The sequence below is a fragment of the Paractinoplanes brasiliensis genome (assembly GCF_004362215.1).
In the GTDB taxonomy this organism is placed as follows: domain Bacteria; phylum Actinomycetota; class Actinomycetes; order Mycobacteriales; family Micromonosporaceae; genus Actinoplanes; species Actinoplanes brasiliensis.
Genome location: NZ_SNWR01000001.1, coordinates 6694298 through 6751968 on the forward strand (window position 1 = coordinate 6694298; position 57671 = coordinate 6751968).

A 57671-nucleotide genomic window follows, 5' to 3' on the forward strand; every position below is an offset into this window, starting at 1 on the left:
GCCCCCGATTCCCGGCTCCAGTCGCCGTGCACGATGCGGCCGGGGTCGATCGTCAGGCCGTGCGCGATCAGCGCGTCGTGGTAGCCCTGCAACCGGTCGACGCCGCCGGCCGTGTCCTGCGGGCCGGTGATCGTGGCGATCCGGCCGCAGCCCGCGCCGATCAGGTGCTCGACCGCCGAGCGCCCGCCGTTGCGGTCGTCGGCCATCACCGAGCTGATCACCTGTTCGTAGCCGAGGACCCGCCCGCAGGCCACGATCGGCACCTCGGCCCGGACGAGCTGGCTGAGCAGCGGGTCGCCGGAGTGCGGGGACACCAGCAGCACCCCGTCGACGTGGCCGCCGGAGAGGTAGGCGATCGTCCGGGCGCGTTCCTCGGGAGTCGACGCGATCATCAGGATCAGCGTGAGCTCACGGTCGGACAGGGCCTGGGCCACGCCGCGCAGCAGCACCGAGAAGTTCGGGTCCTCGAAGAGCAGGTGCTGCGGCTCGGTGAGCAGGAACGCGATCGACCCCGACTTGCCGGTGGCGAGCGAGCGGGCGTGCGGGTTCGCCGTGTATCCCGTACGGGAAATGGCCTCGCGGACCGCGCGGACGGCCTCGGGGCTGACCCACTCGCGCCCGTTGAGGACGCGGGAGACCGTGGCGTAGGAGACCCCGGCCTCGCGCGCGACGTCGCGGATCGTGGGCCGCTTACGCCCTGGTGACGGCGTTGTCGGCACGTGCGGAATCATAGAGGTCACGCTGAGTCTCCGTTGGCATGCCCTCCTGGCCCTACGCCTGCTTCGCTCACTCCGGTGCAGTCGGTCATGCTGAGTCTCCGTTGGCATGCCCTCCTGGCCCTACGCCTGCTTCGCTCACTCCGGTGCAGTCGGTCATGCCTTCACCGCGCCCGCGCCGAGGTCGACTCGCCAGTAGCGTTGCAGGGTCAGGAACAGCACGACCAGCGGAATGATCGACAGCAGCGCGCCGGTGACCACCGAGGTGTACATGGCCGGCTGGGTGGCGCCCTGGTTGAGCAGGCCGCTGAGCCCGACCGTCACCGGGAACAGCCTGTCGTCGCCGAGCATGATGAACGGCAGCATGTAGTTGTTCCAGATCGCCACGAACTGGAACAGGAACACGGTGACCAGCCCGGCGCGCATCATCGGCAGCGCCACGCGGGAGAAGCTGCGCCAGTCGTTCGCGCCGTCCATCCGGGCCGCCTCCAGCACCTCGTCGGGCACGGTGGCCGCCGCGAAGATCCGGCACAGATAGATCCCGTACGGGCTGATGAAGCTCGGCAGCAGCACCGACCAGTACGTGTTGGTCATGCCGACCTTGGCCAGCAGCAGGTACTGCGGGATGGCCAGGATCACCGCAGGCACGAGCACCCCGGCCAGCACGATGTTGAACACCAGCGCCTTGCCGCGGAAGTCGTACTTGGCCAGCGCGAACCCGGCCATGGCGCTGACCAGCGTCGACGCCGCCGCGCCGCCGCCCGCGAAGATCGCCGAGTTGAGCATCCAGCGCCAGTACAACCCGTCGCGGTACCCGCTGAGCGAGGCGATGTTGTCGAACAGGTGCGTGCTGGGCAAGAACGTGAACGTGGTGAACAGCTCGCTCGCGCTCTTGGTCGACGCGACCACCACCCACAGCACCGGCATCAGGCAGTACGCGGCTCCGAGCAGCAACAGCACGGTGGCGGTGGGGCTGGTGCGGCGCCGGCGGGGCGGTGACGCGTCGGCGGTCACGACCGCGGCGCGTTCCAGGACGACAGCCATGATCAGTTCTCCTGACTGAAGGCGCGCGAGCCGACGAGCTTGAGGAACCCGTACGAGATGACGAACGTGGCCGCCGCGATGATCACCGACGTGGCCGCGGCGGAGTAGATGTCGTTGCGCACGAACGCGTCCCGGTACACCTTCATCAACGGGGTCCAGGTCGTCGAGATGGTGTTGCTGAGCGGCCGCAGGGTCATCGGCTCGGCGAAGACCTGCAGCGTGGCGATGAGCGAGAACAGGAACGTCATCACCAGCGACGGCCCGATGATCGGGATCTTGATGCGCAGCGCGATCTGCACGTCGGAGGCGCCGTCGATGCGGGCCGCCTCGAACAGGTCGGTCGGGATGGCGCGCAGCGCGGTGTAGAGCACGATCATGTTGAAGCCGGCGCCGCCCCAGATCGCGATGTTGGCGACCGCGTAGAGCACCCAGGACGAGCTCAGGGCGTCCGGGGCCGTGACGCCGACCGCGTCCAGCACGTCGACGATCGGGCTGACCCGCGGCAGGTACAGGAAGCCCCACAGCAGCGAGGCGATCACGGCCGGGACCGCGTACGGGAGGAAGATCGACGTGCGGGCGAAGGTGCCCACCCGGGTCCGGCCGGCGTCGAGCAGCAGGGCCATGACCAGCGCGAGCCCGAGCATGGCGGGAACCACGATCAGCCCGTACGCCCCGACGCGCAGCACGCTGGGCACGAACTCGGGGTCGGTCAGCGACCGGGCGTAGTTGCTGAGCCCGGCCCACACCTCGGTGCGGGCGCCCGCACCGAGGCCAAGGCCGCTGACCTTGACCCGGCGCAGGCTCAGGTAGCCGGCGTAGACGATCGGCGCGGCCAGGAACGCCGCGAACAGCACCAGCGCCGGGGCGAGGAAGGCGTACGGCGCTCCTTTGGTCCTCATCCGGCGACGGTGAATCCGGCGTTCTTCAGGTCACCCACGGTGGCCTGCTGGATGGTGTCGAGGGCGGCTCCGAAGCCGGCGGCCTTCTTGCCCTCGGCGGCCTTGCCGAAGGCGTCGTTGTACGCGCTGTAGGCGACGTTGACGTTCGGACCGTACGTGAAGGGCTTGGTGATCTTGCCGGCCTCGGCGGCGAGCGCGTAGAAGTCGGGCTGGTTGCTGAAGAAGGCCGGCGGCTGGGTCAGCGCGACGCCGGTGGCGTCGTTGGCGGCGGGGTAGACGTTTGCCGTGCCGGCCAGCGCCTTGAGGGCGGCGGGATCGGTGTTGAGCCACTTCACGAACTCGGCGGCCTGCGCCTTGTGCTTGCTCTGCGAGGTGACGCTGGTGGCCGAGCCGCCCCAGTTGCCGTTGGCCGGGGCCGCGGCGTCCCAGTTGGGCAGCAGCGCGGTGTTCCACTTGCCCTTGGTCGAGGCGGCGTTGCCCTCGAGCACGCCGGGACCCCAGACCGCCCCGAGCCAGCCGACCTGGGTGCCGTCGTTGAGGGCCGCGTTCCACTCGGGCGTGTACATCGGCTTGTTGTCGATGACGCCCTCCTGCACCAGGCCACCCCAGTAGTCGGCGACCTTCTTGGTGTTGGCGTCGTTGATGGCGACCGTCCAGGAGTCGCCCTGCACGCCCCACCACGAGGCGCCGGCCTGCTGCGAGAGGCCCGCGAACCAGCCCGGGTCGTTGGAGGAGAACGTGCCCAGGTACTGCTTCGGGTTCGCCTTGTGGATCTTGCGGGCGACCTCGGCGTACTCGTCCCAGGTCTTCGGTACTTGGACGCCGGCCTTGTCGAAGACGTCGGAGCGGTAGAAGAACATCATCGGGCCGGAGTCCTGCGGGACGCCGTAGACCGCCTCGCCGCCGAGCGTCACGGCGTTCCAGGCGGATTCGGGAAACTTGGCCTTGAGGTCGCCCGTCTCCTTGGCGATGTCGGCGACGGCGTCGGCCGCGACCAGGGTCGGGATCTTCTGGTACTCGGCCTGCATGATGTCGGGGGCGCCGCTGCCGGCCTTGATCGCGGTGAGCAGCTTGGCCACGGCCGGGTCGCCGCCGTCCTGCTTGTTGACGGTGACCTGGATGTTGGGGTGGGAGGCGTTCCAGCCCTCGACCACCTTGTCCATGTTCGGCGCCCAGCTCCAGTAGGTCAGCGCGACCTTCTCGTTGGGGTCGGCCGTGGAGGCGCCGGAGCCGGTGTCGTCGCCGCTGCACGCGGCGGTCGTCATCAGAAGCGCCGCGGCCAGGGCCCCGGCGAATGTTTTCCTCATCGATGCTCCTCACTCGGAGGGGAGAGACGTGCGTCACCCGATTGGGCCTGTGACCGGTTACAGTGATGCTCGTTTTCATGATTGTCAAGACCTTGCGTCCTGCCCGTTACGCCGAGGTATCGTGCGTGCTCATCGACCTGTGACCGGTTACAGGGCTTGAGTCAGATCCGCAGGGGGCAGCCGTGTTGTTTGTCGCGCACCATCCGTGGTCCGAGCCGCCGCGCCGGCCCCGGATGACGAACGACGAGGACGTACGGCCGGGGGTCGCGCTGACCAGCCGCCACCTGTCGCTGAGCGGCCGGCCGGTAGTCCCGGTCTCGGGCGAGCTGCACTTCAGCCGCGTGCCCCGCCACCGCTGGGCCGAGCGCCTGCGGCAGATGCGCGCCGGCGGCGTCACCGTCGTGGCCAGCTACGTGTTCTGGCTGCACCACGTCGAACGCCGCGGCGAACCCCGCTTCGACGGCAACCTCGACGTCGCCGCCTTCCTCGACGAGGTGCGCAACGCCGGGCTCGACATGGTGCTGCGCATCGGACCGTGGTGCCACGGCGAGAGCCGCAACGGCGGGTTCCCCGACTGGGTGCAGCGGGCCCCGGTCGCGCACCGCACCGACGACCCGGCCTACCTGGAGCTCGTGCGGGAGTGGTTCGGGCAGCTGGCCTCGCAGGTCGCCGGGGCCGAGCTGCTCGGCATTCAGCTCGAGAACGAGCTCTACGACCAGCCCGGCCACCTCGTCACGCTCAAGCGGCTGGCCCGCGAGGCCGGTTTGACCGCTCCGCTGTGGACGGCGACCGCGTGGGGTGGCGCCGACCTGCCCGACGACGAGGTGCTGCCGCTCTACGGCGGATACGGCGACGGGTTCTGGGTCGACGCCGGCGCGCCCTGGGACCCGACGTTCCGCGACCACTACTTCTTCTCGCACGTCTGGGACGACCCGGGCATCGGCGCCGACCTGCGGCGCATGCACGAGGCGAAACTGAGCGCGCCCCAACCCCGTACGCCCTCGCCGCTGTTCCCCCCGGCGACCTGCGAGCTCGGCGGCGGCATGGCGACCGCGTACCACCGGCGCCCCTGGCCGGCCCCGCTCGACGTGGCCACGATCGCGCACTGCAAGATCGGCAACGGGTCGGCCTGGCAGGGCTATTACATGTACGCCGGGGGCACCAACCCCGTCCTGCCCGGTGGCGCGCAGGAGTCGCACGCCACCGGCTACCCGAACGACATGCCGCCGCTGGGGTACGACTTCCACGCGCCGATCGGCGAGTCCGGCCTGCTCGCGCCCAGCCACGCCGAACTGCGCCGGCAGCACGCTTTCCTGGCGGCGTTCGGCGACCGGCTCGCCGAGATGCCGTCAACCCTTCCCCCCGTACGCCCGTCCGGGGTCAACGACTCCACGACCCTGCGCTACGCGTTGCGCAGCGACGGCGAGAGCGGGTTTCTCTTCGTCGCCTGGCACCAGCCACACTTCCCGCTGCCCGCCTACGAGCAGGCGCAGTTCCGGGTTTCCCTGGGTGAGCACGAGCTGGCCGTGCCGTCGTCGCCGGTGGACGTCCCGGCCGGAACCCTGGCCTGCTGGCCGCTGCGGCTGCCGGTGGGTGACGGCGTGCTCGACTGGGCCACCGCCTCGGCGCTGACCGTGCTGCCCGGCCCGGTGCCGACGCTGGTGCTGGTCGCCTCGGCGGGCATCGAGGTCACGTACGCGGTCGGTGGTGTGGTCTCGGCGGTGACCCCGGGCCTGTCCCCGGTGCGGGCCGGTGGTTTCGACCTGCTGGTGCTGCCGGCCTCGGTGGCCGCCTCGGTCTGGGTCGACGAGGACGGGCCGCGGCGCCGGCTGCTGCTCTCCGATGACGAGCTGCGCTGGGGCTCGGACGGGCGGGTCGACGTCCTCGCCACCGGCACACCCTCGGCGCGCGTCTATGACCCGGTCGCCGGTGAGTTCGTGGAGCTGCCGCTCGACGGCGACGGTTCCGGGTTCACGGCGTCGCTCAACCCCTTCCCCGTACGCCCGGCAGCCGCCACGGTTCCGGTCGCGTACGGGAAATACGACGGCCGCCAGTCCGCCCCCGCCGCGGAGACGTTCGACGAGCTGGCCGCCGTCCATCGGCTCGACATTCCGCCGATCCCCGCCGGGGTGGACGCGTTCCTGCACATCGACTGGGCGGGCGACGTCGGGCAGCTGCGGGTCGACGGGCGGCCCGTCACCGACCGGTTCTGGGACGGCTCGCCCTGGACGGTCAATCTGCGCGACACCGGATGGCAGCCGGGCGCCGAGCTGACCCTGCACCTGCTGCCGCTGGCCGCCGGGTCGACCGTGGCGCTGCCGCACGAGGCCCGGGAACGGCTCCTCGCCGCCGACGGCCAGCAGCTGCTGGCACTGGACGGCGTACGGGTGCTCGGCCGGGCGACCTGGCACGAGCGCGGGCACCGGGTACGCCGCAGCGTGCGGCACATGGCCGACGGTCGCGAGATCATCTACTACGACGACACGCTGCCGTTCAAACCTCGCCGGGCGGTCGACCAGCGGCCCCTGACCCCGGCGCCGGAACAGGCGGAGATGCGGCTCGACCCGCTGACCGGGGAGTGGATCGCGATCGCGGCCCACCGCAACGACCGGACCTTCCTGCCAGCGGCCGACCAGGACCCGCTCGCGCCGACGACTGCGGGCGGCTTTCCGACCGAGGTGGCCGAGGAGACGTACGACGTGGTGGTCTTCGAAAACCGTTTCCCGTCGTTCTCGTCGCGGGCCTTCCACGGGCCGGAGTTGATCGACGGGGACCCGTTGTGGCCCGTCCGGCCTGCTTCCGGGCGTACGGAAGTCGTGGTCTTCTCGTCGGAGCCGTCGGGCTCGTTCGGGACGCTCAGCCCGTCACGCGCCCGGACGGTCATCGACGCCTGGGCCGACCGTACGGTGGCGTTGTCGCAGGTGGAGACGGTGGAGCAGGTGTTCGTGTTCGAGAACCGGGGGCGCGAGACCGGGGTGACGCTGCCGCACCCGCACGGGCAGATCTACGCGTTCCCGTTCGTGCCGCCGAAGGTCGAACGGATGCTGTCCCGGGCAGCGCGGCGGCCCCGGTTGTTCGCCGACATCCTCGCGGCCGAGCAGCGAGCCGGGACCCGGGTGGTGGCGTCGAGTGCGCACTGGACAGCTTACGTGCCCGCGGCGGCTCGGTGGCCGGTCGAGGTGCACCTGGCGCCGCACCGGGACGTGCCTGACCTGCCGGCGCTGACCGACGAGGAGCGGGACGACCTGGCCGTGATCTACCTGGACGTGCTGGGGCGGCTCGACCGGTACTACGACGGGGTGGAGGCTTTGCCGTACATCTCGGGGGTGTTCCAGGCGCCGGTGCGGACGGGGCGTGACCTGTTCCGGCTCCATCTGCAGGTGTTCTCGGTCTTGCGGGCGCCGGGGAAGCTGAAGTATCTGGCGGGGGTGGAGTCGGCGATGGCTTCCTGGATCAGCGACACGTCGCCGGAGCGGGTGGCCGCCCGGCTGCGGGCAGTGTGATCGTCAGGCGTCACCCCACTCGGACATTTTCGACTTAACCGTTTTATGCCCTTTGTTGCTCAGGCCGGGCGTCGGCGGGAGCCCTCGCCGCCGCCCGGCTCCTGCAATGTCCCATCATGCATCCACGGCGGTCAATACGCCGATCAGGCCCCGTTGCTGATGTCGATCATGTGCTGACGCGGGACGACCTTGATCCGCTTCCGGCCGTGCGGGGCGCCGAGCCCGACCTCGTGTTCGTCGAGCCGCTTCCAGCCGTCCCACGTCGTGTAGCCGACCCCGCGCCGCTCCAGGTACGGCAGAACGTCGTCCCGGCTGGTCGCGGGCGCGCCGGCCACGTCCTCGAGCAGGCTCGCCACGGTCTCGGAGGCGTCCTTCTTGGTGTGCCCGATCAAGCCGACCGGCCCCCGCTTGATCCAGCCGGTCGCGTACAGCCCCGGGACGTGGTTGCCGTCGAGGTCCAGCACCCGGCCCGCCTCGTGCGGAACCGTGCCGGTGACGTGATCGAACGGCAGGTCGGCGATCGGGCGGCTCAGGTAGCCGATGGCCCGGTAGACGGCCTGCACGTCCCAGTCGGTGAACTCGCCGGTGCCGCGCACGGTGCCGTCCCCGGTCAGCTCCTGCGTCTCGGTCCGCAGCGCCGTGACCCCGTTCTCGTCGCCGACGATCGCGGCCGGGGCCTGCAGGAAGTGCAGGTGCAGCCGGCGCTGGCGGTCCCGCGGATCCCGGGCGCACCAGTTCTGCAGCACGTCGACGCACATCTTCAGCGACCGCTTGGCCCGGATCGCGGCCAGGCTGCCCTCGTCGAACTCCATGCCCTCCGGGTGCACGATCACCTCGACGTTGGGCGACTCGTCGAGCTCCCGCAGCTCCATCGGCGTGAACTTGACCTGCCCCGGCCCGCGCCGCGAGAACAGGTGCACGTCGGTGACCGGACTGGCCAGCAGCCCCCGGTACACGTTCTCGGGGATCTCCGTCTCGAGCAGCTCGTCGGCCGTCTTCGCGAGAATCCGGGCCACGTCGACGGCCACGTTCCCGGCGCCGATCACGGCCACCTTCGTCGCTGTCAAAGGCCAGTCCCGCGGTACGTCGGGGTGGCCGTCGTACCAGGACACGAAGTCGGCGCCGCCGAAGCTGCCCGGCAGGTCGATCCCCGGAATGTCCAGCTCCCGATCCTTGTCGGCCCCCGTCGCGATGATCGTGGCGTCGTAGAACGGGGCAAGTTCCTCCGGCTTGACGTCCACGCCGTAGTCGACGTTGCCGATGAACCGGATGCGCGGGCTCTCCAGCACGTTGTGCAACGCCACGACGATCTCTTTGATCCGCGGGTGATCGGGCGCCACCCCGTAACGAATCAGCCCGTACGGCGTGGGGAGCCGGTCAAAGATGTCGACGCTCGCGCTCGGCGCGGCCTTGGTGAGGATGTCGGCCGCGTAGATGCCGGCCGGCCCCGCGCCGACGACAGCAACCCTGAGGGGGCGATCCATGTAAGCGTTTCCTTCGGTCGTCGGGCCGGCTCTTGCGTTTTCTCCGCATTTCCCGGAGCGCCCGCAAAGCTAAAACCTCAACCAGACTTCAAGTCAACGAAGCGCCGAGCGACCTCTGTCACAGGGCACCCTAACTTGCCCCCTACCAGCCTGTTCACGCGCCCTGACACCTCGGAGGGTGTGATCGACCTCTCGCCCGCGGTCCGGGTCACCCACTCTTGACTCGACGCGGCACCGCCCTCCTGGCGTCCGCACCAACCCCGTGCCCGCCTCAGCCGCGTCTTGCCCTGCCCGCCGGCGGCGTGGACCAGCAGGGAGCCCTCCGGCGCCGGGTGCCGCGGAGCCGGCCGGTGGCCCCGCGAACCTCCATCGAGTGGCCCGGGGAGGCGGGCTGGTTATTTGAAGAATTCTTCAATTGATAAAGTGTGCAGGTCGTAGGAGCGCGAGGGGAGTGGCGGCGTGCCGATTCCGCTGTATCAGGCCAAGGCGGAGCTGTTCCGCACGCTGGGCCACCCGGTACGCATCCGGGTGCTGGAGCTGTTGCAGGACGGTCCGAAGCTGGTCCGCGACCTGCTCGCCGAGATCGACGTGGAGGCGTCCAACCTGTCGCAGCAGCTGGCCGTGCTGCGCCGGGCCGGGCTGGTCGAGTCGACCCGGGAGGGTGCGGCGACCCGATACGCGTTGAGCACGCCCGACGTGGCCGATCTGCTGGCCGCCGGCCGCCGGATCCTCGGCACGGTCCTGACCAACGGCGGCGACCTTCTGGTGCAGCTCCAGGCCGATCGGCGCGACGGGTGACAGCGGCGACCACGACCCAAGCCGTACGGCGTGTGACCACCCTGCTGCCTCAGCGCTCCGACTGGACGGCGGTACGCCGCAACCCCACCCGGGATCTGCTGGCCGGGCTGACCGTGGCGGTGGTGGCGTTGCCGCTGGCGTTGGCGTTCGGGGTGGCTTCCGGGCTCGGCGCGCAGGCCGGGCTGGTCACGGCGGTGGTGGCCGGCGCGATCGCGGCCGTGTTCGGTGGCTCCAACCTGCAGGTGTCCGGGCCGACCGGGGCGATGACGGTGGTCCTGGTGCCGGTGATGGCGCAGTTCGGGACGACCGGCGTGCTGATGGTCGGCGTGATGGCCGGTGTGCTGCTGATCGGCCTGGCGGTCGCCCGGCTGGGCCGTTACGTGCGCTACCTGCCCGCCCCGGTCATCGAGGGCTTCACCGCCGGCATCGCCGTGGTGATCGCGTTGCAGCAGGTGCCGGCCGCGCTCGGGGTCGCCGACGCGCACGGGGAGAAGGTGTGGGCAGCAGCGGCCGACGCCGTGGGCCGTTTCGCCGGCGATCCGCACCCCGCCTCGGTCATGGTGGCGCTGGGCGTCGCCGCGGTGATGCTGCTCGGCGCCCGGTGGCGTCCCGGCCTGCCGTTCTCGCTGATCGCCGTGGCCCTCGCGACGATCCTGGCCTCGGTCACGTCACTGGACCTGACGCCCATCGGAGCGCTGCCCGCCGGCCTCCCCGCCCCCTCGCTGGGCTTCCTCGACCTGCACGCCGTTTCCGCGCTGCTGCCCTCGGCGCTGGCCGTGGCGACCCTGGCCGCGCTGGAGAGCCTGCTGTCGGCCACCGTCGCCGACGCGATGAGCGTCAACGAGCAGCACGACCCGGACAGGGAACTCTTCGGCCAGGGTCTGGCGAACCTGGTCGCCCCGGTGTTCGGCGGCATCCCGGCGACGGCGGCGATCGCCCGTACGGCGGTGAACGTGCGAGCCGGCGCAGGCTCCAAGCTCGCGTCCCTCACCCACGCGGTCGCCCTCGGCGTGATCGTGCTGGCCGCCGCGCCCCTGGTGTCCCACATCCCCCTCGCGGCACTCGCCGGGGTGCTGCTGGCCACCACCGTACGCATGGTCGAGGCGAGCGCTTTGCTGGCGCTGGCCCGCTCCACACGCGGTGACGCCCTCGTCCTCGCGCTCACCTTCACTGTGACGGTGGCGTTCGACCTGGTCACCGCCGTAGTGGTGGGCCTCGGTGTCGCCGTCGTCCTGGCGCTGCGAGCCGTGGCCCGCACCGTACGGCTCGAACAGGTCCCGCTGGAATCCGGCGACCACTCCGCCGAGGAACACGAGCTGCTCGCCGAGCACATAGTCGCGTACCGGCTCGACGGTCCTTTGTTCTTCGCCGCCGCCCACCATTTCCTGCTGGAGCTGACCGAGGTCGCCGACGTGCGGGTGGTCATCCTGCGCATGTCCCGCGTGTCCACCATCGACGCCACCGGCGCGCAGGTCCTCGGCGACGCCATCGCCCGCCTGCAACGCCGCGGAATCACCGTGCTGCTGTCCGGCATAGCCCCCGAGCACGAGCAGATCCTGAACACCCTCGGCCTCGCGGTCCAACTCCAGCGCGACGGCCACGTCTTCCCCGACACCCCAACCGCCATCGCGTACGCCCGACACCACGTCCTGCCCACCCCACCGACGACGGCGTAGGCGCCCGCTTCGCCGACGTGCCCGGCATCGGGGACGCCGCTTCCGGGTGGTGCGACCAGAGCGTCTGGCGGGTGTGGCTGTCTGCGGCGGGAGCGCCACCCGGGCGCTCCCGCACAGGGCCACTCAGTTGGACCAGGTGTAGCCGGCCATGGCCGCGCCCGGACTGGCCAGGAGGGCCGCGACGGTGGCGAGCAGGAAGGCCGTAATGGTCAGGACCACGGTTCGCAGACGCACAGTGGACTCCTCACGTTGAGGTGATCGTGCCTGTAGGGGCCGACGTTACCGAACCGCTCGCGACACAGGCGTCCCTTCCCGCTGTCTGGGCTGCACTGTCTCGGCGGGTACGCAGACTCGGGTGCCGCGCCCCGGCGATGCCATTCGTGCGGCTGGCAAAATCGTGGCCACGTGAGTGGTCCTGAACTGGTCCTGGTGCTGCGTTACCGCAAGGCAGTGACGTACGGCTTCCACGTGATGTTGGGCGCGCTCGGCCGGGACAAGACCGCGACCCGGTACGAGGTGCGCCGAGCAGCGACCGCCTCAGCCGGGCTGGGCGATCAGGTAGAGGGTCGAGGGAACGGCGAGGGCCAGTCCTATCACGGTCAACCAGAGGGCCGCGAGCCGGCCGGTGCGGACAGCGTCGCGGCGGTCGGCGATGATCGCGGCCCGCGAGTCGGTGGTGAAGACGGTCAGGCCGGTCCGGTTGGGCAGCAGACCCCGGTTGGTGACCCGGCCCATGGCAAAGACCGGTAGCCCGCGGGGCACCCGGGTCTCGGTGAGGTGCAGTCGTTCGGACTTGCGGAGGCCGGCGATCACGGAGGCCGGGACGATCGGAGGCAACGGAACCGGATCGGCACGGTCGTAGGACACGTCGGTGACCTGGTAAACGGATGCTCCACTCATGAACGGGTCGTTGACCGTGTCCCGCGGTGTCACCAGCCGCGGGTGGACCGGAATGCGCCGATTCTTGTCAGCGAGAGCGGGCCAGGCCGGCGACTCGGCCTTCAGGATCACCTCGGGTTCGTGGTCGTCGCTGGTGACGAACGAACTGATCCGCATCTTGAACAGGGTCACCCGGTACCAGGTGCAGTCCTCGCCGGTCACCGGGCCGATCTGGCGGCCGGCCTCGCTGTACTCGGTGGTTCCCTCGATGGCGACCCGGCCGCGGGTGCCCACCGGTGACGGTCGCAGGCGGTGCAGGATCCACAGGGCACGCAGGTCGGCGATGATCAGCAGCAGGAAGATCCCGGCCCCGGCCACCAGAAGAAAGCCGAAGCAGAACGCCACGGTCGCCACGGTCGTCACGCCGTCACCATAGAAGGGCCTTGCGAACGTCGATATCGTCCGAGACGGCGATCCGGTTGGCAGGGTTCTCTGGCGGTCGGCGGGGTGGAGGCCGATACTTGCGGGCCGGGAGGCGACATGTCGTTGACGGAGGGGGCGGTCTCCGCCTGGACGCGGGCGGGACGGTGCCTGATGGCGCAACCGGTCGCCGTCAACGCGGCTGTCGCGGTGCTGTGCTACCTGGCCACGATCGCCGTCCCGGCCCGGGCGGCCGTGCCGTGCGGGTGGCCGGTGTTCGTGGCCGCCGCGTTCGCGTCGCTGCCGCTGGTGGTCCGCCACCGGTATCCGATCGCAGTCGCGGCCGTGGTCGGCGCCGGCACCGTCGGTCTGGCCGCGGCCGGTGTCCTGATGGCGATCCCCTTGCCGTACGGGCAGGTCGTGGCCACCTACACCATCGCGTCGCTGGCAGCATCTCCGTGGCGGCAGCTGAGCGTCGGGGCAACCGCGGCCGGTACGGTGATCGTCGTATTCGCCGTCCTCGGGAGGGGACCAGGCTCCCTCGCCATGGCCGCGCTGCCGCTGGCCGTGGCGTATGCGCTGGGCACTGGAGCGCGGGCGCGGCGTGACCGGGTCGCGATGCTCGACGAACGTGCGCGGCGTCTCGCCCACGCAGAGGAGACCGCCGCGGCCCGGGAACGGGAACGCATCGCCCGTGAGGTCCACGACATCGTGGCCCATTCGGTGAGCCTCATGGTGGTGCAGGCGGAGGCCGGCCTGGTGGTTTCGACCGCAGCCGGCCCGGCGGCGCGGCGGTTCGACGTCATCTCGACCACCGGGCGTGAGGCAGTGGCTCAGCTCGACCGGGTGCTTGGGGTGCTACGCGGCGACGCTGCCGCCCGGCATCCGCAGCCGGGGCTGGACGGACTGGAGGAGCTGATGCGGCGTGCCCGCCTCGCCGGTCTGCGCGCCGAGTTGTCATGCCGTGGCAGGCCCAGGCCCGTGCCGACCGACCTGGCGACCACCGCCTACCGGCTGGTGCAGGAGGCGGTCACCAACACGATCAGACATGCGGGCGCCCACGAGCTGCGTGTTCTCGTGCACTGGTGTGACGACATGCTCCGCATCGAGGTCACCGACGACGGCAAAGGTACGGCAGCGGACGGCCCCCTTCCCGGCCACGGGCTCGTGGGCATGCGCGAGCGGGTCCGCGCCTTCGACGGCGAGTTGCGCGCCGGACGGGGGGAGGGTGGCGCGGGCTTCCGTGTCACCGCGTCCCTCGCACTGCCCCGACCGGGCGTACGCCATGACTGAGCAGATCCGCGTCCTCATCGTCGACGACCAGGATCTGGTACGCGAGGGGCTCACGCTGATCCTGAGCGGCCCGCCGGACATCGCCGTCGTCGGCACCGCGGCCGACGGCGACGAGGCGGTGGCCGCCGCGCTGGAGCTACGGCCCGACGTGGTCCTGATGGACGTGCGGATGCCCGGTATGGACGGCGTCGCGGCCACCGCATCGATCTGTGCCCGTACATCGGCGCGCGTGCTCATGCTCACCACGTACGACTTGGACGAGCACGTCTACGCCGCGCTGCGGGCGGGTGCCACCGGTTTCCTGCTCAAGACCGTGCGCGGACCCGACCTGGTCGCCGGGGTCCGGACGGTCGCAGCCGGTGACGGGTTACTCGCCCCCTCGGTCACCCGCCGCCTGATCGCCGACATCGCTGTTCGCCCGGCCCCGCCCAGCGCGGGAGAGGTGGCCTGCTTGACCGCCCGGGAGACCGACATGCTGCGCGCCGTGGCGCGGGGCCTGTCGAATGCCGAGATCGCCGCCGAGCTCCACATCACCGAGAACACGGTCAAGACCCACATCAGCAACGTCCTGGCCAAGCTCGGCCTCCGGGACCGGGTGCAGGCGGTCGTCCTCGCGTACGAGACCGGCCTGGTCGTCAGCGGACGGCCTCACCCGGCCGGGTGAGGCGCACTCATTCTCACGAGTGTTACCTCGGAGGGCAGCCTGGCCGAGCATCGACCGCATGCGTTTCTCCGCCGGCCGGTTGTCGATCCGGCATCCTGTCGCGACGATCCTGGTGTGGCTGGTCGTGGTCATCGCCTCGCTGGCCGGCGGAATCGGGGTGTTCGGCCGGCTGGACGTGAGCGTGGGCCGCGTACCGGGCAGCGAGTCGGACCGGGCCGACGAGTTGATCACCCGCATGGCGCCGAAACCGGTGACGCTGACCGCTGTCCTGAGCGCCCGGCCGGCGGCCGGCCCCATCGATCGCGAGGAGGTCGGCGCGACCGTCACCGACCTCCGTGTCACGCCCGGCGTCACGGGGGTGACCGGACCGCGGCCCGGCCTCGGCGGGGAGACCTTGCTGATCCTGATCCACCTCGAACCGGGCGACGAGATGCGGAGGACCGCCGACGCCGTGGCCGGGCGAATGCACGGCGTCCGCAGCGCGACGGTAGCCGTGGCGGGCGGCCCGCTGACCAACCACGAATTCAGCGTCCAGGCACAGTCCGACACGCAACGCGCCGAGATGCTCACCACCCCGGTCGTCCTGCTGTTCCTGCTCCTGATCTTCGGTGGATTGATCGCGGCCGGACTGCCGCTGATCGTTGCCTTCGCGGGGGTCGGCGGCACCTTCGGACTGCTGTCTGCGTACAGCCTGGTCGGCGGGGTTTCGGTGTACGCCATCCAGGTGGCGACGATGCTTTCGGTCGGCCTGGCCATCGACTACGGCCTCCTCACGGTCACCCGGTTCCGCGAGGAGCGCGCGATCGATCCCGAGGTGCCCGCCGCAGTGGCCCGCACCGTAGCCACGGCCGGCCGAACCGTGATCTTCTCCGGTCTGACCGTCGCCGCTGTCCTCGCCGGGCTGACGGTCTTCCCAGACCCCTTTCTGCGGTCCATGGGCCTGGCCGGGGTCGGCGTGGTACTGGTCGTCGCGAGCGCGGCCACGACACTGCTCCCGGCGTTGCTGACCCTGTTCGGACACCGCATCGGGCCGGCTCGGCCACCGGCTCGCCGGGGGATCTTCGCCCGTATCGCCCGTGCCGTGCAGCGCCGGCCCGTCCCGACGGCGCTCGTGGCGGCTCTCGTCATGGCCGTGATCGCCCTGCCGGTGTTCGGACTGCGGCTTGCGCAACTCGACCCGCGGCTCCTGCCCGAGGGGAGCCAGAGCCGCGAAGTCCACGACGTGATCGTCCGGGACTTTCCCGACCTGAACCGGCCAGCCCCTGTTGTCGTCGCGGCCGTCGCGCCCACAGACAGCCCGGAACTCGCCGGGGTGCGCCGGCGTATGGCGGCCCTCCCGCACGTCACCGACGTCCAGACGGTAGGTTCCGGTGCGCTGACTGTGTTCTCCGCCGACCTCGACGTGCCGGCGTCGAGCGAGGCCGCCCGTGGGGTCGTGAAGGCGATCCGCGCCATGCCGGCGTCGCCCCGGCTCCTGGTCACCGGCGACACCGCCCAACTCGTCGACTACCAAGCGGCGATCATCAGCCGTCTGCCGTGGGCTGTGGGCGTCATCGCACTCGCGACGCTCGTGCTGCTGTTCATGTTCACCAGGTCGGTGCTGCTGCCGGTCAAGGCGGTGGCGACGAATCTGCTGAGCATCGGCGCCGCTCTGGGCGGGGTGGTGTGGGTGTTCCAGCAGGGCCACCTCGCCGGCTGGTTCGGGACGAGCGGCCTGGGCGCCGTTCATCTCAGCGTGCCGGTGCTGGTCGGCGCGACCGCGTTCGGCCTGTCGGTGGATTATGAGGTGTTCCTGCTGTCCCGCATCCGCGAACACTGGCTCACCACCGGGGACAACGAACGAGCGGTCGCCATCGGGCTGCAGACGACCGGCCGGGTCATAACCTCCGCGGCCCTGCTCATGGGCGTGGTGTTCGCCGGATTCCTGACCGCGGGCTTTGTCCCGGTCAAGGCAATCGGTCTCGGGCTGCTGCTGGCCGTCGTCCTCGACGCGACCGTGGTGCGGCTGTTCCTCGTACCGGCGACGATGACCCTGGTCGGACGATACAACTGGTGGGCGCCGCCGGCTGCGAGGCGGCTTCGCTGACGGCGGAACAGTCTCCGTGTCCAACCGTGTCCAACATCGCGGATCGGAGCTGGACCACGGCCCGACAATGGAGGTCTCCCCTTCGGCTTTCACCACGGCCGGTCGCGGCGACCGTACTGCAAGGTGCCGTTGTGGTGGCCGATCACCGTCTGCAATGGAGAGACACCACGATGTTCAACCGATTCCGGAGGGCGAAGCCCGAACCCGACGAGGTCGACCCACGCCTGTTGATCACCCTTGGCGTACAGGCCCTCCAGAATGGGGAGCGGGAACTGGCGGTCCAGTTGCTGACCGGGGCCGCAGCCACCACCGATCCGGCCCTGCTCAGCGACATCGGCAGCCTGTTGCTGGAATGCGGCCGCCGGGACGACGCCTACACGGCCTTCCGCCGGGGCGCCGACCAAGGCGGGGCTGAGGCCATGCACAACCTGGGCGTGTTGTACAAGCAGGACGGCCTCCTCGACGAGGCCGAGCGGTGGTGGCGGGCCGCCTGCGAGCACGGCAACACCGAGACCCACAACAGTCTGGCGAACCTTCTTAAGCTTCGGGGCGATCCGGCCGGAGCGCTGCGGCACTACCGGCTCGGGGCCGAGGCCGGATCACCCGACGCGATGGCCAACCTGGTCCTGGCGCTGATCGCCGCGGGTGATCGGACGGGTGCCGGCACCTGGGTGGAATCGCTGATCTCGCGGGGTCATCCGGCGGGAGACTTTCTCCGCCAGGTCGTCGCCGGCGCGGCGGACCGTGGTGAGGATGAGCCCGATTCCGCATCGCAGCCCCCACCGGTACCGCAGACCGAATCAGCGAGGCAGCCCGAACCCCGTCGGGACCCGATCTTCCTCGACCTCAGCGACCCGCTCACCACGGCGGAGAAGCTGCGGATCCAGGTCCAGAACAGCGACGACCCCCACCTGCTGGCCATCGCCGTGGAGGCCGCCCGTATCGCGGTCGAAGCCAGCCGGGACGATGCCGCAGCCACCGCGATGGCACAGGGGATCCTGTGCGTGCTTCTCCGCACCACCGCGGCACGCACCGGCGACCGGTCCGCGCTGATCGAGGCGGTACAGAGTGGGCGGGAAGGCCTCGCCGCCGCTGTGTCCAGCGACAGCCTCCTGGGCCGGGCCGCCGGCGCACTGGCCACCACCCTGATCGACTTCTACCAGATCACCCACGATCCCGACGCGCTCAGCGAGGCCGTCACGACCGCCCGTTTCGCCAGCTCGCAGCACCATCCGGACGACGCCGAACACGCAGGTGCCCTGAGCAATCTCGTCAACGCACTGGTACTGCTCCACCAGCAAAACCGAGATATCGCCGTGCTCACCGAGGCAGTGCTCCACGCCCGCCGGTCGGTCACGTTGGTCACTCCGGCCCACCCCCGATACCCGACGGTCGCCGTGGTGGCCGCCCAGGCACTCACGCAATATTGTCTGGCCACCCAGACGCTCGATGCCCTCGAGGAGGCACGCGCACTGGCTCACCAGGCTCTGGCCACGACCTCGGCCGGACATCCCAACCGGCCGACGATCGCCAACCTCGTCGCCAAGCTCGACGAGGCAGCCCGCCGGCGTGCTTCATGATCGACCGTACCGGCGCCCCGTTCGTGATCCTGCCGTTGCAGACCCGGCCACGGCTGATGGCGACGCGGTCTACTCACCTGCTGACAACCTGGTCCGCCGCCCTGAAACACTGGTATGCGCGGCACGAGTGCGGGCCCGACGGGGTTCAGCGCGAAGAGTATCGGCCCGGGCGGCGAACCGGACAGCTTCCTCCGGACGGCCCGTGTCCCGATAGCAGTAGCCCAGGCCTTCCCATCCTCGTGCTGTACCGGCGCGGAGCCCAGCCGCCCAGAACATCTGCATTGCCCGTACCGAGAAGTCGTTCTCGGCGACGATGTCGCCCTCGATGGCGGACAGTACGGACAGCGCGCGATAGGTTTTGCCTTGGCCGGTGTGGTCCGCCTGTGCCTCGTACAGGTCAAGCGCCCGTTCCAGGTTCATCCGGGCGGCGCTACGGTCGGTTTCGCGCAGTAGCCGACCCAGGACGAGTCGAGCGTGGGCTTCCTCGGCCGGGTCGCCGTGCTGCTGTGTCCTGGCCAGGACGGTTGTCAGCTCGGCTGTCGTGCTGCCCTGCTCGGCTCGGCGGTCGACGAATTCGCCCAAGCATCGGGCCAGCAGCCAGATCCGTGGGTCGGGCTCCATGCGGCCGGCGGTGTTGAGCACGGCGAGCAGCACGTTGCGTTCGATGTACAGCCAGGCCAGAGCACTGCCCTTATCAGGGAAGTCCGGACGGACTGTCCCCTCGGCCACAGACGGCAGCCCGCTGTCCGCGACAGGCATCCCCGGGTCGAGCATGCCTGCCACCGCACGGACCGCGTACAGGTAATGGTCGAGCATCCGGACTCGGGCGGCCGGTGCCTCGGTGGCCCGAACCAGTTGGCCGGCGAAGGCGCGGATCAGGTCGTGAAGACCGTAGCGCCCGCCGGCGTTCTCCGAGACCAGGTGCACCCGGCTGAGCTCGGACAATCCCGCTTGGGCGACGTCCACCGGCAGGGCCGACAGGCTGGCCGCAGCCGCAACAGCCAGATCGGGCCCCGGATGCACGCTGAGCAGACGGAACAGCCGGCTGGCGGTGTCACTGACACGCTGGTAAGACCAGGTCAGGGCAGCCGGGACACTCATCGTTTCCTCGCCGGTCTCCAGAGAGGTCAGGCAGGTCTCGGACCTGCGCAACTCGACACCGATCTCGGCGAGGCTGAAATGCGGCCGTGCGGCGGCCCGGGCCGCGACCACCGCCATGGCGAGCGGAAGCCGTGCACAGGAGGCGATGATGTCATCCAGCGCGGTTGGCTCGGCATTCGTCCGGGACCGGCCGATCCGGGCCTCGAGCATCCGGCGGGATTCCGCACGAGTGGGCAGGCCCAGAGTGATGGTCCGGGCGCCCAGATCGGCTACCAGACCAGGAAGGTCGTAACGGCTGGTGACCAACACCAGGCAGTCACGCATGGCGGACAGCAGGGGCCGTACCTGGCCGGTGTCCACGACGTTGTCGAGCACGACGAGCGCCCGCCGCCGGTTGAGCACCCGCTGGAGCACCCCGGCCTGAGCGGCGATCGACGGTGGCTGGGCCGAGTCGGGTACGCCCACATACCCGAGCAGGGTGCGCATCACCGCCTCGGCGGACAACGGCTCGCAGTGCGGGCTGAAACCTCGTAGATCGATCAGGAATCGACCACCGGGAAAGCCTTGAGCCGACTGGCGAGCCCATTGCGCGGCCAGCGAGGTCTTGCCGATCCCGGCACCCCCGCAGATCACAGCGACCGTCGTGGCCCCGGCCCGGGAATACTCCCCGTGCAGGGTGTCCAGAGCCGCCAGCTCAGCGGTGCGGCCGACGAACGACGGCAGCGAAACCGGCAGGAAACATGGCGCCTCGGTCGCCGGACCGGTGGACCGTCGCCGCTCGTCCACCCGGTCTCGAGCCGAAGCAAGCATGCCTTGCTCGGCCTCGGACGCGCCAAGCTGCAGAACCAGGGTGTCGAACCGGTCCACCGGAGGCAGTACCCGCCCGGAGAAGTAACCTCCGACCGCACCGTGGGACCAGCCGTTGGCATTGGCCAGCTCACGGTAGCTCGGCACCGATCTTCCCTTCCGATGCCCGAGCCTCAGACGCAGCCGGCGCAGCAGGGCGCCGAGCTCGCTCACCGTCGTCACCGCAGCAGCTTCGACGATGAGAGTGCGCTCGCCGGAGGCGTCTACACCAGTCACGCATCCATGATGGACGATGGTGGGCGCGGATCGAATGATTCACAGCCAACCGAGACGAACTGTGTTGCCGGTCAACCGGTGCTGGTGCCGACGGCGCGGTGTTGGGAGCGGGAAAGGGGCCAACCTCAAGATTGAAATTCGCTGCTTTCAGGAGGATCACCAAGACGATCTTGGCGGTGCCGGCCGCGGCATCCGGTGTGTGGCGTCGCGAGACAGCCGGGCGCCGGTTGCGGAAGCAACGCGACACCCGTGGCGGCAGGTGTCGACCAGTTACGGCATTGAGTGGCAGCTCCGGTCAGTCAGCCGTTGGTGAAATCGGTCAGGGGAAGGAGACGGACCAGGTGGTGATCGGTGCCGGTTGCCACATTTGTGCCGTCCCTGCTGATGCGGACGATCATCGGCCACTCGTCGTTGACCTCCACCTCGCGGACCAGCCGGCCGGTGGCGATGTTCCACACCGGCACCCCCAGTTCGGACTCGGTGCCGGCGAGCATCCAGGCGCCGTCGCGGCTGAATTCCAGGCTTTCGATCTGGGCGTCCGCTTTGGCGAGCGCGGTGCCCGTACGCCAGTCGGCGGTGGTCCACAGGCGTACTTCACCGTCGGTGCCGCCCGCGGCGAGCAGCGCGCCGTCCGGGCTGAATGTCAGGCCCAGCACGCTCTTCGGGGCGGCCAGTGCCTTGACCGGTGTCCCGTCGGTGGCGTCCCAGACCCGGACCGTTCCGTCCTCCCCGCTGCTGGCCAGGGTTCTTCCGTCCGGGCTGAACGCCAGGTCGTACGTGTCGTCGCGATGCCCCGGCAGGCGCGTCCTCTCGGTCAGGGTGCGAGTGTCCCACAGCACCACTGGCCCGCCCAGCCCGCCTGCTGCGATGGTCGCGCCGTCCGGGCTGAACGCCACCGCCTGCACCGATTCGAAATCGAGTTCCAGCTTGGCGACCGGCTTCCACGTATCGGTCTGCCACAACCGTACCGAGGCGTCATCACCGGCGGAGGCGAGCCTGCTGCCGTCCGGGCTGAAAGCGAGATCGAGCACTGTGCCACGGTGCTCTTTGCTGGTGCTGATCGACCGGCCGGTGGCGGTGTCCCAGATTCGTACTGTCCGGTCGCCGGCTCCGCTGGCCAGCGTCCTGCCGTCCGGGCTGAAAGCCACCGCCAACACGACGTCCCCATGCCCGGTGAGCGTGTTCCGGGCCAACGTTCGCGGCGTCACGGACGACACGCTGGAAGGTGGCGGGCTTGGCGGCGCTACCGTCGGATTGTCCTCCGACATGGTCACTACGACCACCACGGTCACGGCAGCGGTCACCGCTATGGCGGCGCCGATCGCGGTCCAGGGCCGGTGCCGTCGGAGGGGCGGCGCCAGTGTGGTGACAGAATCGACGGGGTTCGGCGGCAGCGGCGCGGTGTCGGCCGCCACCGTGACCGGCGGGGCCTCCATCGTCGCCGACGAGGACCATGGTGTCCGGCGCCGTCGTTTCGGCGCCACCGCGGATCCGGGATATTGCGCGACGGCGGCGAGCAGCCTCAGAGCCGGTTCGGCGGTGAGCCGACGGCGTGGATCCTTCTCCAGCAAACCCTTGATGACCGGCCACAGTTGACCGGCGTGTGCCGGCGCGGCGGGTTTGCTCGTGAGAATGGCGGCGAGCGTACCCTGCATGTCGTCACGCTGGAATGGCGAGTGCCCGGTCACCGTCTGGTAGAGCGTGACCCCCAGGGCCCACAGATCCGTCGCGGCCGTGGCCGGGCCGCCGTTGACGCGCTCGGGCGCCATGAACGCCGGCGACCCCACCATCTGCCCGGTGTGGGTGAGCGCTGTTGCGTCTTCGATTGCGGCGATCCCGAAATCGGTGAGCACCACCCGGTCGCCGTCGAGCAGAATGTTGGCGGGTTTGACGTCACGATGCAGGATCCCGCTTCGGTGTGCTGCCCCGAGCGCGTCGAGCACGCGCCGGCCGACTTCTGCGGTTCGCTGCTGGGTCAGCAGCCCGCGCTCCCGCAGTTCCTGCGCCAACGACTGCCCGCCGACGAGTTCCATGACGATCCACGGCCGCCCGTCCTGAATGACCACGTCATGTACGGTCACGATGCCGGGATGACGCAGCCTGGCCGCTGCCTGAGCCTCCCGTAACGCCCTCTTGACCAGCGGATCCGCCGGGTTGGCAGGGCCAGGCTCGGACATCGGGAAGAGGATTTCCTTGACCGCGACGTCCCGGGTGAGCAGCGAGTCGTGTGCGAGCCACACCGCGCCCATCCCACCCCGGCCCAGCGCCCGTTCCAGCCGATACCGGCCGGCGACCGTCTCCGCCATGGAAGAAATCTACAGGTGAGTTCCCCTCGCTTCGACGGAGCTTCTTGGGTCGGATCACCGGCACGCCCATGGTCCTGTTGCACCTCGCGTACTCGGGGTGCCCCACACTCCTGCGAGGGTGGGCGTCGGGATGCCGAACGCCCGCCCATTGATATTGGCCTTGCTGGACCCCACGACGTGATATTGGCGCCGGTCGAGCGGATTGGATTTGAGCAGCCACCGTTGCAGGCCAGGACGGGCTGCTCCACCGGCAGGTCACAGCCAACGAGGAAAACTCTGGTCGTCCGCTTGAGAGGTACGGTACGGCCGGTGACCGAGCTCTCCGCAGTGTTGTGAGAGATTGCTCTGCCGCAGTCGGGATCGGGCCACGAGCTGGCAAAATCGCCGCATGAGTGGTCCTCAACTGGTTCTGGTGCTGCGATACCGCAAAGCGGTGACGTATGGCTTCCACGTGCTGCTCGGCGCCTTGGAGCAGCACGAGACGGCCACTCGATACGAGGTGCGCTTCGGCGACACCCCCGAATCGACCGCCGAGCACATCCGGGCCGCGCTCGCGACCGGCGCCAAGGTGCTCGTCCTCTGGTCGTTCTACTCACCCGACGCCGCGGCGCTGGCGGAGGAGCTCGGCCGCATCCGTGAGCTGGCGGACGGCTCCTCCGTGCTCCACATCGCCGGCGGCGTCCACGCCACCGCCGAGCCGGTGCAGACCCTTGACGCCGGCTGGGACATCGCGGCGGTCGGCGAGGGCGAGATGACCCTCCTCAAGCTCGTCGACGCCGTCGGCGATCCCACCAGCGTCACCGGTTTGGCCTACCGCGACGCCGTGGGCGGCATCGTCAAGACCGGTCGCCCGGAGCGCCGCCCACTCGACGATTTCCGCGGTTTCTCCCTCAAATGGGACCGCTTCAACGCCCTCGAAATCACGAGGGGATGTATCTTTTCGTGCCGGTTCAAGCGTCAACTACTACCCGTCGAGGCACCGATTTAGTCCGGTATATGTATATATGCGAAACAAGTGTACCCGAGTAGACACGCTCTTCATCGCGACTCTCGTCGAGGCAACCCGTATCGCAGATAGGTGGGCGGGCTCGAACCCGGTGGGCCGGACAGGTCAATGCGGACACCGCCCACCGGCGTCACCGATGACTCGCTACCTGGGTGTTACCTTCGACCCGGTAATCGAGTGATTGCAATGCGTCTATCGGGATACCTCGGCCGCGGGCCATACTGCTTCGGAGGCTCGCGAAGGGGTTACCGGGATGGTGAATGCCTGGTTTACGTCGCGCCGCGCCATCCTGGGCAACACCCTGGTCGCGGTCGCGGTCGCGGCCGTGGCTCTGCTGGCCTGGCCCGACTACGGATTCACCCGCGGAGTTGCCCGGCGACCCCGGCAGATCCAGTACCTGGCCTGCCCGTACTTCCCCCGGTGCCACACCAGGCCAGTCAGGAAGGCGCGGAGTTTCCTCGCCCGGCCACACCGCTGCTATGAACACAACGAGAAGATGACCGAGCCGGTCGTGTGGAAGCCCCGAACTCGATGAGCGACCTCGGGCTGAGCAAGGAGAGCATCAAGGGGTTGGGCCCCGGGGCATATCTGGTCAACGTCTTGCCCAGTGCGCTGCTGGTCGGCGGGGTCTTCGCCGCCGTGGCATCGCGGCTGTATCCCTGGCAACACCCCCGCGGCGATGTCTCCGCAGGACTGGACTCCTTGCTCGCTGCGGTCCGCAGCCTGGGATTTCCCGGTGGCCTGCTGATCATTGGCACGATTCTTTTCACGGCAGTCGTGTTACGCCCGTTTCAGATATCCGCAGTTCAGTGGCTTGAGGGCTACTGGCACGACCGCGCGGCTACCCGTCTCGTGTATGCCCTCGCAGTCGAGCGCCACCACCGTCGTCGGGGCGCTCATCTCGTGTACTCCCAGGAGGTGGCTGAGCAAGAGCTGCGGCTGCACCGCTTCGACGCCGTGGCCCGACGGGAACGGGCCCGTCTCAGGCGGGAGCGCCGGCAGGATGTCTCAAGCGCGATCGTCGAACGTCAGTACCCGCGAGATGCCGAACGCGTTATGCCAACCCTGCTGGGCAACATCCTGCGCCGGGCGGAGTCGGTCGCCGGGGAGCGTTACGGCCTGGACACCGTGGAGACCTTTCCACGTCTGTATCCATACCTGTCTCCGCGCTTGGCCGAGGAGAATGAGACCCAGCTCAATGTGCTGGATGCAGCCGCCACGCTGACCATCGTCTTCGGCACCCTTGCGACCGTGACCTTGCCGTTCCTGGCTCGCCTGGATGCTCACGGAGCGATTCCCCTGATGTTGCTCATGGTCGCCGTTGTCAGCTACAGAGGCGCCTGCGCGGCGGCGCAGCGCCACAGCGTTGTCCTGGCCGCGGCGTTCGATCTCCATCGCTTCGACATGCTGGCGGCCATGCGCCGCCGAATGCCGAGAAACGCCAGGCAGGAGTACGCCGACAACGAAGTTCTCACCCGTGTCCTGGGCGGTGACTTCCCGGCCGAACAGAAGCTGCCGTGGAACTACGTCCATCCCGATCCGTACCCGCCGGAGACACCCAACCGGCCGCCAGGTTAGCGCGGACTTCCGCAGCTGCGGTTTGTCAGGTTTCGGGTAGGCGGTCCGCTGGCCGTCCAAAGCGCTGAACAGCACGAACGCTCGCGCTGTCGAGTAGGTTGCCTCGAACTCACGGCCTTCACTGTCCGGCCCTGATGTGCACTGTGGGCCGATGGTTCGGTTGCTGCGTAACGGTTCCCGGGCTGCGGTGCAGGCGATCTTCGATCCCGGTGACCGGCGGATCTTGCGAAGCACCGGGGCGGCGCACCGACCACTCGACCGGCTCGGAGTACGTCCGGCCAGCGAGTTCTTGCCGCCGGTGTTGCCTCGAACTCGCTGCGTGGAAATCGGCGTTAGCGACCGCGTACCCGGACTGAACCACCGACACCCGCAACGTGCACGACCACGCTGGTCGCAGGATCGTCGGACGCCGCGCGTTCCTGCCATTCGCCCTCCAGATCCTGCAGCAGCTGGCTCTGCTCGGGGCTACGAGGATCGTCGAACGCATCCGCATGGTCAACGAAGCCATCCAGCCGCACCCTCCGACTTGCCGCCAATCGGCCGGCCACCACCGGCCAATGTTGGGGCAACGCCAGTTCGATCCGTCCACCGACCGAACTGGCGACGATCTCGAGCGGTCCGGTTCTCGGCGCCACCGCCGAGCGCAGGTCGATGACCACCTTGCACAGCACTGCGGCGACGTCCAGCCGTTCCGGGGCCTCGGCGTCGAGGTCGTAGATAACGTGCCGGCTGAGTAGGAAACCAAACAGGCGCTGGATGGGACTGAGGTCATGGGTACCTACCGCTCTCCGCGTGGCGACCATGGCGCCGAGCACGGCCAAGGCGAACCCGACAAACATCCAGAGCTGGCGGCTCGACCACCAACCGCGGGTCGTTGTCACAATTGCCAGGCCGGCGGCCGCGAGGATCACGGGCCCAAGCAGTGCGCCGCGCGGCACCATGTTGTACAGCAGAACGGCCACGGCAAGAGCGATCAAGATCTCCCCAGCGTGGCCGACGACTATACGACCAGCTACGCCGAAGGCATTCGGCCCCTCGACGGAAAGCACAGCGCCAAGCCAAACGGCAAGAACGCCTGCGAGAGCGGAGAATCTTCTACCATCCATCACCTCACATCGAACCACGTCGAACAGCGACCGGGATCCCAGCCACGCCGTCCCATTGATCGATCCCGAGCCCGTCTTGCAGAAGGCGGGGCGGAGCTTCTCGCGAGCGTTCGCGCACAGTGAGGAGGGGACTCCCGCATCACCAGGTGTTGAGATCGCCCGCATATGCCGCGTCGGCACCCTGATGGATGCCGGAACCTCTGCGGGTTCGTACGCTCGGCCGATGGGGTAGGAGCGCCAGCGACACCACAATGGAGCTTCGGCAGGGGAGGTGCCAATGGCGGGGCTGTTCGACAACTTCGAGGGCTACCGTGTGGTCAGTGAGGCCGAATCGCGCGAAGCGTTGACGACTGCGCTTGTCGCGGTCGACGCGAACGTCCTGCTCAACCTCTACCGCTACAACGCCCGCACGACGGCTGATCTGTTTGCGATCTTCGAGAAGCTCGGCGACCGCCTCGTCGTGCCCTATCAGGCCATGCGAGAGTTCCACCGCAATCGACTCAAGGCGATCGGCAACCCTGAGCAAGCGACCAGCGAGGCGCGCAGCGCACTCGAGAAAAACCGCGCGGGCACGCTACGCGCTCTCGAGACCTGGTCCAAGCAGTTGGCAATCGAGGACGGCGAGCTCCAGCGATTGCATGACGACGTTGACGAAGTGTTCCGGCGTCTGCTGGAGGCGATCGACCAGGCTACGCCCGACCGCGTGCATCCGTCGACGTCAGCGGATGAGGACCCGGTGCTGAGCAGGCTTGCCGAGCTGCTGGCTGACAAGGTTCTTCACCGCCCCGCAGAGAAGACCTGGAACGCGTTGATCGTCGAAGGGAATCAGCGCGTCGACAACCTGGTCCCACCTGGCTACCTGGATGCGGACAAGGGCGATCAGCATGCGGAGGGCGCCGCCGGCGACTTTCTCGTCTACACCCAGGCTTGCCACGAGGCGAAGTCACGCCAGATGGACCTCATCATCGTCACGAACGACGAGAAGGAGGACTGGTGGTGGCGGCGCGGGCCGGACATGATCGGCCCGCGGCAGGAGATGACCAAGGAGTTCTTCGACACCACGGGACGGCGCTTGTTCCTGATGCGCGCCAGCGACTTGCTCAACCGGTCGCAGGTCCTCGACGTCGAGGTGAACCCGCAGTCCGCGAGAGACGCGGATGTCAACCGCTCGGACATCAGCGAACCTGGGAAATGGACGGCCGAGGCCGTCGAGATGCTGCTGCAGCGGCTGCGCGGCGAAGGACGGCGAGACATCGCCGATATCATCAACGCGGCAGCCGCCGCAGGGGGCTCCATCAGCCGCGAGGAGATCTACGTCCTGTGCGACTACCGCGACGATCGAAAGCTGCGAGGCATCACCAGGCCGGCGGCCCGGATCACCGCTGACCTTCAGTCCGAAGGGATCCTTCCGTCCTCCGTCGCGCCGATGATGAAGTCGGTATACGTCGACGCCGGTCAGCTGACGGCGATTCGGATTCCGGCGGAGGTCGTGGATCTTCTTGCCGCGGAGGCCCGGCCGCCAGGCGCGGGCGTGGAGGTCGAGCCGGCCGGCAAATACCAGCCGCTCACCGAATACCTCCTCGCCTTGGATGCTGACTCCGTATCCATGGCCTTCGGCGAGATCGAAGACATCCTCGGCGAGCCGCTCGCGCCGTCTGCCCGTAAACATCTCCCATACTGGTACTCCTCGCAAAACTCGCTCGGCAAAGCCATCGCGACTGCGGGCTTCAAGGCCAGGGGTGTGCGGACGGAGGCCGAGACCGTCGAATTCATCCGTCGTTCCTAATTAGCTAGTTCCCCATCGGAGACGATCAAAAGGTAACGGGGCTACATCGCCGGAGTCCTCGAGCATCCGACACATTGCCGGGCGATCGGCTTCCTTAAGAACTCGACGCGAAGGTGACCCACCCTCCTATTCACACGACGCGATGCGCGCCCCGCGGCCGCGGGCAGGACAGTGGTGGTGGGGGTGTCGCTGCCACCGGTTGATCTGATTACTTCCGCCGCATCGGCCGATACCTATCGTGGATCGGTTGCTGCAAGCTTCACTCGTCTCGATCATCGAGCGTACGGCGAAGGGGTGCCGAATGGCCCGCGGCGGGGTGTTCTGTGTAGAGGGGCAGTGGCATCGTAACCTCGATGAAGAGGGCTCGGTCCAGCCGACCCTGGAACTGCTGGAACGCCTAGGTCGGATTCGCTACATCCACAAGGACGTAGCTACACCAGATGAAATCGAATATTTCCTCGGACGATGGGCGCTGCGCCAGTATGCCGACTACCACGTCGGCTTCTTCGCCATGCACGGGGAACCGGGAAAGCTCTGGCTGACGGACCGACACAGCGTCGACCTAGCGGACGTGGCCGAGCCCCTGGCCGGCCGCTGCGAGGGCCGGCGCCTCTACTTCGGCAGTTGTTCCGTGATGCGGTTCTCCGACTCGGAGCTACATGATTTTCTTACGACCACTGGCGCCGCCATGGTCTGCGGCTATACCCGCAGCGTCGAATGGGTTGAGGCGGCGGCGTTCGAGACGGTTCTGCTGGATGTCCTGGCAAACAGCCCTCGGCACGACGGTGCGGAGCAGCGTCTTGGTTCCGCCCGCTGGGCCGCGCTCTCGGCGAGTCTCGGCTTCAGGGTCGCTTATGCGAGCGGGAAGACCTGGCGCCCTCGACCTCACGCTTCGGCCCAGGCCGCCTGAGGAGCCTGGGTCCTGCAATCGATTAGGTTCCTGCAGTGATCATGCGTGCACAAAACGTACGGATTCGCCGAGAACGGCATCGGCGCCATCAAGGTCGGCGAGTCGGGCAGCCAGCGTGGCCAGTGCGAGCCGTTCCGGCAACGCTTGGCTGAACTTGAGCCCGTCAAGGGCCTTCTTGCTGACCTCGGGGAGGCAGAGCCGCTGGCCGGCGTCGGCGATGAGTGCCCGCCATTCGGCGGGGGTGACGTTCTCCCGGAGTCGGATGTGTCGGTCGTCGAAGCGCTGGATCGGGTCGACGGCTTCGGTGAGGGTTGCGGCGAGGGTGGCGTTCGCGCGGAAGCCTGCCCAGGTCCACCAGCGGAGGTCGTCGCCGCGGTGGTCGCGGAGGATGACGCTGCCGCCTGGGTGGACCAGTGAGGACTCGTCCTCGCGTACCTGTGCGAGGCGGTCGATGGCTCGGCGGGTGAGCTTCACGGGCGGGTCAGCACCGAGCAGTACCTCGCGCATGGCGCGGCTCAGTTCGAAGCCGAGGCCGGACCAGCCGCCGGTTGTCCAGCGGGCCTTGCCGCCGCCGTCGGCGGGTTCGACGAAGCAGCGGCGGCGGCGCCAGTCGATGTAGGTGACCCGCCAGCTGCGTCCGTTGAGCAGGAGGCGTCGGTCGCCCTGGACTTCTTCGGTGAGTAGAGCTGGGTCGACGCGGCCGAGTTCTTCGCGGCCGACGAGCACGGTGAATTCGGGTGCGCCGGTGAAGACGGCGGTCATGGTCATGAAGTGCCGGTGTCCGAAGCGCCGTTCGGCTTCGGGCCCGATGAAGAGCATGCCGCCGTCGCTGTCGAGATAGCCCTGGTCGATCAGGTGGCGCAGGGTTGGGTCGGCGCTGCGGTCGAACGGGGCGAGTCCGTTCCACCACTGCGGCCATGTCTGGTCTCCTGCTCGGTGTTCCTGCAAGCAGAGCGCGAGTATTTGTTGTGCGGCGATGTGTCGGGGTTCGGGTGGTGCGATGACGGGCTCAACCCATCCCCGGCCCCAGAGCAGGAGTAGGGCTGCGGCTTCGAGCAGGGCGTCGCCATCGCGGGCGAGGAACAGGCAGTTGCGGATGCTGCCGGGCCGGCGCCCGGTGCGGCCGAGGCGCTGGAGGAACGACGCCACCGTCGTTGGTGTGTCGATCTGGATGACGCGGTCGAGGTCGCCAACGTCGATGCCGAGTTCCAGGGTGTTGGTGGAGACGATCACGCAGTCGCGGGCTTCGGCGAACGCTTCTTCCGAGCGGCGCCGTTCGTCGACGGAAAGTGAGGCATGGGACAGGAACGTGGTGATGCCTTTGCCTCGCAGCAGGCTGCCGAGTTCTTCGACCGCTTGTCGGGACTCGCAGAAGACCAGGCGCTTTTCGCCGGCATGGAGGCCAGCGATGATCTTGGCTGCATTCTGGAGAGAACCGACGTAGTCGAGCTCGATCTCTCCGGTCGGCACAGCGGCGGCAGATTCTCCCGGTACAAGGACGGGTAGGTCTGGCGCGACGACGCGTGCCGGACGGGTACCGGTGCCGGAGCCTTGCAGCCAAGTCAGAAGTCGAGTCGGGTTGCCCACGGTCGCGGACAACCCGACTCGTTGCACTGGCCGGCCGATCAGGTGGGTGAGCCGCTCCAGGACGGCTAACAGGTGCCAGCCTCGGTCGTCGCCGGCGAAGGCGTGGACCTCGTCCACCACGACAGCCCGCAGGCCGGCGAAGAACGCCCGGTGGTCGACGTTGGCGCTGACCAGCATCGACTCGAGGGACTCCGGAGTGGTGAGCAGGATGTCCGGGCGGGCGGCCAGGATGGCCCGGCGTTTGCTATTGGTGACGTCGCCGTGCCAGAGGGCGACACGGCGGCCGGTCCAGTCGGCGTAGCGTCCCAGCCGAGGCTCGAGATTGTTGAGCAGGGCCTTGAGCGGGCACAGGTAGAGCACGGAAGTGCCGGTCCAGCGTTCGGCTGCCATCCGGGTGAGGATCGGGAAGATCGCCGCCTCGGTCTTGCCGCCGGCGGTGGGGGCGAGCAGCAGAGCGTCCTCACCGGCGATCAGCGGGGCGATGGCGTCGCGTTGTAGAGGTCGTAGGTCGGGCCAGCCGAGCGTGTTGACGATGTGGTGCAGCAGCACGGGATCCAGCGCGGAACTCACGATGGGTTCCTACAACTGCAAGCTGATGTCGTCGGCGGAGGCGGCATTGCGTTCGATCTCGGTGAGTTCGTCCGAGCGTACGGTCAGTGCGTAGTGTTCACGCGGGTTCCAGTCGGCGAACTGATCGGCTCGGTCGAGCACGTCAGCGACGAGTTTCTTGAGGTAGACGCGGGGCGCGACGCCGACCTGACCGCCGAGCTTGCCGGTGACCGCGACCGCGAGTTCCCGCAGGTAGCCATCGTCGATTCGGTCTTCGGCGGCGGGGCTGGCGTAGATGGCGCGGACCCGGCTGCCCAGTTCGACGAGGGCGTCGAGGGAGAAACCCGGCAACCGTAGCTGAGTCGCGCGTGGGTTGTCCCAGCGGGGGTCAGACCCGAAGTCGGTGGCCAGCCGTTGGGCGAGTGGGGCGAGCCGCTGCACGCCTTGGGCGCCGTCGTAGAACGCTGGCGTACCGGTGATGATCAGCAGCAGGCCGGGGAACCGCCCTGCGTAGATCTCGTCGATGAGCTGGCGCAGCGCGTTGAGGGCTTTGTCACGCGCGTCGGACCGGACCCGTTGCAGGGTCTCCACCTCGTCAAGCACCAGCAGCAGGCCGGGGTGTCCACTGTCGCGTAGAACGGTGAGCAGGCCCTGCAGGAAGCTCATCGCGGCGAAATGGTCGAGGTCGCCTTTGACACCCGCAGCTCGGCGGGCAGCCGCGGCGACATGGGGCTGGCCGCCGAGCCAGGCGGCCAGCCCGTCCGCGACGGCGTGATCGCCGGAGGCGGTGGCCGTCCGGTAGCCGCGCAGTGCCGCTGCGAAGCCCGGTGTGCTCCGGGAGATCTCGGTGAGCCTGGTCTCCAGCAGGGCACCGACGGCGGTGTCCAACCCGGCGGTGTCGTCTTCGGCCACAGCGCCGCCGTTCAGGACGTCCTCTTCGAGGGCATAGATCCAGCCGTCCAGGATGGGGCGCAGCGCACTGGCGGGAAACTGCTCGGTGCTCAGGTTCTCGACCAGCCTGCGGTAGATGGTCTCCATCCGGTGCAGGGGCGTTTCCAGCTCGGAGACCTGCACCTCGGCTGTGGCGAAACCACGGCGTTTGGCGCGTTCGGCGAGCCATCGGGTGAAGAACGTCTTTCCGGCGCCGTACTCGCCGCGGACGGCCTTGAAGACGCTTCCGCCGCCGGCAGCCCGGTCCAGGTCGTCGTCGAGCGCGGCTTCGAACCGGTCGAGGCCGACAGCCAGGGCGTCCAGACCGTTCACGGGGACGACGCCGCGGCGCAGAGCGTCGATGATGTCCTTGCGCCGCCGCGCCGAGATCTCCGCGCTCATGCCGTGCCCAGTTGGAACTGTTCGACGAGCAGCACCCGGTCGAGTTTAACGGTCACGTTGTCAGGGTCGATTGACAGCACCGGGTAGCCCTCGACTTGGAGCTGCTTGCGCAATGCGGTAATCGCCCCGTGGATACGGCCGGCCGGGATGCCGGCCCGGGCGGCGAGCGTGTCCATGGTCGCCCGGTCGCCGCCGTCGATGAGCGTACGCAGCAGCGCGCCGGCTCGTTCGTCGGCCAGCGGAGCCCGGGGATCGCGGCGCTGCCGGTAGAGCGGGCTGGCCAGCAGCTCGCTGATCAGGTCGGGCCGTACCGGGACGACAGTTGGCTCAGCGGGCTGCGTGGCCATGTCGAACAGGCTCTCCGTCTGGGCCGCAACGGCCTTCTTCGGCGTCGTCTGCCGAACGGCCGGCGTCGGGACCGGGTGGGCGGGAGCCAGCGAACCGGTGGCGAGCGACTCCCGCCACCAGGACGGGCTGGCGACCGGTGCAGGCTGCCAGTCGGGATGGCCGGAATCATCGCTGTCGGTGAGCATGATCAGTGGAATGACGACTTCGGCGGGCGCGGCACCACCGTGGTAGCCGGCCTTCCGGGGGCCGTAACGCAGTTGCTCGCGCCAGGCGAGCACGACGGTGCCGTCACCCTTGGCGACCCGGGATCCCCGGACGAGGATCTCGCCGTCACCTGCTGGCGAGTCGGCCAGCCGCCAGCGGTTCTCGTCGCTGGAGCTGGACCGGTGCGTGGCTTCGGGGCCGCGGTCGACGACGTGGCCGTGATCGGAGACGATCACCACGGTTCGCCCGTCGGCCAGCACCAGCAGGTCCTTGACGCTCGGGATGGTTTCGCTGCTCCAGACGGTGATGCCGGGTTCACTGCGGTCGAGAGCGTCGTCGATGGTGTTGACCACGGCCGCGACCAGCGGCACGCCGGGATCGGCCAGGGCAGCGGCGACGTCTGGAGCGATGGCCGCCCCGGCGTACCCACGAAGTCCGCTCTTGTGCAGCAGTTGCCCGCCGGGGAAACGCGCGCTGAAGGCGTTGCGTTCGGCCTGCTGCTGGCCCACGGCGATCCGGCCGCTGAGCAGGCTGCACCGGCTGACCTCGGTGACGGTGGGCAGGGCGGCGAGTACACCCGTGCGGGGCCCACCGTGTGGTGTCACCTCACTCCAGGTGCCGGCACGGGTGAGCGACTCGGCGAGTTCGGTGGCTGCGGCAACGCTCATCCCGTCCATGACCAGCAACAGGACCCGGCGGCCCCGGTCGAGGATCGGTTGGACCACCCGGTCGAGGACGTCCTCGACCCGGATCAGTTTCCCGGGGGCGGCTTCGGCTTGTGTATCGGCGGCGAGCAGTTCGGCGAACTGCTGGTCGTGACGGGAGCGGCGGGCGTCGACAGCCTGGTGCAACAGGTGCAGCGCCTCGGTGACCTGCGGGTCGGTGTCGCCAGCGAAGATGTCCAGCCGGGCCCGGTCGACCCAGCCGTCATCGCGCACCTGGCGATGCAGGGCCGCGTAGAGGGTGGCGGGCTTGGGCTGCTCGGGTTCGGCGAGCCAGCGCAGCAGCCGGACGGCCATCTGCATGGTCTTCAGCCGGTCCGGGTCTCCGCTGCGGTGTTCGCCCAGACGGGCCAGCGCGTTCTGGGCCGAGGCGATCAGGGCACGGTCCGCGGTTCCGGTCATCGGCACGGCGAGGCGTACGGCAGCGGCGACGTCCCGTAGCCGCTGCAGGAACCCGGTGGGCAGTAGGCTGCTCGCGCCCAGCAGGCCGACGGCGTCGATCTCCTTGGCGATGTTCTCGGCCCGGGCCAGCATCCGGTTGGCCTCGCCGGCACCGCCTTCCAGACCGATGACCCGGTCCACCCAGATCTCCGCTGCCGACCCGAGTGCCAGCGCGTGGTTCGCATCCAGGCGGGTTCCGCCGAACCACGGCTCCAGTCGGGTCCGGGCTACCGCGACCGCGGTGGCCCGTGGGCCGGTGCGGTCCGGCCAGAGGACCCCGACCAGCAGACCCAGCGGTACGGCGTCGACCCCGTGCCCACCCCGGGTAGCCGCCATGATCGGCACCGCGACGAGTCCGGCCGTCTCGACGAGGTAGCCGGTGAGCCCGTCGAGCAGCTTGCCGGGAAGCTTCTCCAGGCGCAGGACCCGAGCCGCCTCGGTGCTCCACTGCAGTAGACCGGCGCTGTCGATCTCGTCGCGGCCCAAGCCGAGCAACTCTGCGGCGAGGCTGCGCAGGGCATGGTCACGGGTGAGCACGGCGCCGGGCGCCGGCGGCCATTCGGCGACGGGCTTGTAGTCGATCAGCGCCTCGGCGACCCAACGGCCCTCCGCCACGAGAGTGGGGTCCACCTCGAACACCTTGAACATCTGCGTGGCGACGTCCCACATGTCGACCTTGCGGACGTGCTGCTCGCTGACGTGGGCGAGCAGACCTTCGCCTAGTTCGTCGTCGGACAGCTCGGTCAGCAGCATGATCCGTTCACCGTCGGCGCGGTCGTTGAGTGCGGCGCGGGCGGCGAGCGGAGTCGGGCAGGGTACGACCCGCACGGCGGTGCCGCCGATGGTGAGGACTGGTTCGCCGGCCCAGGTGGGCGCGGCCCGCAGGGCGATCGCTGGCGCCTGGTCACGGTCGTCGGTGAGCCAGGCTTCGACCTTTCGCCTGATCGCGGAGGGTTGAACGACGGTCACCGGATCTCCCACGACACATCGACGGCGCGGCCGGCGTCCAGTTCCACCTGCAGGGCGGCGACCAGCTCGTGAAGGTCCTGACGGCTCTGGACGACCCTTCGGGTGGCGCCCGATGCCAGTCTGGGGCGAGGGATCTGGATGCCGCTGGTGGTGGTCGTCGTCCCCGTGGACCCCCGCAGCGCCGTCGTTCCACCAGCGGTCCCGCCGTCGGCAGCCGAACCGGCTCCGCTCTGTGGCGTCACCGTCGACGGGGTGCCGTCGGTGTTGCGGGATCCCGGTGAAGGCGTCCGCATGATCAGGGCGGTGGCCTGGCCGATCGCGGCCTTCAGCGCTTTAGGCAGGTCGGCGGCGTGCGCGTCGTGCCGGGCGGCGGCGGCCAGCCGGTCGAGGATGTCCCTGGCCGGGGGATCGCCGTCGTCGGCGCGCTTGCCGAACATCTCCAGGATGTCCCAGTGCGTGCCGTTCAGCGCTTGGACGACCTGCGCCGCCGTGGTGAAGATGTTGCCGACCGCGGCGTCCTCGATGTCGAATGCCACCCCGGCCATAATCCCGACCAGCACCAGGTCGTCGCTCTCGGCGGCCAAGTCGCTGAGCAGCCGGGCGGCCTGCTGGGCATGGTGCAGCCGGCCGTCCGCAGCGTCCGAGTCGAGGCCGAGCCTCGGCGCATGCTGCGCCAACCCGCTCACCAGCAGCGCCGTCGACTCCTGGTGGCGCTTCGCGGCATCGCGAATGGCCCGGGCCAGGGCGGTGACCCCGGCGGCGCTGCGATAGCCCGGGGTGGTCACCCCGAAGACGCCCCGGGTGTGCGCGCACGCCCGGTCCCAGACATCCTGGTCAGGCAGCTTGACCTGGTGCAGTTCCATCTGGTCGGTGACCGCCTGGATGGTGTCGACCGGGGCCGGTGAACCATGCTGATACCAGGCGAGCTGCTGCTCCTCGGCGAAAACCGCGATGATCAGGTTCTGCAGGTCCCGGTCGAAGCCACGGGCAGCAGGCTCGTCGAGCAGCCGGCGCAGGACATGAACGGGGAAGTGGGTGGTGTAGTTCTCCCGGGCGGCGAACTGTGTCAGGTGCCCGCTCCACAGGCAGGTGCTCCCGGTCAGCACGTACCGGTGCTCGGCGAGCTCGCCGAGCCGCAGCGGATTGCAGATCCTCCGGATGATCCGTTGGTCCGCGGCGTCGACCGCGACACCCTTGGCCTGGTCGGCGACGGCCCGCCGGGCGTACATGAGGATCTTGTTCAGTTCCGGCCGGGTGGGTGCCTTCTCGTCCTCGGGCAGGGCCGGCCGACCCGGGTAGGACCAGTTCAGTAGTTCGGCGGTCAGGTTGGCGAAGGCGTCCGCGAGGGTGCCGCCACGGGGGTCACCGACGCGCAGCCCTTCGGCGAGCGTCTCCAGCACCCCTTTCGAGTCCGGCTCGACGTTCGCCGGTTCCGGCTTGGCCACGCCGTAGGCCTGCTTGAACGCGGCCAGCAACGCCGACTTCAGCTGCTGCTGGCGCTGCTGGAAATACACCTTCGCCTGCTGCCGGTACGCGGCGGACTCGTCGGCGGCGAGCACGCTCAGTCGGTCCCCGCTCGGCCCGCCCAGCAGATAGTTGATCTTTGCAAGGATTTCGACCCGGCCCATCGCCTCCTGGCTGAGGAACAGCGGCATCCAGAACACCGTCCGGGAACCGCTGGGCAGGGTCTCGATGCGGGAGAAGTCCTCGTTACGCCGGTGCCCGGGATCGAACGGATAGTCGATCACGACCCGCCACGCGTCGCCGTCGGCGACCACCGCGTTGTCCGGCATGTTGTCCCGATCGCGGACGTTGCCGAACCGCACGTTGACCAGGTGCTTGCGGCCGCGCCACTCCCGGTAGAACGGGTATTCGCCGAAACCGCCGGACTGGCTGCCCAAGCCCAGCTCGCCGCAGACCATGTCGCGGACCATCTGCTGCAGCACCCCGGCGGCTGTCTCGTTGACCGGCACCAGGTCGAGCAGCTTGTCGTAGTCCGCCGAGGTGATCTTGATGGAGATCACCGGATCGGGCCCGTCGGTCATGTGCAGCTCACCGGCGTCGGCGGTGAGCTGCCGCAGACGGCCCAGCACGATCTGGTTCTCGTACCCCGGCAACGGTGAGGCGATCGAACCGAAGTTGAGCGCGTGCAGCTTGGCCGCGGTCAGGTTGTGCAACGCCGGCACCTCGCTGACCAGGTAACCCAGGATCAGTGTCTTGATCAGCTTGTCGTCGATCTGGAACAGCTCGTGCGTCGCGGCCTGCGCCTCGTCGACACCGTGCATGCCGAGCAGCAGCGGGCGCAGCTTGCGCTGATAGGTGTCCCGCGCGTCCTGGAACTTCTGCTTGAGCTGCGGCCGGTCCGGCAGCTCACCGCGCAACACCAGCGGCTCGAACAGGGCGGCCACCCCGATCAGGTCGTTGACTTGCAACGTGTCCCGCCGCTCGACGAGCAGCTCGGTCATCACCTTCAACGCGGTCCGTTCCCGCTGCAACGCCTGCGACAGCGCCACGAGCGTGGCGACCAGCGCCGGGGAGAACGGGTACAGCCGCCGGAACGCGGTCGCGTCCGAGCCGATGCCGGCGTCCCCGTACTGCGCACCCAGCAGCAGCGTGTCCCACACGTCGCGCCGATTGCGTACCGCCGCGAAGGCGTCGTCGATGACCTTGCGGGCGGCGTCGCTGTTCGGCTTGAGCAGCCGCTCCTCGGTGATCTGCGGCAGGTTCGTGTCTGCCAGCACGATGTCCGTCCCCAGCCGGCCCTGCACGCTGCGCATCACGTCGGCCAGCGCGGCCCGCTCGGTGCCGCCGACCTGCGGGCCGAGGAACTCCTCCAGGTTGCGCTGCCGGGCCACGAACGACACGATCGGCAGCGGCCGGGCCTCGTCGGACGACTCGACCAGCTTGTTCAGCTTCGCGCCCTCGGTCTGCACGAACGTGTGGTCGGCGATCTTCGTGGACAGCCAGAGGATCAGCTCGTCCAGGAACAGCACCATCGCGTCGTACCCGAGCCCCTTGGCGTGCCGGGTGATCACCTTGAGCCCGGTGTCCAGGTCGACGTATTCGCCGCTGCGTACCGCGCCGGAGAAGAACGTCCGGGTCAGCGCGATGACCAGCTCGTCGCGCAGCGGCGTGCCCGGCGGCTCGGCCGCCGCCTGCGCGTAGCTCTCCGGCGTCCAGTCACCCTCCTGCGCCATGTCCACCGCCAGCTGCCCGGTCGACCCGCCGCCGGAACCCTCGCCGCGGAGAAGCTCGAAGAACCGGTCGTCGCCCAGCTGCGTGCGCAGCCGGGCCGCGTCGTCGAGCATCGCGTCGGAGCGGTGCACGGCCGGGACCGGAGCCTCCGGGTGCCGGGCGGTGATCTGCCGCAGGTACCCCTCGAGGACGGCCTGTTCCACCGACCGGGCGTCGAGCATGTGGAAGGTCAGCGTCAGAAACCTACGGCCCTTGATCGCCGGATCGGCCTTGAGGATCGGCTCGGCCAGACGCCGTACGTCGCGCGCCTCCGGGTTGTGCCGCAGAATCTCCCGCAGCACCGCCATGAAGTACGACTTACCGGAACCGAACGAGCCGTGTAGGAACTTCGCCTGCGACTTCCCGCTGCGCACCGCGTGCGCAACCATGCCCAGCGCCTCGTCGAAGTTGCGCTGCAGGTCGTCGGTGACGACGTAGTGCCTCAGATCGGCAGCCTCGGAAGCACGGACCACGAAATCGGTGTCGCCCACCGACTCCGGGATCTCGATGAGATCGCGCAACAGGGTCAACGTCCGCTCCTTACCCCCGGCTCGGGCCACCCCGGACCCGCACCGAATCTCCTGCCAACGTCCAATGCCACATGCCCGGCGTACGGGCGGTCGACCGTCACATGACGGAACCGAAACGAAGCTGCTCCAGGTAGGTCCGGTCGGCGCCGAGCGCGGCCAGTTCACCGTCGATGAATCCGGTGAAGAACTGCGCCGGAGAGCCGTTGAAGCCCTGCCGTTTCTCGCCGAACCACTGCGCCAGCCACGGCTCCAGCTCCGCCAGCCCGGCCAGCAGCGCGAGAAGACCGTCCCGGCGCTCCCGCTCCCACCCGGCCACGTTCTTGCGGTCCAGGTAGACGCCGGCGATCGCCTGCGTCTGTTCCAAGTGGTCCCAGCCTGCCCACCCCAGCAACAGCGTGGAGTCGCCGTCACGACCGACATTCGGGTACGAGACGAAACGCTCCTTCGGTACGTCGAGCTTGCCCCGGTTACGCCAGTAGCTCGCCTTCACGAAGTCCCCGGACCCGTACTTCGGCGGAACATCAATCCGCACCTTCTCCCCGGCGTCCTCGCGGCGCTGCAACGCCCAGGTCCGCTCCCACTGGAGTCGCTTGCGCAACCCAGCCGGCTTGTAACGCAGCACCGGCAGGTACGGCACGTGCTCGTCGGCGACCAGCTTGCCCAAGGTCTTGGTCAGATCGTGCTGATCCGAGCCAACCCACAGATCCAGTACGGACCGGAAGTCGTCATCGTGCCGCACCCGGTCCGCGAGCTGAGCCACCGACATCGGCGCGGGCACACCGGCCCACAGCTCAGGACTTTCCAGCCGGTGGAGCAGCCAGCCCCGTAGCGCCTCCTGCTGCATCGCCTCCCAGCCGGGCGTCGACCAGCGGCGTTTGCACTCCGGCCGCTCGATCAGCCCGATGTTCCGGTCCGACTCGATGACCGCGATCCGTTTCTCCACGATCGCGCGGTATTCCGCCGGCCAGTGCGACGGCAGTTCGGTGATCGGCGTGGACTCGTGCCGCGCGAACCACTGCGTCGCGACCTCCCCGTCCGCCATCTTCCGAGCCAGCACGATCTCGAACGCCCGCTCACCCAGCCTGATCTCCGGCGGCTCCTTCACGGTCAGCACCTCATCGGTCAGCCCGTAGAGCCGGTAGACCTCCCAGTCCAACTCCTCCTGGAGCGCGATCATCCGAGTTCGCATCGCCAGCCACCCGTCCCGAGCCTGCGCTAGCCGCTCCCGCGTGGGCGCAGCCCGCTGCGAGACACCCGCCGGGCTCAAAGCCGCCAGGCGCCTAGCACAGGCATCTAACTCCGTCGTCAACCTCAGCGGGTACGTCGTTGGTAACGGAAACTCCTGAAGCTTCGTCCCCGTAAACTCGTAGAAACGCTCCCACTCCTGGCTCTTGAAACCTTCGTTGACACCCTGGCCGCCCTTGTTGTGGCTGACCTGCTTGAGCCAGAAGCAGGCGGTCGAGCTATTGAGCACCCCGAGCAGCCGCAAGTGATCCTCCTCCGTCGCACCCTCCGGCAACTTGATTGCCGGCGCCGACCGATTGAAGACCTTCCCACCTCGATCTAACACAAAATGGTTGTGCGTCGCTACAAAAGCAAAAGCAATCGACAGCGGTGTCTTTAGCCTCTTGAGCGCAACCTGATGCCACTCCCACCAGGTTCGCCCCTCTCGCCGATAAGAAGTCTTGGCGAACGTCTGCCTATCCCATAATTTTGCTCTAACCGGCCATAAACGTGCTTCAGCTCCAGGCTTTGATTCGATTGGCAACAAACCAGTGCTGCCATACATGAAGATTGCGTGACTGCTTTCGGAAATGATGTAGTCCCGGGCCGCTTCTCCGACGACTACCTGCCGGTGCACGTCGTCTTCGACCCCGAATCGTGTCATCACTGCGCGGTCAGCCAGCATAGCTGCGTCGGCATTGGTTTGACCGGTGTAGCCGATTTCAGCACCGATGTGGTCGAGCGCTCGATCCCCTGAAGTCAATCGTTCCAGGAGCTCCGAGGATCCGCCGCCAGCCAGGCTCCACGGATGCACAGCAAAGCTGGAGCGCGGCAAGTCGTGGACCGTCACCCAGTTTGACGTTGAGTTGATGTGGTCGATTTGATTGACGATGGCCGACCAGACAATTCCTTTATCCGGGTCGTCTGGCTGGCCAGGCTCACCACGGACGCCGAGGACCGCCCGGACCGTTTCGGACCGACGCCGATCATTCGCCCTACCTATAAGGATCACGGTTGGCGTGCCGTGGCCGGGAATGTAGGCACCGGAAGTGTCGATGACTTCGCGCATCTCGACCTTGGTGGCGAAGAAGTCATTGATGAGCTTTGTGCCGAACTCGCGTTTCATGAAGGCGTTGGCGGTGATCTGGCCCACCCAACCGGCCTGCTGGCCGAATTCGTCGCCGCGGCGCGCCAACTGGAAGAAGCGCTGCGCGAACGGCACGGTCAACTGATACTGCCGGTGACACACCTCTTTATAGATATTGCGATATGCTGCGCTCTGCGCGGAATCCTTCGCCGTGATGTATGGTGGGTTGCCAACTACGACCGAATACTGGTCAGGTTTCAAGAGTGTGGCAAGTAAGTCGGCGTCCTCGGTGGCGTAAGCGAAGCCCGTGCCTCCTGTCATAAACTCCAAGAGGTCGCCTTGGTGCCGGGACTTATCACCCCATTCGAGTAGAGAGTCGCCCGTAGCTAGACGGATTTTGAACTCACGGGCGACCTCCAGGTCTTTCTGGTCACAGGCCTTAAGCGCGGCGATCATCAGTCGGAAGCGAGCGATGGCCACGGCGAACGGGTTGATGTCTACCCCCGTGACCTGATCGAGAACTCGCTGCACGAGCACGCTCGCGTCGGTATCTGGCTCACGTTTTTTCCAACGTATGATTAGGCGGTCGAAGGCGCCTAGTAGGAAATGGCCGGAACCGCAGGCCGGGTCAATTATTGTCGTATCAGAAAGGCCGAACTCCTGATTCGCTGGCTCGAAGGTGCGGTCGAGAATGAACTCTTTGACGAATTCTGGGGTCTGTAACAACGCATAAGTCTCTCGGGCGTGTGCTGACAGTTCCTGGTAGAGGTTGCCGAGAAATTCAGTGTCGAGCCCCGGCGACTCCATCGACGCGAGCCCGGCACCCCGCCGGAAGAAGTCCGAGAGTTCCTCGGCTGCCGCGCCGGAGATGTCGAACCGCCACATTGGGTTGTGGTCGTCGAAGATCTTCGCGGTCGGGCCGAGGCTCGCCATGTATTTGAAGGCTTCTCGTAGCCAGTGCCGGTCGTTGTGCAGCGAGTTCGCGATCAGGTAGCCCTGCCGCTCCTGCACCGCCCGCTCGGCCGGGGCCTTCGCCGTCGGCCCGCCGATCCAGATCCGTTGGATCAGCCCGTTGTCCTCGCAGAAACGCACGAAAACGCAACCCAGCACCCACGCCACTGCGGCCTGGTCGAGCACGTCCTCCAGCCACGTCTCGAACGTTCCCGCCGTACGCCCGGCGTCTTTGGCGGCCTGATGTTCGGCCTCAAGGGAAGCGCGCAGATCTGCTTGATCTGCTGTAACGATCTGGTTGCGGAGGTCGTCAACCAGGTATTTGATCTGATCCTGGAGTGGTTTGACCTTAATCATCTATCAGACCTCTCGGCGACGCGGTCGATCCACGGGATCGGCAGCCACAGTGACTGGCCGGCCGGGGAGGTCAGGGGGATCTGCTCGCTGTCCAACATGGCCGGTTCCAACCGGCGGGCGGCGGCCAGCAGCAGCCGGGCGGCGGGCCGCGGGCGGGTGGGGTCGGCGAGCCGTTGCAGCAGCGGCATCTGGCCGTATCGGGCCAGAGGTGCTGCCTCGGTGATCAGCACCGGCCGGTCGACCGCCAAAGCCTCTTCCAACGCCGGGACGACATCGCGTTGCACCATGAGCAGCAGGGCCCGGAAGTTCGGGTCGGTCGGTGTGCCGGTGTCAGCCGCCACGATGGTCTCCCAGGCGAACCGTGCCTTGCGGAGCCGGTCGATCAGCAGCGCGGTCACGTCGACCTCGACGAGGTCGAACCGGTCGAGCAGGGTGCGGCGGGCGGCGGCGAGCTGCCGTAGCGGCGCGAGCACGGCCAGGTAGCCGCGTTTGTCGATGGTGGCGGTGAGCTTCGCGTCGGTTTCGGCGATGGCTGCCGGGCCGGCCAGCGGGGTTGCGCTGCTCATCATCCGGGTGCTGGTGTAGCGGCCGCTGGCGGCGATCGACCCGTACCGCTGGGTGGCCGGATCCCACACCAGCGGCACGTCGCATTCGCGCAGCAAGTCGTCCAGGGCCGGTCGGCCGGGAAGTGGCTCCGCTTGCGGGAAGCGGGCGCGTACCCGGTCGTGCAGGGCTTCCACGCCGAGCCTCTGGCCGATCAGGCTGCCGACCGCCAGGCGCAGCGCTCGATCGGCGGACAGGCCCGCCGGGTAGAGCTGGCCCTGCGCGTTCACGTCGGCCACGCCGTGGGTCGCAGCGGCGGCGAGCTGGAGCAGGCGCTGGTCACTGAGGGCGGGCATACCCTCCTGGACGATGGTGCGCAGTCGTTCCACCGCGCGCTGCCGGGTGGGCAACGGGTCCAGCAGGGCGAGTTCGGCGGCAGCCCGGCCGAGCTGCACGGCGTACGCGAGAAGGTCCGCCGCGGTGGACTCCGCCGCCGGGTCCTCGGGTTCCCTGCCCACCAGCACCGTGTCGGAGACACGGAAGCGATGGATCGCGACGCGGGCGTCGCCGCCGCGCACGAGTTCCGCCTCGACCGCGGCCCGGACCAGCCCGATCGCCTGCGCGGTGCGCTTCGGTTCGGTCGTGTACGAGCCGCGTGACGCGATCAGCGCCTCGGCGATCTCCTCGGCGGACATGACCAGGCCGCGGACGTCGAGCAGGGCGACGATCTCGTTGCGTACCCGGGTGAGACCGGGATTCTCCAGCCACGTCTTCGCGTGTTTGCGGATCAGGGTGGAGACCTGCGGCTGGGTCTGGCCGATCGCGGTGGCCGCCTCGGTCTGTGGCAGCCAGTGCAGGTATCGCCCGTCCGGCGTCGGTTCCTGACCGAGCAGCATGGCTAGCGGCGCCCGGCTGCGGGAGCGGCTGGTGGGCAGCAGCGTCGCGCTGACCGCCTCGATGCCGTAGGGCAGGGCGCCGTCTTCGGGCTCGGGCGTCGGAGTCCCGAGCTCCGCGGCCAGTTTCCGGGCCTTGGCGACGATCTCCTTGCGGGTGGCGTCCGGTACGCCGGAGGCTCGCCGCAGCGCGGACCGGTCGTAGTCGAGCAGCTCGCCGACGGTGCCGACACCCAGCCGGTGCAGCGCGGACAGCGCCCGTGCGGTGAGGCCGACCGAGTCGAGCCCGGAGCCCCGCGACAGCTGCTCCGGCACGGGCGGCACCTCGCCGGGCCCGTGCTGGGACAGCTCCGGGATCTCGAAGAAGATCAGCCGCCAGGCGTCGGCCATCTGCTCGGCGGTGTCGAACCTGACGGGTACCTCTCTGGCCAGCGCCTTGGAGAAGAAGGTGACCAGGCGGTCGGCGACGGCCGGATCGAACATGGCAGGGTCGAGGGTCACCTCGTCCTTGACCGTCGACGGGTGGGCGCCGTCGCCCCACCGGGGCAGCGTCCCGGTCGCCATCTCGAACAGGGTGACGGCGGCCGAAAACCGGTCGGCGGCGGCGTCGTAGCGCATCCGGCGGGGCGGGCCGAGGAACGGGTCCAGATAGGCAGGGGTGCCCGCGGTGATGTGGTCGGCGGGGGTGGCGGCCAGCGAGAAGTCGAAGATGCACAGGTGCAGCTGGCTGTCGCTGGGCCGGGGCCGGGCGGCCAGGTTCGCCGGTTTGATGTCCCGGTGCCAGATCCCCTCGCCCTCCAGGAAGGTGACGATGTCGAGCAGGTCCCGGCCGTAGCGGTCGAGCAGGTCGAGCGCGAGCCGCCGGCCGCCCTCGAGTTCCTGGGCCAGGGTGCGCTCGCCGGCGTTCTGCAGCACCAGCGCGCGATGGCCGCTGATCGTGACGGGGCCGTCGATGAGGGCGGCGACCTGCCAGTGCCGTTGCATCCGCTTCAGGACGGTGGCCTCGGTGTCGAGGCGGTCGGCGTACTGCGGGTCACGGGCGACCTTGAGGACGACTTCCCGTTTGCCGGTGCCGCTCTCCCCGGTGACCAACAGGGCGGTGGCGGTCGCGCCGCTGCCGAGCCGGCTCTTCACCACCCAGCCGCCCTTCAGCAGATCACCCTTGTGGGCCTGCAGCGGGTCGATGTGGACCTCGGGCTCGGGTGCGGTCAACTCGTCCCACACCTGCTCCAGTTGCTCTCGGAAGTCCGCGACGCTGGGCAGCCGGTGGGAGGGATCGCCGCTGGTCGCGTTGTAGACGAGCAGGCCGAGGCTGCCCGGGACACCGTCGACCACAGCGGACAGTTTCAGGCCGCCCTCGCTGACAGCGGCGATCAACTCCTCCGGCGTCTCGGCCGGCTGACGTCCGGTGAAGATCCGGTAAGCGATCGCACCCAGCGAAAACACGTCCAGTGGAATGCCCGGCACGTCGATCCGGTGTGCCGCCTCGGGAGCCTGGTAACGGCGCACGTCGTCGTCGAAGAACAACTCCAGCCCCGCGCCGTCGGAGGAGCCGAGCCGGGCTGTCCGAGTCGAACCGGCCAACCGACCGCCGGCCTGCCACTCGGTCACCATCAGTTGCGGGCGGGGGGCGTCCGGATCCCGGACGTAGACAGCCTGCGGGGTGAGAGCACGGTGGGCGAGACGCCGGCTGTGTGCGTACGCGATGATCTCCGCCAGATCGCCCACCAGATGCAACCGCTGGGCCATCGTCATGGTCGCGTCGTGTTGCAGCAGCCACTGGTCGAGACGTACCGAAGCGGGGTCGTGGTTGAAGATCACTGCCGGGCCGAACGAGTGGTCGGCCAGGTCGAGCGCCTGTGAGACACCGGGGTGCTGGATGCCCTGCAGCAGCCGGAACTCGCGCTCGGCGGCCCGCCGGATGACCGGCACGTCCTCGGCCGCCGCCCGGCTGGTCAGGTAGAACCGCACCCGGCGGGTGACGCTCTGGTCGATGACGTGTTTGGCGAGGAAATCCTGCCAGCCGATGCCTTCGGCGAACGGCTTCGCGAACAGCAGCAACTGGCCGATCTTGCGGTCCGCGACCGACGGTCGGATCTTCGCGGCCCGGACCAGGTCGACGATCTGCCGGCCACGCTGGGCGTCGATCGTCTGCCCGGAGCGTGGGCGCTCCATCAGCAGTTCACGCAGGCTGGGTAGCCCGGACGTGGAATGGCCGTCGAGGCCGTAGACGTGCTGGGCGCCGATCGGGTCGAGGCGGGAGCGCATGTCGCGGGCATGCAGGAAGACCGCAGCACCGACGTACGGCGTCTGATGTTCCTTGTTCTGCTGGCGCGCGTAGTAGCGGATCAGGCTGGCCAGCCGCTTGGCCTTCCGATTGGCCAGGATGAGCGGGTTGTCCCACGGCTCGAGGCGACGACCGGGCATCCGACGGACCCATTGGGTACCACCGCCCTCGATCTCGCCCTGCCAGTGCTTCAGCTCGATGACGTAGAGCGCGCTGCGGGTCAGGACCAGGGTGTCGATCTCGTTGAGCGAGCCGTCGGTGCCGGTGAACTCGACGTTCGCCCAGACGTGGAACGGCTCCTGATCGGGCAGATAGGAGGCCAGCTCGCGGAGGCCGTCCTTCTCCCACTCGTATCCGCTGGGGTTGATCTCCTCCCAGCGTGGCGAGTCCATTCGCACCCCAGCCCCCAACCCCCTGGCGACGCGGAACCACGACGTCATGCCAAACGAAGTCCACAGGAGACAATGATCGGCATGGCTGCGGTAGCGGGTAACGGTAGCGGTACTCACGGTCGCTGCACTACCGTTTCAGTCCGTCTTCGTAAGAACCGTTTGGTTCCCTCGACACGCTGATCGTCTGATTCGTCCCTGCTCAAGAGCGGTTGAGTGGCGTCGTGGCGCCCGTGGGTCGTGACGGTGGGCCTGGCGAGATCCTCCGGACCGATGCTGTGGAGTAGCGCCCGGGCCGCAGGTTCTCAGGAAGCCTGCGGTGTCGTAGTCGGCACTCGACGCATTGGGTAGAGCGGTGGCCCGGCAGGAAGGCGGAGCACCGGCTGCGGCCGGTAGCCGTGCCGGGTGTAGAGGCGTCGGTTTCGTAGTCCGGTTGCTTCCAGATAAGCCGCTGCCCCGGTCTCGTCGAGTTGATCGTGGCGATGTCGTAGCAGAGCGCTGCCGACTCCGCGTCGCTGCAGGTCCGGATGCACGGCCAGGAAGGCGAGGTAGAGGTGTGGCGGGTCGTAAGGATGGTGGTCGTGCATGGCTTGGTCGAGGGCGGCGAACCGAGGCTGGAATCGGCCGGTGAGGTCCGCGAGTCGCTGTGAGTAGTCCGGCAGTTCCGGGAGCGGTTCGCCGTCGATGGCATACCAGATGGCGACGGCGGTGGCGTCCTCATTCATTTCCACCTGCCCGTGGGTGAGGGCGTGTTCGACGTGCAGGGCGAAGTAGTGCGGGTAGATGCGGGCGCGGGTGTCGAGGTGTGGGATGAGCCAGTCGGCGAGGTCGCCGTGCAGGAACGCCTCGGCCAGTAGTTCGCTGACTGTCTGCTGGTCGGCGGGGGTTGGGGTGCGGATAGCCGGGTGCGGGTGGGTGTGCATGGCGGTCATCGCCCGACCCATGTGGGTGGGCGTAGGTCGATGGTGGCGCTGTTGGCGCCGCGGCCGATCGCTGCGTACGCCTGCGGTCGAATGTTCTTGAGGATCAGCGCCCAGACGATGCCGGCGGCCGCGGCGACGGCGTAGGTGGCGGGTAGTTGCCAGCTCAGGTTGGAGGTGGGGTCGACGCCGAGCAGGGTGGGGAACTCGTCGAGCGTCACGATCACCACCAGGGCCAGTCCGATGGCTGCGGTGAACGGTGCGAGCAGGGTGCGGCCGGGGCCGAGGTGGTCGCGGTTGCCGGGTTGGGTGAAGTAGACGGCGACGGCCATGGAGGTGGCGGTCATGAGGAGCAGGACGCCGAGGCCGCCGAGGACGGTGAGCCAGAAGAAGAGCCGGACGATCGGGTCCCAGCCGGCGATGGTGTAGACGGCCAGCACGATCGCCGCGAGACCTGTCTGCACGAGTGATCCGGTCAGCGGTGCTCGGGAGCGGGGGCTGGTACGGCCGAGGATCGCGGGGAGGACGCCTTCGCGGCCGAGGGCGAAGAAGTAGCGGGCGGCGGTGTTGTGGAAGGCCAGCAGGGCGGCGAACAGGCTGGTCACGAACAGCAGGTGACCGAGATCCACGACCGTCTGTCCGAGATAAGGCGCGACGAGGGTGAAGATCAGTTCGGTGCCTTCGGTACGGGCCTGGTCGACGATGTGGGTGGGTCCGGTGGCGATGGACATGGCCCAGGCGCAGAAGGCGTAGAGCAGGCCGATGATGGTCAGGGCGAGATAGGTGGCGCGGGCGACGGTGGTGTGGGGGTCTTTGGATTCCTCGCTGAACACGGCGGTGCCTTCGAAGCCGACGAACCCGGCGATGGCCACGGCGAGGGCTGCGCCGATTCCGGCGGTGAGGATGTTGCCCGGTGCAAGGGTGGTGAACGAGATGCCGCCGTCTACGGGGTGGGTGACGTGGACGGCGGCGAAGATGACCGCGACGGCGATCTCGGCGATCAGCAGGATGGCTAGGATGCGGCTGTTGAGGTCGATGCGGCGTACGCCGAGCAGCCCGACGATCGCCCACGCCGTGTAGGCGCACAGCCACCACGGCAGGTCCAGGCCAGCGCGGGTGTCGAGGAACTGGGCGAGGACGGCACCGAAGCCGCCGTAGAGGCCGATCTGCATCGTGTTGTAGGCCAGCAGGGCGACGAACGCCGCGCCGACGCCGGCGGGCTTGCCGAGGCCGTGGGTGATGTAGGTGTAGAAGGCGCCGGCGTTGAGCACGCGCCGGGACATTGTCACGTAGCCGACGGAGAACAGGGCGAGCAGGAGGGCGACGAGCACGTACGCGATCGGGATGCCGGTGATCCCGGTGACGGCGAACCCGGTGGTCGCGCCGCCCGCGACGACGGTCAGCGGCGCGGCGGCGGCCATCACGGTGAACACCAGCGGCCACACGCCGAGGCGGCTGCGCGCCAGGGTGGCGCTGACCGTGTCGGCGGAATGCTGGGCAGGCATACGAGAGTCCCTTCGAAGCGGGTCGGATGGGTTAGCGGCGGGTGATGATCGCGTCGCCGACGGCGGCCTCGGTGTGGGCCAGCAGCTCCCGGACCGGGGCGGGAGCGGTGGTGACGGCGGCGCGGAGCCCTGTTTCGATGTCAGCTGCGTGGCCGAGCAGCACCGTCCGGTACAGATCGGTGGCGAGGACCAGGCCACCGAGGACGGTGTCGAACCCGTCCAGCGGTTGGCCTTTCTTCAGACGGCCAGAGAGGCGTGCCCAGGGCCAGGCGGCGGTGTTCATGTCGGTCGGTACGTAGCGCACCCGCCGCCCGAGCAGTCGTCGCTCGGTCCTCTTGCGCAGGTGTCCTGCCCGGCTGAGCCGGTCGGCGACATCGTGATGCGCGGTCCGGGCGAGGTAGGCCAGCCAGGTCCGTACCGGTAGGGCCGCTCGTTCGGCAGCCAGTCGATCCAGGACCGTGTGCGCGAGCGCGTCGATCGGCGGCTCCGCGTCCACGATGATCACCTGCCCGCCCGGCAACGCAAGGCGGCGTGCCAGCACCAGCTCGGCCAGCAGCGCGGCCGCCAGACCCAGGCCGGTGACGTGCTCGTCGAGCAGCGGCCGGCCGTCGTGGTCGCGGTGGGCGAGCCGGAACAGGTCGTCAGCGACCAGCGGCCAGGTCGGCCGTCGCGGACCTGCTTGCCACGATCCAGCCACGGCATGCCGGCCCCGAGCCGACGTGAAACTGCTGGTGTCGGTGGTGTCGATGTTCGACATGAACGGGTCCCCGTCTACCGCTGCGGATGGCCGCTGGCGAGTTCCAGAAAGTGGGGTGTCGTGGTGTGCACGGCTTGCCTCCTCGGGGGTCGTGATGGCGGGGGTGCAGCCCCGAGACGCGAGGTGACAGCGGATGCCCGGCGTGTACGGGGGCCAACGCGGCATCACCCGCCACCTGCGTCTCGGGGCCTTACCAGTGCGCCGCTGACCAGCCGGGACGTCTTCGGGTGACGTCGGTGATCACGGCGGCGCGCATCGACGATCCCGTGCCGCCGGTACGGCCGGAAGGACCATGCTGGGGGTGCACCGCGGACCCCACCACGCGGCGGCCGACCGGCTTCGGAAGCGTCGATGGGGTGTCGCCCGATGGTGCGACCTCACCGTGGGTGCCCATCATGGGTGAACCGGCCCGGCATCGTTGAGATCATCGAATTTCGATGCCACGCTGGGTTGATGCCCTGTCCTACAGGGCGTACGCATCACGCATGGTGACGGCGGGAGGGGTGCCGGTGCGCGTCGAGATCGACCCGGACTGGTGGGTGTCGGGTTCCTGGGAAGGCCGACCGATCCGCGACTTCCTGGAGCGGCGCGATGTCACGGCCATCTTCCGGTTTCTGCACGCCCGCGGGGTCTCGTACGGCGCGATCGGCGGGCTGGTCGGTATCTCCCCGAATCGGGCTGCCGAGATCGCCAGGAACCTACGGCAGGTCACCGCGTACGAGGTCCTCGAACGCGTCGCCGTCGGCCTGCGCATCCCCCGAGCCGTCATGGGCCTGGGTCACGAACCCACCCCGGCTGTTCCCGCCGAGCCCGACGCTCATGCTAGCGGCCTCGCAGCGCTGCGCGCCCAGTTGGACGAGACGCTGGCGTCCTCGACGGTGACGGCGAATCAGCTGGAGATGATCGAAGAGGCGACCCATGATCACGTCCGGGGCTATCTGTCGTCCCCGCCGTTGACGGTGCTTCGGGACATCGCCGCCGAGTGTGCTGAAGTCCTCACCCTGTCGCGGCGGCGGCAACCCGCCGCGGTCCAGGCCAGGCTGTCGGCTGCCGCAGCGTTGCTGGCGGCTTTGTCCGCCGATGCACTGCTCCGGTTGGGTGACGCCACCCATGCCCGGCTCTGGTACCGCACGGCGGCCGTGGCCTCCGACGACAGCGGCCAGCCCCGGCTGCGGGTGCTGGTCCGGACGCATGCCGCGATGCTGCCTTACTACTTCGGCGACCCGCGGCAGACCGTCGCCCTGGCCGAACAGGCGCTCGCGCTGTCCACGACGCCATGCCCGCTGACCGCTCTGGCCGCGGCTGCCCGTGCTCGGGCACTGGCCCGCATCGGCGCCACCGAGCAGGCGAAGACCGCGATGGTGCAGGCACGTCACCTGTTCGACCAAGCCGGCGAGACCGACACCCACGCGGCCTTCGAGTTCCCGGCGCGAAGACTGCTGTTCTACCTGTCTGGGACCGCCGCCTGGGCGGGTGACCTGCCAGCCGCCTACCGCCTCCAGGACGAGGCGCTCACGTTGTACCGGGCCAGCCCGGTTCCGGCGATCGATCCAGCACTCATCCAAATGGACCGATCGATGTGCCTGGCCCGTGAGCACCGGACCGGCGAAGCAGCTGCCGTGGCCCGCGAGGCTGTCGCGTGTCTGCCCGAGCCGCAGCGCACCGAGATCGTCCTGTCCCGGGCGCGTGATGTCGTCGCGGTCGTCCCCGCCGATCAGCGGCAGGGCTCTGTCGCCGAGTTGGATGACTACCTCCGCGAGTGCGGGCGGCGGGCGGCTCTACCCTGAGTCGGGTAAGGACACCGCCCCCGGCCGTCAGGAGCGTCCATGTTCGTCGAGGAACGGACCCGACCGGTACTCGACAAGGTCTGCAGCCTCATCGACCGCGCCCCTGATCAAGCAGTTCTACTGCGGCACCACACGAACGCGGTGTACGCCGTGAGCGACGTGGTGGTCAAGATCTCGCCGTCGGCGGTCCCGCTCGATCGGGTACGGCGCGTTGTCGATCTCGTGGAATGGCTGCAGGACCAGGACTTTCCGACCGTCCCGCTGCATCCCGCAGTCCAGCAGCCGCTGCACGTCGACGGGTACCCGGTCACCGTGTGGCGACGCCTCGACGCCTCCGCCGTGCGGCCGATCACCACTGCGGAACTCGGTCTCCTGCTTCGCAGCCTGCACGCCCTGCCCCTGCCGCCGGCAGGCGTGCCGACCGCTCTCGATCCAGTCGCGGGAGTACGCCGTTCGGTCGATGCCTCCGCGATCCTCGGCGACGACGATCGCGAGCTGTTGGTTCGTCGCCTCGAGGATCTCGCGCCGGTCTGGGAGACGGCTATGCCGTTCGGTAGTGGCCTGATCCAGTCCGACCCGCAGGTCCGTAACGCGCTGCGGCGCGATGACGGCACTCCCGTGCTGGCCGACTGGGACAGCGCTTCCACCGGACCTCGCATGTGGGACATCGCCACGGTGGCGGTGCACTGCCGCCGGTTCGGCAGCCACGACTTCGGCGACTTCGTCACCGCGTACGGACGCGACCCTCGCGATTGGGACCACTTCGAGGACCTCTGCCTGCTCCGTGAGCTCCAGATGATCGCCACCAACGCCCGCAAGTCAGCGCCCGGCAGCCCCGCCGCCCTCGAAGTCCACCATCGCATCAACGGCCTCCGCGAGGACCTGCAGGAACTGACTGCCTGGAGCATCCTGTAATCCGACGTAGCGGGGTGCCCGGAGCCGCCCGTAACCCGGTGGCCGCCGGGCTGTTGATCGGCCACGATCTCGTGGTGACCAGCTTTCCCGCGCAAGCCCGTTGTGTCCGCGATGCGCAAATCCCAGTACAGCGGAGACTCTATGCGTTGCGCGAGTGTGCCCTGCACTGCTCTCCCTACGGCTTCCGGGCGACCTGGCATCATCTCGTGGTCTTCGCTGGCATCCCTCGGCACCTCGACACCGATCCGGAATCCCTCGTTCGGGCGGTTCTGGAGTTGGAGCAGGCACGTCAGGTAGTGCTGCCGCGCGCTGCGGCCTACGCGCGACAGCGACGTCAGGAGAAGTCTGCCGGCTTGCGTGTTCCCCGGTCAGTCGTCCCGTGGAACTCATGGGGCTGGTCCGGGATCGCCTACTGCCCGGATCCTGTGCATCATCCGACTGGTCCGCTCGCGGCAGTGGTTCGCCGCGTTCTCGACGGTTTCGCCTCCGGAGAGGACGCGGTTTGCCGGGCATGCGGCACCGAACGCCGCCGGCCAGGTCGCCCCTGCCCGACGTGTGGCGTCCACCCGGACGGCCCAAGCTCACGATGGCGGACGGCACACGCGGCAGAGACCTGGTATCGCATCTGGCGCCGGGATCTGCCAGCGGGCTTCGCCCGAGAAGGGCAGTGATCTGCGGTACGGCGTGAGCGTCGTCCAACAGTGCGGTTCAGTTCACGAGAACCATGCTGTTCTCCTTCAGGTGCCGGAGGGAACGGGTTCCTGGGATGGTGAGCAGGGCCGGGGATCGCTGAAGCAGCTGGCGGAGAATGTCGTGGGCTCGCGTGGCGCAATCGCTCTCAGACGACCAAGTAAGTTCTGCGCCTGCCCGGAATGGCTGGTGGGCGATGTAGGCGATCCCGTGCCGCTCAGCGTATGCGAGGGCGGGCAGGGTCATCGGTGTCGGCGGTGTGCTGGTTCTGCACGGCGGCGACGGTGGTGTAGCGGAGCGCCTGGTCGATCTGGTCGGCGGTGACCTTGGAGAGGCCGAGGTGGCGGATCTTGCCTTCCTGGCGGAGGTCATCAAGGACACCGAGCTGCTCGGCCAGGGGGACGGCCGGGTCGATGCGGTGCAGGTAATACAGATCGATGCGGTCGAGGGCGAGGCGGCGGAGGCTGAGCTCGACGCATTGGCGCAGGTATTCGGGTCGCCCGCACGGTATCCACTGGTTGGGGCCGGACCGCAGCATGCCGCCCTTGGTAGCGATGACCAGGTGGTCCGGGTAGGGGTGTAGAGCCTGACGGATGAGTTCCTCGACGGTGTGGGGTCCGTAAGCGTCGGCGGTGTCGAGGTGGTCGATGCCGAGATCGTGGACGGCGTGGCGCAGGATCCGGAGTGCGTTGCGGATGTCGGTGGGTGGTCCCCAGTGTCCGGGTCCGGTGAGTTGCATGGTGCCGTAGCCGATGCGGCGCACGGGCATGTCGCCGCCGATGGTGACGGTGGAGGGACCCATCGGGCGGTCTCCTCTCGGCGGGGTCAACAGTCGAAGAGCGTCGCTTGCGTCTCCGGGGCGGCCTTCGGAGCCGGTGGTCCGGCGACGGCAAGGAGTTCGTCAAGGCTGGGGTCACCAGCCCAGCGTTGCTGGATAAGGGTGTCGAGCAGGAGCGCGGCACCAACGGTGTCCCAGAGGGCACGGTGAGGCCGGCTGGCTGGCGCCGCAGCCGTCACGGTGTCGGTCAGCCGGTGACGGGCGAGCAGGTCGGTGAGGCTGTTCTTGCCGGTAGCGGGCAGGGTTTTGGCGAGGCGGTGGGTGTCGATGAGCCCGGCGATGCTGATCGAGGGACAGCGGCGGTGCAGCAGCCGCCAGTCGACGCCGATGTTGTGCCCGACCAAGTAGGTGCCGCCGAGTCGGCGTGCCAGTTGCGGTTCGACGGCGTCGAGGGTGGGTGCTCCGGACAGGGCGGTGCCGGCGAGGCCGGGTGAGATCCAGGGGCGGGCGGGGATCGGGCGGCCGGGGTCGATCAGGGTGGTGCAGGCGGTGGCCACGTCGGGGCGGCCGGCGATCAGGCGGACGGCGGCGATTTCCAGGATGGCTTCGTGGTCGCCGTCCTGGGCGCCGCTGCCTTCGAGGTCGAGGGCGACCAGGTTGGTCGTCTCCCGCCAGGTTGCTGACATGGTTACCGCCTACGCCGTACGGATGGATCACTCGTCGTTGAAGCGGGCCGCGTGCGCGAACCGGGCCCTTACCTGGTCGAACGCGTCAGCCTGATCCTCGGGTGTGCCGTGGCCGGTCAGTGATCGGCCGTGGGCGTGCAGGAAGTGCGGCTGGTCGAGTTCCCAGATCTGGAACTGCAGGGTGTGCTGCAGAGCGTAGCGGCGTTGTTCGCCGAGGCCATGGGTCCAGACGTGGCCGTCCTCGATGAGAAAGTCGCTGTCGTACCCGAATCGGTCGAGGACCTCGCGCATGTCCTGCCCGGTCGGTTGGCGGTGGGCGTCGGCGCAGCGTTGCTGCTGGTCGAGAGGGCAGATGTCGCAGATTTCCCGTACGCCCCAGTGGCCGTTGTAGTCAGGGGCTTGGTGGGCGTAGGCGACGCCGCAGGAGGTCTTGCGGAACAGCGGTGTGGTGATGCCGGAGGTACGCCACGCTGCGACGACGCGGGCGTCCAGGTCGTCCGGCATGGTCTTGCGGCGGTGGAACTCGTCCTCGCCGTACGGGACGGTGACGCCTTGTTCTTGCAGGTAGGCGGCGTTCTCGGCCTTGTGGTAGAGGCCGGTGAAGACGACCGCGTCGACGTCGCGGCCGATGTCCAGGACGTGGGCCATGGTCTGATCGTCGTCGTTCCAGCCGGGGGTGATCGGCCGCCAGTAGAGGATCACGCCGGTGCGCTGCCGGTGCTGGGCGGCGGTGCGGATCGAGGTGACGGTGGTGGCGGTCTTGGCGATCGGCTCGATCCGCGGGTCGGTGATCCCGGAGTAGGTGAACAGCAGCGTGACCCGCAGGTGGTGCAGCCGTTCGAGGGTCGCCATGTCGTCGGCGGTGACCTTGAACCGGGTGATGATCAGGACGTGGTTGGTGTAGCCGCGCGCGTCGAGACTGTTCAGGACCTGGAACAGGTGCGGTTTGACGCCGGGCAGGAACGGGTCGGTGGCCTTGTTGAACACTTGAATCGGGGTGATGTGCGGCTGGAACGCCTCGTGACCGATCAGGTCCTCGATCGCCTGCTCGGTGGGGACGAGCAGTTGGGGCTGTTTGACGTCGAAGTTGCCCCAGAAGTGGCGTACGCAGTATCCGCAGTCCAGCGGGCAGCCGATGATGTGGTTGAGCGACAGGCCGCTCTTGCGGTAGCCGACGTACTGCGCCATGTACGGATCCAGGCCGGCCTTCAGCGCGTCCGGCATGAAGCGCAGTGTTCTCGGGCCGACGTCGAGGTCCGGGATGATGGTCATCGAGGGTCTCCGTTCGAGGGGTGCGGGGCGCGGAGCAGGTGTTTCTTGGCCGGGCCGTACCAAATGCCGAAGTCGCGGGGCACGACCTCGGTGCTGTCGGAGCTGTGGATGAGGTTGTCGATCAGGCGGCCTTCGGCCATCGCCTTGTCGAGGCTGTCGGCGGCGAACCGGCCGCGGATGGTGTCCGGTCCGGCGGCGGCAGGGTCGGTCGGGCCGAGCAGCCGACGCAGCCGCGGTGCGGCGTCGAGCCCATAGCCGAGCGCTACAGCGGCCTGCCGGCCGACGTAGATGCGCCGCAGTTCGGCGGGCACATCCCGGCCGAGCTGTGTGGACAGCGGCAGGATGTCGGCGTAGTGCGTGAAGATCTGCTCCTCGGTGGGGAAGACGCAGCAGACGTCAACCACCTGAAGTTCCTGTTCGACGGCGGTCAAGACCGGGCCGAGCAGGTCACGGGTGAGGCAGTCGGGTTTGAGAAGGATGACCGTCCACCAGCGCCAGCCGTCGGGGTTCACGGCATTCCGATCCGGTCGGGCCAGCGGGTGGCCATCAGCCACCGGTTGCCGGCGGCCAGGGCTGCGGTGATGTCGGCGGTGACCGGGTCACCGGTTTCCCGGATCTGCCGGTAGGCCTCGAACAGCAGCAGCACCTGCCGCCAGTAGCCGGACACCGGTACCCGGGTAGCGGCCTCAGCTGTCAATGTGGTGCCGCCCGCCCGGAGAGCCTGCTCCCACCACAGCACGGTGGCCAACTCCTCCGGCGAGGTGTCCGGCATTGGCGAGCGGGGGAACATCGGAGCCGGTGTCCGGTCGGCTTCGGCCAGGATCTCCTCGACCTTGGTGATATCGAGGACGTTGATGTGCATCGACCCGACGTGGTGGGTGTAGGTGCCGACCTCGACACCGAGTCGACGGGCGGCCAGTTCCTGGATCATGGTGAACGAGAAGGTGTCGCACAGCAGGCCGATGACGGCGTCGTTGCCGCGCATGTAGGTGGTCGCGTGCAATTGACCGCCGCGTAGCAGGAACTGCAGCCCGAGGGTGCAGGCCACGTCCGGGTTCCCGGGGTCGATCAGCTCGTCGGGCCGCATGACGAGCATGGCGGCGCGTTTGCTGTCCGGATCGTCTCGCAGCAGGTCGATGACCCGGTCGAACTGCGACCGGCCATCGGTTCCGTCAGCGCCGAACAGGCGTGGCCCGTAGGCGGTGCCGGTCAGCCGGATGCCGTCGGCGGACAGCTTCTCCAGCCGCGGCGCGTAGTAGCCGATCATGGCGAGGTCGTCGCTACCGGACAGGTACCACAGCGCCTCGGCGTGGTTGAAGACGATGTTCGCCCGCCGGGCCGCTAGGTACGGAGACCTGCGGATCGGATCGGTGAGCCGGAAGCTGATGTTCGGCACCTCGATGGCGTCCTTGCCGCGGCCTCGGGTGTCGTACTCCGGCTGGTCGTGGATGCGGCGCAGCACCGCCACGTACGCCTCGCCGAAGGTGTC

Annotated in this window: 37 protein-coding genes (2 of these 37 running past the window's edge); 14 read left to right on the forward strand and 23 right to left on the reverse strand. The window is 68.7% G+C overall.

All coding sequences use genetic code 11. From position 1 onward, the window contains the following. From C8E87_RS30005 to C8E87_RS30020, 4 genes are all read right to left on the reverse strand, one after another. On the reverse strand, window positions 1-731 hold the 5' portion of the coding sequence (locus C8E87_RS30005; RefSeq protein WP_133877160.1) for a LacI family DNA-binding transcriptional regulator. 316 nt of this gene lie to the left of the window's left edge; the window shows 731 of its 1047 coding nt (coding positions 1-731); the start codon lies at window positions 729-731; its stop codon lies off the left edge, out of view. Between the two features lie 141 nt (window positions 732-872). Next, window positions 873-1760 (reverse strand): carbohydrate ABC transporter permease, encoded by an 888-nt coding sequence (locus tag C8E87_RS30010; protein WP_133876191.1) that lies wholly within the window; start codon window positions 1758-1760, stop codon window positions 873-875. A gap of 2 nt (window positions 1761-1762) precedes the next feature. Then, a complete protein-coding gene (locus tag C8E87_RS30015) occupies window positions 1763-2659 on the reverse strand; it encodes a carbohydrate ABC transporter permease (RefSeq protein WP_133876192.1) in 897 nt (298 codons plus the stop codon). After that, complete coding sequence (locus C8E87_RS30020; protein WP_133876193.1) at window positions 2656-3966, reverse strand: ABC transporter substrate-binding protein; 1311 nt, start codon at window positions 3964-3966, stop codon at window positions 2656-2658. Before C8E87_RS30020 ends, C8E87_RS30015 begins: the two co-directional genes overlap by 4 nt. A gap of 182 nt (window positions 3967-4148) precedes the next feature. Here C8E87_RS30020 and galT point away from each other — a divergent pair, with 182 nt between their 5' ends. Then, window positions 4149-7469 carry a galactose-1-phosphate uridylyltransferase gene (galT, locus tag C8E87_RS46705; protein ID WP_307870758.1) on the forward strand — a complete coding sequence of 1107 codons (3321 nt, stop codon included), beginning with the start codon at window positions 4149-4151 and terminating at the stop codon, window positions 7467-7469. 143 nt (window positions 7470-7612) lie between these two features. Here the strand turns inward: galT and C8E87_RS30030 are convergent, their stop codons facing one another. Next, entirely contained in the window at window positions 7613-8953 is a 1341-nt protein-coding gene (locus C8E87_RS30030) for an FAD-dependent oxidoreductase (RefSeq protein WP_133876194.1), read from the reverse strand. A gap of 459 nt (window positions 8954-9412) precedes the next feature. Between C8E87_RS30030 and C8E87_RS30035 the strand changes: the two genes are divergently transcribed. Then, window positions 9413-9751 carry an ArsR/SmtB family transcription factor gene (locus C8E87_RS30035; RefSeq protein ID WP_133876195.1) on the forward strand — a complete coding sequence of 113 codons (339 nt, stop codon included), beginning with the start codon at window positions 9413-9415 and terminating at the stop codon, window positions 9749-9751. 32 nt (window positions 9752-9783) lie between these two features. Continuing rightward, window positions 9784-11427 carry a SulP family inorganic anion transporter gene (locus tag C8E87_RS30040; protein ID WP_239080287.1) on the forward strand — a complete coding sequence of 548 codons (1644 nt, stop codon included), beginning with the start codon at window positions 9784-9786 and terminating at the stop codon, window positions 11425-11427. A gap of 537 nt (window positions 11428-11964) precedes the next feature. Here C8E87_RS30040 and C8E87_RS30045 read toward each other — a convergent pair. Next, window positions 11965-12729, reverse strand: a complete 765-nt coding sequence (locus C8E87_RS30045) for a hypothetical protein (RefSeq protein ID WP_133876197.1) — start codon at window positions 12727-12729, stop codon at window positions 11965-11967. Window positions 12730-12846: 117 nt separating this feature from the next. On the opposite strand from C8E87_RS30045, the gene C8E87_RS30050 reads away from it, so the two are divergent. The 4 genes from C8E87_RS30050 to C8E87_RS30065 are packed head-to-tail and all read left to right on the forward strand — an operon-like array spanning window position 12847 to window position 18349. Beyond that, on the forward strand, window positions 12847-14019 hold the full coding sequence (locus C8E87_RS30050) for a sensor histidine kinase (protein ID WP_133876198.1): 1173 nt from the start codon (window positions 12847-12849) through the stop codon (window positions 14017-14019). Next, complete coding sequence (locus tag C8E87_RS30055) at window positions 14012-14683, forward strand: response regulator (RefSeq protein ID WP_133876199.1); 672 nt, start codon at window positions 14012-14014, stop codon at window positions 14681-14683. Before C8E87_RS30050 ends, C8E87_RS30055 begins: the two co-directional genes overlap by 8 nt. A 58-nt stretch (window positions 14684-14741) precedes the next feature. After that, window positions 14742-16769 (forward strand): MMPL family transporter, encoded by a 2028-nt coding sequence (locus tag C8E87_RS30060; RefSeq protein WP_133876200.1) that lies wholly within the window; start codon window positions 14742-14744, stop codon window positions 16767-16769. Continuing rightward, the gene (locus C8E87_RS30065) at window positions 16736-18349 is read left to right on the forward strand and encodes a tetratricopeptide repeat protein (RefSeq protein ID WP_133876201.1); all 1614 of its coding nucleotides are present in this window, start codon (window positions 16736-16738) and stop codon (window positions 18347-18349) included. Before C8E87_RS30060 ends, C8E87_RS30065 begins: the two co-directional genes overlap by 34 nt. Before the next feature lie 69 nt (window positions 18350-18418). Here C8E87_RS30065 and C8E87_RS30070 read toward each other — a convergent pair whose 3' ends face one another. Together C8E87_RS30070 and C8E87_RS30075 are read right to left on the reverse strand one after the other, a co-directional pair. Continuing rightward, complete coding sequence (locus C8E87_RS30070; protein ID WP_133876202.1) at window positions 18419-20533, reverse strand: NB-ARC domain-containing protein; 2115 nt, start codon at window positions 20531-20533, stop codon at window positions 18419-18421. A gap of 299 nt (window positions 20534-20832) precedes the next feature. Further along, complete coding sequence (locus C8E87_RS30075) at window positions 20833-22839, reverse strand: WD40 repeat domain-containing serine/threonine protein kinase (RefSeq protein WP_133876203.1); 2007 nt, start codon at window positions 22837-22839, stop codon at window positions 20833-20835. A gap of 388 nt (window positions 22840-23227) precedes the next feature. Here C8E87_RS30075 and C8E87_RS30080 point away from each other — a divergent pair, with 388 nt between their 5' ends. The 3 genes from C8E87_RS30080 (at window position 23228) to C8E87_RS30090 (ending at window position 25423) form a co-directional block, all read left to right on the forward strand. Further along, window positions 23228-23827, forward strand: coding sequence for a radical SAM protein (locus tag C8E87_RS30080; protein WP_133876204.1), 600 nt, complete (start codon window positions 23228-23230; stop codon window positions 23825-23827). Between the two features lie 271 nt (window positions 23828-24098). Then, entirely contained in the window at window positions 24099-24380 is a 282-nt protein-coding gene (locus tag C8E87_RS30085) for a hypothetical protein (RefSeq protein WP_133876205.1), read from the forward strand. Next, window positions 24377-25423, forward strand: coding sequence for a hypothetical protein (locus C8E87_RS30090; RefSeq protein ID WP_133876206.1), 1047 nt, complete (start codon window positions 24377-24379; stop codon window positions 25421-25423). Before C8E87_RS30085 ends, C8E87_RS30090 begins: the two co-directional genes overlap by 4 nt. Before the next feature lie 332 nt (window positions 25424-25755). On the opposite strand, the gene C8E87_RS30095 is transcribed toward C8E87_RS30090, so the two are convergent. Continuing rightward, window positions 25756-26385: a hypothetical protein gene (locus tag C8E87_RS30095; protein WP_133876207.1), complete on the reverse strand. Its 630-nt coding sequence runs from the start codon at window positions 26383-26385 to the stop codon at window positions 25756-25758. A 421-nt stretch (window positions 26386-26806) separates the two neighbouring features. Between C8E87_RS30095 and C8E87_RS30100 the strand changes: the two genes are divergently transcribed. Together C8E87_RS30100 and C8E87_RS30105 are read left to right on the forward strand one after the other, a co-directional pair. After that, window positions 26807-28315, forward strand: coding sequence for a PIN-like domain-containing protein (locus tag C8E87_RS30100; RefSeq protein ID WP_133876208.1), 1509 nt, complete (start codon window positions 26807-26809; stop codon window positions 28313-28315). Window positions 28316-28616: 301 nt separating this feature from the next. Then, on the forward strand, window positions 28617-29225 hold the full coding sequence (locus C8E87_RS30105) for a DUF6642 family protein (protein ID WP_133877162.1): 609 nt from the start codon (window positions 28617-28619) through the stop codon (window positions 29223-29225). Between the two features lie 39 nt (window positions 29226-29264). On the opposite strand, the gene C8E87_RS30110 is transcribed toward C8E87_RS30105, so the two are convergent. From C8E87_RS30110 to C8E87_RS30150, 9 genes are all read right to left on the reverse strand, one after another. Beyond that, entirely contained in the window at window positions 29265-31382 is a 2118-nt protein-coding gene (locus tag C8E87_RS30110; protein ID WP_133876209.1) for a DEAD/DEAH box helicase, read from the reverse strand. Between the two features lie 9 nt (window positions 31383-31391). Then, a complete protein-coding gene (gene brxD / locus C8E87_RS30115; RefSeq protein ID WP_133876210.1) occupies window positions 31392-32693 on the reverse strand; it encodes a BREX system ATP-binding protein BrxD in 1302 nt (433 codons plus the stop codon). Next, on the reverse strand, window positions 32690-35377 hold the full coding sequence (gene pglZ / locus C8E87_RS30120) for a BREX-2 system phosphatase PglZ (protein ID WP_239080288.1): 2688 nt from the start codon (window positions 35375-35377) through the stop codon (window positions 32690-32692). The genes brxD and pglZ overlap by 4 nt, the downstream gene beginning before the upstream one ends. Beyond that, window positions 35374-39141: a DUF6079 family protein gene (locus tag C8E87_RS30125; protein ID WP_133876212.1), complete on the reverse strand. Its 3768-nt coding sequence runs from the start codon at window positions 39139-39141 to the stop codon at window positions 35374-35376. Before C8E87_RS30125 ends, pglZ begins: the two co-directional genes overlap by 4 nt. 97 nt (window positions 39142-39238) lie before the next feature. Continuing rightward, on the reverse strand, window positions 39239-42760 hold the full coding sequence (gene pglX, locus C8E87_RS30130; protein ID WP_133876213.1) for a BREX-2 system adenine-specific DNA-methyltransferase PglX: 3522 nt from the start codon (window positions 42758-42760) through the stop codon (window positions 39239-39241). Next, window positions 42757-46875, reverse strand: a complete 4119-nt coding sequence (pglW, locus tag C8E87_RS30135) for a BREX system serine/threonine kinase PglW (RefSeq protein ID WP_239080289.1) — start codon at window positions 46873-46875, stop codon at window positions 42757-42759. The genes pglX and pglW overlap by 4 nt, the downstream gene beginning before the upstream one ends. 302 nt (window positions 46876-47177) lie before the next feature. After that, window positions 47178-47804 carry a GNAT family N-acetyltransferase gene (locus C8E87_RS30140; RefSeq protein WP_307870759.1) on the reverse strand — a complete coding sequence of 209 codons (627 nt, stop codon included), beginning with the start codon at window positions 47802-47804 and terminating at the stop codon, window positions 47178-47180. Further along, window positions 47801-49297 carry an APC family permease gene (locus tag C8E87_RS30145; protein WP_133876215.1) on the reverse strand — a complete coding sequence of 499 codons (1497 nt, stop codon included), beginning with the start codon at window positions 49295-49297 and terminating at the stop codon, window positions 47801-47803. The genes C8E87_RS30140 and C8E87_RS30145 overlap by 4 nt, the downstream gene beginning before the upstream one ends. 31 nt (window positions 49298-49328) lie before the next feature. Continuing rightward, entirely contained in the window at window positions 49329-50054 is a 726-nt protein-coding gene (locus C8E87_RS30150; protein WP_133876216.1) for a GOLPH3/VPS74 family protein, read from the reverse strand. Between the two features lie 485 nt (window positions 50055-50539). Here C8E87_RS30150 and C8E87_RS30155 point away from each other — a divergent pair, with 485 nt between their 5' ends. Next, window positions 50540-51841 (forward strand): hypothetical protein, encoded by a 1302-nt coding sequence (locus C8E87_RS30155; protein ID WP_239080290.1) that lies wholly within the window; start codon window positions 50540-50542, stop codon window positions 51839-51841. A gap of 39 nt (window positions 51842-51880) precedes the next feature. Continuing rightward, window positions 51881-52756, forward strand: coding sequence for a phosphotransferase enzyme family protein (locus C8E87_RS30160; protein ID WP_133876217.1), 876 nt, complete (start codon window positions 51881-51883; stop codon window positions 52754-52756). Between the two features lie 907 nt (window positions 52757-53663). On the opposite strand, the gene C8E87_RS30165 is transcribed toward C8E87_RS30160, so the two are convergent. The 5 genes in view from C8E87_RS30165 to C8E87_RS30185 are tightly spaced (at most 27 nt apart) and all read right to left on the reverse strand, a layout consistent with a single transcriptional unit that may run on beyond the window. Then, window positions 53664-54248: an aldo/keto reductase gene (locus tag C8E87_RS30165; RefSeq protein ID WP_133876218.1), complete on the reverse strand. Its 585-nt coding sequence runs from the start codon at window positions 54246-54248 to the stop codon at window positions 53664-53666. A 23-nt stretch (window positions 54249-54271) separates the two neighbouring features. Continuing rightward, window positions 54272-54910 carry a 3'-5' exonuclease gene (locus tag C8E87_RS30170; RefSeq protein WP_133876219.1) on the reverse strand — a complete coding sequence of 213 codons (639 nt, stop codon included), beginning with the start codon at window positions 54908-54910 and terminating at the stop codon, window positions 54272-54274. A gap of 27 nt (window positions 54911-54937) precedes the next feature. Beyond that, window positions 54938-56182 carry a radical SAM family protein gene (locus C8E87_RS30175; protein ID WP_133876220.1) on the reverse strand — a complete coding sequence of 415 codons (1245 nt, stop codon included), beginning with the start codon at window positions 56180-56182 and terminating at the stop codon, window positions 54938-54940. Next, on the reverse strand, window positions 56179-56694 hold the full coding sequence (locus C8E87_RS30180; RefSeq protein ID WP_239080291.1) for a nucleoside-diphosphate kinase: 516 nt from the start codon (window positions 56692-56694) through the stop codon (window positions 56179-56181). Before C8E87_RS30180 ends, C8E87_RS30175 begins: the two co-directional genes overlap by 4 nt. Further along, window positions 56691-57671, reverse strand: partial view of a thymidylate synthase gene (locus C8E87_RS30185; RefSeq protein ID WP_133876222.1) — the 3' portion only. The gene runs 24 nt beyond the window's last position; only the last 981 of its 1005 coding nucleotides appear in the window; the start codon falls outside the window, past its right edge; its stop codon occupies window positions 56691-56693. The genes C8E87_RS30180 and C8E87_RS30185 overlap by 4 nt, the downstream gene beginning before the upstream one ends.

Bases quoted from the DNA above. Each gene is read 5' to 3' on its own strand.
- C8E87_RS30085 (WP_133876205.1), top strand. From the start codon at position 24,099: ATGGTGAATGCCTGGTTTACGTCGCGCCGCGCCATCCTGGGCAACACC.
- C8E87_RS30175 (WP_133876220.1), bottom strand. From the start codon at position 56,182: ATGACCATCATCCCGGACCTCGACGTCGGCCCGAGAACACTGCGCTTC.
- C8E87_RS30075 (WP_133876203.1), bottom strand. From the start codon at position 22,839: ATGGCGGAGACGGTCGCCGGCCGGTATCGGCTGGAACGGGCGCTGGGC.
- C8E87_RS30165 (WP_133876218.1), bottom strand. From the start codon at position 54,248: ATGGGTCCCTCCACCGTCACCATCGGCGGCGACATGCCCGTGCGCCGC.
- C8E87_RS30020 (WP_133876193.1), bottom strand. From the start codon at position 3,966: ATGAGGAAAACATTCGCCGGGGCCCTGGCCGCGGCGCTTCTGATGACG.
- C8E87_RS30100 (WP_133876208.1), top strand. From the start codon at position 26,807: ATGGCGGGGCTGTTCGACAACTTCGAGGGCTACCGTGTGGTCAGTGAG.
- C8E87_RS30055 (WP_133876199.1), top strand. From the start codon at position 14,012: ATGACTGAGCAGATCCGCGTCCTCATCGTCGACGACCAGGATCTGGTA.
- pglX (WP_133876213.1), bottom strand. From the start codon at position 42,760: ATGATTAAGGTCAAACCACTCCAGGATCAGATCAAATACCTGGTTGAC.
- C8E87_RS30150 (WP_133876216.1), bottom strand. From the start codon at position 50,054: ATGTCGAACATCGACACCACCGACACCAGCAGTTTCACGTCGGCTCGG.
- C8E87_RS30060 (WP_133876200.1), top strand. From the start codon at position 14,742: ATGCGTTTCTCCGCCGGCCGGTTGTCGATCCGGCATCCTGTCGCGACG.
- C8E87_RS30160 (WP_133876217.1), top strand. From the start codon at position 51,881: ATGTTCGTCGAGGAACGGACCCGACCGGTACTCGACAAGGTCTGCAGC.
- C8E87_RS30030 (WP_133876194.1), bottom strand. From the start codon at position 8,953: ATGGATCGCCCCCTCAGGGTTGCTGTCGTCGGCGCGGGGCCGGCCGGC.
- C8E87_RS30090 (WP_133876206.1), top strand. From the start codon at position 24,377: ATGAGCGACCTCGGGCTGAGCAAGGAGAGCATCAAGGGGTTGGGCCCC.
- C8E87_RS30050 (WP_133876198.1), top strand. From the start codon at position 12,847: ATGTCGTTGACGGAGGGGGCGGTCTCCGCCTGGACGCGGGCGGGACGG.
- C8E87_RS30145 (WP_133876215.1), bottom strand. From the start codon at position 49,297: ATGCCTGCCCAGCATTCCGCCGACACGGTCAGCGCCACCCTGGCGCGC.
- C8E87_RS30170 (WP_133876219.1), bottom strand. From the start codon at position 54,910: ATGTCAGCAACCTGGCGGGAGACGACCAACCTGGTCGCCCTCGACCTC.
- C8E87_RS30015 (WP_133876192.1), bottom strand. From the start codon at position 2,659: ATGAGGACCAAAGGAGCGCCGTACGCCTTCCTCGCCCCGGCGCTGGTG.
- C8E87_RS30155 (WP_239080290.1), top strand. From the start codon at position 50,540: ATGGTGACGGCGGGAGGGGTGCCGGTGCGCGTCGAGATCGACCCGGAC.
- C8E87_RS30105 (WP_133877162.1), top strand. From the start codon at position 28,617: ATGGCCCGCGGCGGGGTGTTCTGTGTAGAGGGGCAGTGGCATCGTAAC.
- brxD (WP_133876210.1), bottom strand. From the start codon at position 32,693: ATGAGCGCGGAGATCTCGGCGCGGCGGCGCAAGGACATCATCGACGCT.
- C8E87_RS30140 (WP_307870759.1), bottom strand. From the start codon at position 47,804: ATGACCGCCATGCACACCCACCCGCACCCGGCTATCCGCACCCCAACC.
- C8E87_RS30080 (WP_133876204.1), top strand. From the start codon at position 23,228: ATGAGTGGTCCTCAACTGGTTCTGGTGCTGCGATACCGCAAAGCGGTG.
- pglW (WP_239080289.1), bottom strand. From the start codon at position 46,875: ATGGACTCGCCACGCTGGGAGGAGATCAACCCCAGCGGATACGAGTGG.
- C8E87_RS30010 (WP_133876191.1), bottom strand. From the start codon at position 1,760: ATGGCTGTCGTCCTGGAACGCGCCGCGGTCGTGACCGCCGACGCGTCA.